The sequence below is a fragment of the uncultured Slackia sp. genome, from assembly GCF_934630525.1.
In the GTDB taxonomy this organism is placed as follows: Bacteria; Actinomycetota; Coriobacteriia; order Coriobacteriales; family Eggerthellaceae; genus Slackia.
Genome location: NZ_CAKTVX010000007.1, coordinates 1 through 57,671, shown reverse-complemented (window position 1 = coordinate 57,671; position 57,671 = coordinate 1). Strand labels below are relative to the sequence as shown.

Below are 57,671 nucleotides of genomic sequence, written 5' to 3'. Positions count from 1 at the left end.
CAGACCCTTATCGAAGTTAAGAAGGAGGCGTAGTCATGGCTCTCGGTTTCTGGATGAACAACAAAAACTGCTACGGCTGCAAAACGTGCTCCATTGCATGCAAGAGCGAGAAACAGCTGAATGAGGGCGTCTTGCTCCGCAAGGTATCGTGCATTCGTCAAGATAGCCCCGTCGACGTTTCCTTCCTCTCGATGTCGTGCAACCACTGCGAAGACCCCGCATGTGTAAAGGCGTGCCCTGTCGAGGCCTACACCAAGCTCGACAACGGCATCGTCAAGCAGGATCACGACAAATGCATCGGCTGCAAAATGTGCATCGAGGCCTGCCCCTACAACGCTCCTTGCTACGATGAGGAGGAGAGCAAGACCTACAAGTGCGACATGTGCTATGACCGCCAACAGCGCGGCGAGCTGCCCGCATGCGTCGCTGCTTGCCCCGGCGCTAACATCGCCGTTGGGGAGATGGAAGACCTGCAAAAGAACCACCAGGCCGATATCGTTTCCGACGAGAACTCGGGAACGAAGCCGAGCTTCGTTATCACGGTGGACCCGAAGCTCAACAAGGAGCCGGACGACTCTGCCATGGAGCAACGCGACGTCGAAGTTGACGTGAACACGGCAGCAGCCGACGCGGCAAAGAAATAATCTTCTCTCAGGCGCAATCCCTCCCACGCGCCATACAGGGGCCCAGTCAATCTGGGCCCCTGTTGTATTGTGCGCCTCATATGGCTCGATGAAAAATGCGCTCTACAGCTGTGACGGCAAACGAAAACTCACCGCGCTTTCACGCGCAGAAACCAAGTTCGGGCTTCAAACAAAGCATTTTTTTCGACAGGCGGTCGCATTTTTCCAAAAAATCTTGCAAGGATTCCTCCACCTGAATCGTTTCTTTATTGAAAGCCCGAAACGACAGGAGGATGCCATGACATACACCGCTTCCCAAAACCCCAAAACCCGCACGACCCATACTGCAGCAGCGCTTTTCGCAACCCTGATTCTTGTTGCAGGAATCACAGCGCTCGCCATGCACCCAGAGGAGGCGTTCGCGAAGCCCCTCTGTACCGGAAATGGGCCCTGCTACGCAAGCGTCAACGCCAACGCCGCCGACAACGCTCATTCGCTATGCAACAGCATGGCATGCATGCGCTCCGCAATCGAAGGGAAGCTCTGCGCGCAACGTTGCCTGAGCGGCAATGGCGCGACCTTCATCGACAAAAACGGCAACGGTATCTGCGATAATTACGAAAACGGCCTTTGCCCAGGTAACGGCTTAGGCTACGGGAACGGCAATGGATTGGGTAACGGTTCCGGCGCCCAAAACAGCAGCGCTTATGGATACGGCAGCGGCAATGGCTACGGAGCCTGCGCCAACGGCAGCGGATGCGGCTACGCCCATGGTCACAGCCACAGCGCTTGCAACGGCTTCGTCGGCGGCTGCCAGCGCGCCCAAAATTGCCCCAACCGCTAAACGGCATTGACTCGAGGAACGCACGCACGAACGAATGAGACCTTCTGAAGACATATCACGCGCCATGAGTGAGCACGGCGATGCCGTCTGGCGCGCGTGCGTCGCATACATGCCCGCGCACGATGCCGAAGACGTGCTGCAGAACACGTTCCTGAAATTTGCTATGCATGACCAGGCCTTTTCAAGCGCTGAACACGAAAAGGCCTGGCTTTTGCGCGTCGCGATCAACGAATGCAAGGACGCCCTAAAGGCGGCCCGCGCGAAAAACATCTCGCTCGAAAGCCGCCTCGAGGCGTGCAACGACCATCTGCTCGGCATTCAAGACGACTCGACCCAAACCGAAATCGGCGTTAAACGCGTACTTGAAGCCATGGACGCGCTCGGCGATCCGCCGAAAACGCAGGTCTATCTGTCGCTCGTCGAGGGCTACACGGCTTCCGAAATTTCCGAAATGACCAGTATGCCCGAAAATACCGTCTATTCATGGATATCGCGCGGGCGCAAGCGGCTGCGGGAGGTGCTCAGCTAATGGCAGATAATGAAGAACACCAGGTCAAAGAAGCGTTTGAAGCCATCCACCTTCCGAACGACATCGCCGCACGCACGCTCGCGAGCATCGAAGCAAAACGCGAGCAGCGGGAAAGCGGGCGCACCGAGGAGCTCATGGCCGCGCAGGAAAGCACACACGCAAACAAACCCACAGGTCAAGAAGGCAAGACTGCCGAAGAGCCCTCGGGCTCGCAAACAAACCGCCACGCAATCGATGCGCCAAAAGGACAGGGGAGCACCACTCCTCAGAAGCGCCGCAAAGCCCTGCGTTTCGCCAAAGGCGGACGCATCGCCGCGATTGCGGCGTGCGTGGCGCTTGTCGCGTGCCTCATAGGCGGCGTAGCCGATTTCCTGCGACCCGTGGCATATGTGGGAATCGACGTGAACCCGTCGGTCGAGCTGACGCTGAACCGTTTCGACATCGTGGTGGGAACATGCGCGCTCAACGATGACGGCCAGCGGGCGCTTGACGAGGCCCCCTGCATGTGGCGCGCCTTCGACGCCGCCGCGCGCGACCTTGACGGCGCCATGCGAGCCATCGCCGGCGAGGGCGCCATCGTGGAGGTGTCCATCGACTGCGACAACGAGAATCGCTACGCCGCGCTCGCCGCGCAAAGCAACGATTGCTTCGGCTGCAACGGCGAGGCGCACTGCGACCGCACGAACGCCGAGGAGCGCCAAGCCGCCCACAATTCTGGTATGGGCGTCGCGAAATACCGCGCCTATCAGGCACTTCAAGAAGCCGGAGTAGACATTTCAGCCGATGAATGCGCCTCCATGAGCATGCGCGAACTGCGCAATATGCTTGCGGAAAACGGAATTGACGAAAGCGAAGGGGACGGCGAACACACCGGCATGGGCAATGGGCAGGGCGCAGGCGCCCACGGCGACAACAGCGCTAAGGGTCACGGCCACGGGAACGGCAACGGCAACGGCAATGGGAACAACGGCGTTGGCGGCAACCACGCTCGAGGGCAATAGACCAGCAACACATAGAAAGACCCGCTCGGAGGGATTCGAGCGGGTCTTATGGGAGATGCTAGTTTTTAAACGTTGTTGGGAATCGCAACACCGTCCGCTGCGGGCAGCTCATCGGTCGGATCGGCCCAATTCTCGTTTGGGAGAGGCCATCCCTGGCCATCGCCATGATAACCGCCGTGGCAGGCCGTGTTGCACACCAAAACGTTGGTTCCTTCAAGCGAATGACATTTCAAGCAGTCATAGGACTCGGTATGCGACGCGTGGGGATTAAGCCCTTCGATTCCCTCAAAATCCTTCGTCGCATCAACAATGGCATCACGAGTATGGCAGCCGAAGCACGTCTTTTTGACGGGGTTTGCCGAAATCGTCTCCCATTGTTCCTCCGTATGAGTAGCTTTCAAGCTTCCCGCCGCGGCATCTCCAGACGATGCACCCGAGCCGGCATTGTCGCCACCCGACGGAGCGCACGCGCAGAGACATGCGACCAGGGCGCAAAGCGCGACAGTCGTTACAAGCTTCGCTTTTGCTCTCATTTCAGCTCCTCCGTTCATTTGGCGTTTAGGCTACAGGACTTCCATGCCAAGCATGTCTTTAATGGCAAGCCACCCGAAGCACTGACCGTGGCCAATGCCCGTGCCCATGATGTTCGGCGGATACACGTTGCCGTAGAACGAACCGGCGGTATTGCCCGCAGCATACAGGCCAGGAATCGCAAGGCCCTTCTTGTCGAGAACCTGCATCTGGTCATTGATCTTCAAGCCACCGCGGGTGCTGGTAACGCTCACGATGTGCTTCGAAACATAATAGGGAGGGGTGTCGATTGTGGTCATCCACAGAGGGCTCTTGTAGAAGTCGAGGTCCTCGCCCTTCTCGCACAGCTCGTTATAGCGTTCGACGTTGGCGACAAAGATATCCTTGTCGAACCCTGCAATCTCCGCAAGTTCCTCAAGGGTGTCCGCCTTGTGAATTGTGCCAGCTTCAATGTCGATTTCCACCTGCGCAGCAGTATTCGTGGACAAATAATCGCCCTTGGGGTAGTCGGACGGGAACTTGGATTCCCAAGCGCTATCCCACACGCTGAATGCAGCGCCATCGGGAGTCGAAGTAATCTTCGGAATCGAGAAGCCCTGGAAGGGAAGGTTCTCGGCGGCAATACGACGACCGGTGCAGTCGACCATGAGCACAGGCAAGCTCGCCACAGCGGCATACGACTTCGTCTGGTCAGACTGAGGACGCTTGTTATCAAGGGTTACGCCAACAAAGGGGAAGCAGTCGCCGCAAGCGAAATCGTCAATATCTGCGCCAACCCACAATCCCATCTTGTGGCCATCGCCAGTGTTCTTCACTTCGGCGATTGCGGTACTCGCCTTCAGCAGGCTGCGATTGTAGTAGCCCATCATTTCCTTGTTCGACGCAAAGTCGCCCGTTGTAAGCAGAATGCCCTTCGAGGCATTGTATTTAACGTAGCTGCCATCTTCGGTTTCGCAAATGACAGAGGTTACGCGACCCTCGCCATTCTCGTCGCGAACAAGTTGGACAGCAGGGGAGTTGTAGTGGAATGTTGCCCCATGGTCTTCGGCATACTTTGCCATGATGCCAGTCCAGTCAGGGTTCACGCCAGAGTCGAGCGTCTTGCCGTCCTTGTCAACGAAGTAAATCATCGACGCGAAAGCCGTCCAGAACGATTCGTAGCCCTGCTGTCCAATGCCGTCATTAGTTACCTTGAAGCCATTCACCTGCTGAGCGACCAGGTCATAGCCCTGCGACTGGAAAATTTCCTGCAACCAGTCAACATAGGGCCCAGAGTTGTCAAACCACTTGCCGTAAGAAGACATACGGCCCTGAACGCCATTCGTGATCTTCCACGCTTCGCTAATGAATTCCTTACGGTCGTAATGAATGCCGTTCTCCGCCTGGAGCTTAGCGTTAAAGCCGCTCGTGCAAAGACGTGCGGTTCCGTAGGTTCCTGCCTTTTCTACAATATGGACGTTTGCTCCTTGCTCGGCGGCAAGCATGGAAGCGGGAAGTCCTGCGATACCGGCACCGACAATGACAATATCGCAATCGACAGTCTCATCAATTTCGCTATCGGGGATTGGTTCAGGCGCAACTTCCCACGGTTTTGCGTCGGTAGCGACCTCAACCGATTCCGGAGCCTTCGCGTCTTCGCCTGAAGTTTCCTTGCTGGTCTCACCGCCGCCCGATGAGCATCCAACAAGCCCCATAAGCGTCGCTCCAGCTCCCGCCACAGCAGCGCCCGTAAGGAAGTTACGGCGAGTGATGCCTTCGGTGTGAATTGACTTGCTCATGTCCCCCTCCTTTGAAAATGAAAGCGTTTTTCGCTTTCCGATGGGCAAGACCGTACATCGGAAGTGCTGGGTTAAGAGGCGTCGAAGTGCGCCGATTACAGCGTTCAGCGCTAACCCGCTTCACTAACCAGGTGGTTATTGCGCAAGGTTAGCGGTAAAATAGCCAGGAATTTCACGACGTCGCGGGGAGGGGAGACGTTATGGAAGAAAACAAGCTCGAGCGAGCTGTGGGACAATTCGTGTCTGCTCACCAACTCGAAATAGGCTCGACGGAATTAGCGCCGACGTTTCTCGTCGTGACGCTTCTATTGACCCATTTTGCGTTGGGTTACTTGCAAGTAATGCCCGGAGTTTCTTACGCTGACGCAATGTGTCTAGGGGGTGTCACGGCGATTGGGGTCACGCTTCCGCTCAGCAATCTCCTGAAGAAAAGAGGCCTGCTGAGCCATCTCGCATTTACGCTTTCCGCTATTGCCTGCGTCACGTTCCTCCTATCCAGGGTCCCAAACGTTCCCTGGCACGGTGCTGCACTGCTTGCATCGTCGATTTGCGCAGGCGCTTTCGTGGCTCTCGCAAGCGCCTTTTGGTTTGAGCATTTTATTGATCGGCCCATGGAGTCAATCGCGCTCTCTTTGACCAGCTGTCTCGTAGGAGGCGTCGCCCTTTCATGGTTTCTTATAGGAGCAACCATGGACAGATTCACCGTTGGTTATGGGCTCATGATTCTGCTTGCGGGCATTTCGCTCGGCCTATCACTCAAAAAGAAGAGCTACCACGACAGCTCGCAAAAATCCAACGCGAACTCAGGGATTCTCCCGCCACCAAGCGTAATGGTATTGCTGGTGTCAATATTCGTGTTGTGCTTTGCCGCCATGCTTTCTGTTTCATATGCCGGTCGCCAATCGTGGCATAGCGACGAAATGTGGCTCGTCATTTTACCCGCAGCCCTCGTTGTTCTCTTCACAGTTCTTTTCATGCGAAGAGTTGAGGCAGGTGTTCTCCTCAATATCGCACTCGCCGTTGTTGCTGCAGGCCTTCTTTTGTCGTCTTTCTTCACCATTGCACCAACCGCTTTGTTTATTGTAGCGAGCAACGGAATAACCCTCACCGTCTCGTTGACGATTCTCTTCATGGCCGATTTGTCCAAGCGCTTAGCGCTTCCGCCATGCAAAATGGGCATATGGGCGGTACTCACGGTTTTTCTTGGTTGCATTTCAGGCCGCGTGGCGGAAGAGATCGTATGCAATGTTCTCCCTGATCCGACGCTTGCGCAAAGCTGCCTCTCAATCGCGTGTGTGGTGTTGCTTATCGTTTGCGTTTCCGCAAGCCTTCATAGCAAATCTCTCACGGGAATGATGAGGCACGAATTCAACGACGAATCAATGGACGAACCGACCGCCGAAGAGTCACAAAAAGAAAGGCTCGCTGAATTCGCCAAGTCCAAGGGCCTTGGAGCGCGAGAGCAGGAAGCGCTCGCCCTGCTTCTTCAAGGATGCAGCGCAAGCGAGATCGCCGATAAGATGTTCATTGCAAATGGGACGGCCAAAGCCCACATTCGGCACATTTACCAAAAACTAGAGGTAAGCACTCGGGACGAACTTTTTCGCGAGGTCGAACGGCATATGTAATTGCACGGGTTATCCAACGTGCATTCGGCCGTCCTCTTGAATCAAAGCGAAACCGCCACATGTGAGCAATAAAGGCAAAACCATCTGGCAACAACGATTGTCACAGCCCCTATACACGAACATACGTCCGATGTTTTTGCTGTGTCATCGTCTCGGCACGCGCGCGGCATGTGGTAAAGTCAGCGTTTGAACAACCCAGCCAGCAAAGCCTGGCCCAGCAGCAACCCGCCACCAACGCCGCGCTTGCAAAGCGGCAAGGCCGAGCGGGAAACGCGGCGGCGCCTGCGAAGGCAGCGAGCCGCGCGAGGAACACTACCATCGAAAGAGCGAGAATGGCAAACACCACGGCCAACTACGGCAACGACAGCATTCGCCAGCTGAAAGACGAGGAGCGCGTACGCCTGCGCCCCGCCGTCATTTTCGGCTCCGATGGCTTGGACGGCTGCGCGCACGCCGCCTTCGAGATTCTGTCCAACTCCGTCGACGAAGCACGCCAAGGCTATGGCGACCTCATCACGCTTACCGCCTTCGCCGACGGCTCCATTCAGGTCGAAGACAACGGCCGCGGCTGCCCGCTCGACTGGAACCCCACCGAAAAGCGCTTCAACTGGGAGCTCGTCTTCTGCGAGCTGTACGCAGGCGGCAAATACAACAACAACCAAGGCGGCGACTACGACTTCTCACTGGGCACCAACGGCCTGGGCTCGTGCGCCACGCAGTACGCCTCCGAATATATGGACGTCAACGTCTGGCGCGACGGCAACAAATACTCCCTGCATTTCAAGAAGGGCAAAGTCGTCGGCGCCAAGAAGAAGGCGCTGCAAGTCGAGCCTTCCGATGAAAACCGCACCGGCACCACCATCAAATGGCGCCCTGACCTCGAGGTTTTCACGTCCATCGATATTCCTGCCGACTGGTATCGCGAAACCATGCGCCGCCAGGCAGTCGTCAACGCCAACGTCACCTTCCGCCTGCGCCTCGAAGGTCCCGAAGGCTTCACCGAAGAAGATTTCTGCTATCCCAAGGGCATCGAAGACTACGTGCTGGAAAAGGTCGGCGCCGATTATTTGACCGAGCCGTTCTTCATCCAGGCCGACCGCCGTGGCCGCGACCGCGACGACTTGCCCGATTACAACGTCAAAATCACCGCCTGCCTGTGCTTCTCGCGCACCTTCCAAATGCAAGAGTACTACCACAATTCGTCGTGGCTCGAAAACGGCGGTTCGCCCGAGAAGGCTGCGCGCAGCGCCCTGACCAGCGCTCTTGACGCATATATCAAGTCGCAGGACAAATACACCAAAAACGAGACCGCCATCAAATGGCAAGATGTGCAAGACTGCCTCGTGCTCGTGACCAACTGTTTCTCGACGCAAACGTCCTACGAGAACCAAACGAAAAAGGCCATCAACAACCGCTTCATCCAGCAGGCTATGACGGCGTTTTTCAAGGAACGTCTCACCACGTACCTCATCGAGAATAAGGAAGCCGCCGGCAAAATCGTCGAGCAGGTGCTCATCAACAAGCGTTCGCGAGAAAACGCCGAGAAAACGCGCCAGAGCATCAAAACCAACCTGCAGCAGAAAACCGACATGGCCAACCGCGTGCAGAAGTTCATCGACTGCCGCTCGAAAGACAAAGGCCGCCGCGAAGTCTACATCGTCGAGGGCGACTCGGCGGCGGGCGCCATTCGCACGTCGCGCGATGCCGAGTTCCAAGGCGTCATGCCTGTTCGAGGCAAGATTCTCAACTGCCTGAAAGAAGACTACCCGCGCATTTTCAAGTCCGACATCATCATGGACTTGCTGCGCGTTCTGGGCTGTGGCGTCGAGGTCAAAGACAAGCGCATGAAGAACCTGGGCACCTTCGATTTGAACAACCTCAACTGGAGCAAGGTCATCATCTGCACCGACGCCGACGTTGACGGCTACCATATTCGCACGCTCATCCTCACCATGCTCTACCGCCTTGTGCCCACGCTCATCGACGAGGGCTACGTCTACATCGCCGAATCGCCGCTGTACGAAATCAACTGCAAGGAAAAGACGTACTTCGCCTACACCGATCTCGAGAAGAACAATATCTTGAAGGAAATCGGCGACCAGAAGTGCTCGATCAACCGCTCGAAAGGTCTTGGTGAGAACGACCCCGACATGATGTGGCTCACCACCATGAACCCTGAAACGCGCCGCCTGATCAAGGTCGAGCCCGAAGACTTCGCCATCATGGAGAACATGTTCAACCTGCTTCTCGGCAACGACGACGAGGGCCGCAAGCGCCACATCGCGGAGCATGGCAAGGAATACCTCGACCAGCTCGACCTGCAGTAACGCCATATAACCGCTCGAGCCGCCCACGCGGCTCGATAGATGAGCCCGATACACGCACCAAGGGGAAACCGTGGCAATAAAGAAGAAGACCAAAACCGAACCGAAGAAAAAGCACGTTGACAATCCCAACGTGATCGGCCTGCATTCCGAAGTCATGGAGCAGCCCATCACGCAGACGCTCGAGCAAAACTACATGCCCTACGCCATGAGCACGAACGTGTCGCGCGCGTTCCCGGAAATCGACGGCTTCAAGCCGTCACACCGCAAGCTGCTCTATACCATGTACAAAATGGGCCTGCTGAACGGCGCGCGCCAGAAGAGCGCGAACATCGTCGGCCAAACCATGAAGCTCAACCCGCACGGCGATTCCGCCATCTACGAGACCATGGTGCGTCTTGCCACGGGCAACGAGGCGCTGCTCGCGCCGTTCGTCGAATCGAAGGGCAACTTCGGCAAATACTATTCGGGCGACCTGAGCTATGCGGCCTCGCGTTACACCGAAGCCAAGCTCTCGCCGATTTGCGCCGAGATTTTCAAAGACATCGATAAAGACCCAGTCGACTTCGTGGACAGCTACGACGGCGCCATGAAGGAGCCGCGCCTTCTGCCCACCACGTTCCCTAACATCCTCGTATCGGCGAACAAGGGCATCGGCGTTGCCATGGCTTCTGATATTTGCGGCTTCAACCTGAACGAAGTGTGCACGGCAACCATGCACTTCTTAAGCGACCCCGAGTGCGACCTGCTTGAATACATGCCCGCGCCCGATTTCTCCACCGGCGGCGAAATCATCTACCGCCGCGAGGAAATGGAGCGCATCTTCAACACGGGCCTCGGCAGCTTCCAAATTCGCTCGCGCTGGCGCTACCTGCCCGATGAGCGCATCATCGAGGTGTACGAGATTCCGTACACCACCAAAACCGACGTCATCATCGAGCGCATCGTGAAGCTCTCCAAAGAGGGCAAGGTGCGCGAAATCGCCGACATCCGCGACGAAACCGACCTTTCCGGCTTGCGCATCGCCATCGACCTGAAGAGGGGCGTCGACCCCGAACAGCTCATGGCGAAGCTGTTCCGCTCCACCACGCTGCAAGACTCGTTCTCGTGCAACTTCAACGTGCTCGTCGACGGCTATCCGCGCGTCATGGGCGTGCGCGAGATTTTGAGCGAGTGGGTGGCGTGGCGCGTCGAATCGACCCGCCGCCGCATGAACTTCGATCTGGACAAGAAAACCGACCGCTTGCACCTACTGCACGGCCTTGAGGCGATTCTACTCGACATCGACAAGGCCATCGCGATCATTCGCGGCACAAAGCTCGAGGCCGACGTTGTTCCCAACCTCATGAAGGGCTTCAACATCGACCAGGTCCAGGCTGAATTCGTGGCGGAAATCAAGCTGCGCAACATCAACGAGGAATACATCATCAACCGCACGAAGGATATCGAGAAGCTCGAGGCCGACATCGCCGAGCTGAACGCCATTCTCGCGAGCGAGAATAAGATCAAGAATGTCATCCACGACGAGCTCGCCGCGGTGAACAAAAAGCACGTCATGCCGCGCAAAACCGGCCTGGTCGCGCCTTCGGAAATCGTCGAGGTAAACCTCGAGCCCGAGGTCGAGGAATACCCCGTGACCATGATGCTCTCGCGCGACGGCTACCTGAAGAAGATGACCGACCGCGTGCTGCGCAAGGCCACGACGCTGAAATACAAAGACGGCGACGAGCCTTTCATCGAGTTCGATTCCTCCAACACGCACGATTTGCTCGTGTTCACGAACCAGTGCCAGGTGTACAAGTGCAAGGTCGCCGCGTTCGAGGACACCAAATCGGCGCAGCTGGGCTCATATTTGCCCACTGATTTGGAAATGGACGCCGACGAGACCGTGACCTGGGTCATCGACCCCGAAGATTACAAAGCCGACGTGCTGTTCGTTTTCGAGAATGGCCGCGTGGCGCGCGTGGCGCTGTCGGGGTACGCCACCAAAACGAACCGCAAACGCCTGAAGAACGCGATTTACGGCGGCTCCAAGCTTGTGTACGCCACCGTGCTGAAGGAAGACCGCGACCTGGCGCTCGTGTCGAGCGACTATCGCCTGGTGAACTTCAACACGTCGCTTCTGAAGACGAAGACCACCAATTCGACGCAGGGCGTGCAGGCGCTCACCATCAAGGGCAGCCGCACGGTGACCATGGTTGGCACGGCGGAAGAATTCATCGGTGGCAAAGCTCAGGTCGAGAAGTTCCGCGCTGAGAAGCTGCCTTCGGCTGGCGCACCCATGAAGGAAACCGACATGAAAAGCTTGTTCGACCTGGAAGAATAAGTTCTTTCCTCATTAAGCGAATAGGCCCCTGCAAGCTGCAGAGGCCTATTCGCTTAACCGCGCCCATATAGAACCCAGTCATCTAAATTCGACGCGGACCAGCGAATGCCGTAGGGAGGGAGGCGGCATTCGCTTGATGGGTCCGCGGCGTAATCGCTCCAACAAATATGCTAGAGCTCAATAAAGGGGAGGGCTAATTTACAGTGCCGCCATGATCTTACCAGCAACATAACCGTGCGTCATCGCCTGGCCAATAGAGTTACCGGCTGATGGGGTGGCATATCCCATGCCATAACGCTGACCAAGAGTATTGCCAGCTGCGTAAAGTCCCTTGATTGGAGCGCTTCGATCGGCCTTCATGACATTAAGGTTTTCATCCGTAATCAATCCGGCAAGAGTAACAAGGCCAGTTCTGACAGAGCCTTCATTGTTGGAGACGGAACCATAGAACGGCGCCGTTTCGACGGGAATCATAAGCGAAGCGTCCTTGCCGAAATCGGAGTCCATGCCCGCATGACACAACTCGTTGTAGTGTTCAATTTCCTCAAGCGCAGTCTGCAAGGCCTCGCCCTCATAACCCATATATCCGAGAAGCTCTTCAATGGTGTTTGCCATAAAGACTGTGTTTCCCATACCCGACTTTTCACTGCCATAAGGCTCCGCGTTGGGATTATGCGTATTAATTTCATTAACGCCAGCGATGGCCACGCCATGAACGCTCCCGCCTTCAGGCCCAGGGGTCAACGCCTCCATTTCGCTTTGCATTCTTTCCATGCCTTGCATAAAGCCCCAGTTAGGAGCACCGTGATCAAGACCCGCACCCTGAACCGTCTTCATATAGTTAGAATCGGTGACGCAACCAATAATACCCAGGGGCTGACGCAGCGCCGCAGAGCCAGAAAGCTGCGCCATGGCTTCATTCATGAAACGCTTACCTTTTGCATTGAGGGTAAGGAATGCCGAAGTGCCCCAGGGACCGGGAACGCCACTCGAGGTGTTCATGGACGGACGAGGATGGGGCTCAATAGCACCACCAGCCCAGCAACCAAGTTTGTGGCCCATGCCATCGCGACCGCCACCAGCGAGTTCGCCTTCCTGGACGCCCGCCCTGGAGGCCCACTCGGCAACATCAGTCAGCAGATTCCAAACCATTTTCGGATTGCTCGAGAAGTCGCCCGTAGCAAGCAACACGCCTTTGGTGGCGTTGAACTTAATGTAGCTGCCATCAGCCTTCTTGCCATAAGCGCCAGCCACATCTTCACCATTCATAACCAGAGCTTCAGCAGAAGTCTCCCAATACCAAGTTGCACCATGCTCCTCGGCTTCACGACGAGCATAGGTTTCCCACTCCGTCAATCGAGTCAAACGACGACCGGCAACAACCTCGGTTGGATTAACGGTCTGGATCGTCTGCAGCGTAGTAGCCCAGGATTTGTATCCAGACTGTTCGATGGGATAATCGGAGCCCTTGTCCTTTTGATAAGCGGTTTGGATAATGCAGCGTCCGCCTTCACGATCTAGCATATCGCTGGTATCGGGGATGATGGACACCATGTTGTCGAACATTTCAGCAGAATTATCAACAAACAGTTTAATGATGGCAGGGGAAACGCGGCCCAAGCCACGACGGCAGTATTCCGCCGTGATGTCACCGAGATTGTAGCCACCAAAACCTTGCTCGGTGATCCATTTAGAGTTGTAGGCACAGATATCATCGCCGTAGCAAACATACTCGCCCTCAGATTGCGCCTCGACAACAGCGACCTTAGCGCCCGCCTGAGCAGCAGAAAGCGCCGCTTGAGTTCCAGCGTGTCCGCCGCCAAGAACAACAATATCGACATCTACTTCTTCAGAAACCTCATCAGCACTGATTTCCGGCATGACGCCGAGCCAGTCTTCGCCACAGATGCTGCCACCGACAGTTACGCCCGGCGCAACAGCTCCATTGTCTGTGGAACTCGAAGAGACTGCACTCTCGGATTTCTGGGGTGAACCGCAGCCCGTAAGTCCCGCCAAAGCGGCAGTACCAACCGCGGCAACGGCGGCGCCCTTCATGAAGTCGCGACGATCCATGGCCGCAACTTTGGTGGAATTCTTCATATGCCCTCCTTAGGTATGAAACGCGCGAACAAAGCCCGCGCAGCAAGGCTCCCAATGCCATGCGCTAATGAGACCCTACCAACAAAAGCCCGGATTAAACAATCACCGTAATGTGGCATTTCACCTGCTCACGCTCTAACCGTAATGGGTGAGATTCATCTGAAGCGAATTCCAGTAGCAAATAGAACGACCTCGGATTTCCCAATGCGTTAAAATCGGGTATAGCCCATGTTTGCTAAAGGGAGGATGGAAACATGGCTTTCAACTCGATGGCGTCAGGTGAGCGCACCCCATGCGGGAAAACCCTCCGCCTGACCGAAAATAACACGCTGCTCCATGCAGAAATTGCAGCCGCCGGCTTCAAGGCGTATGCCTTCATCCTGCTTATATTGGTTGCATTTCAACCTGGATTTGTCGCAGAAGCAATAGATTTCAACACGACCATCTGCGCCTGCGTTACTGGTCTCATAGTCGGAGCGTCTCTCGCTTTCATTATGACGCGCGACAATTCCAACCGATTACCCATGCGCCGGGTCACGGAATCTATCATGCTCTCCCTTGCAGCCGCTTCACTTATCATGCATATTGTCTTTCCTCGGCCTCAAAGCCCCATGATTCCTATCGCGCTTGGATTAGTATGCGCAAGTCTTCCGTTTGCCGCACTTTCATTTATCGACCTTATTTCTGAGTGCCATCAAAACTCCCTGCCAAGAAAAACGATTCTCGTTTTTCTTGCAATTGACATTGCGCTCATCATCGCCCACTTTTTCCAAAATGTCGGCCTTTTGTTCGGTGCCGTAGCACTTGCGTTTGCTTCCGCAACCGTGATGCGCTCACGACAAAGCGAAAACATCGATGAACACGCTCTCGAAGCCGCCAACAACGGTGCTGAAGTGGCGGAAAACATGAAGGTTTCCCCAAGCACCCAAAAACCCGTCTCACCCCTTCCCGCCATGGGGCTTTTGCTCGCGCTCTTCACATTAAGCATGAACATGCAAGGGATTCCTAAATCAAGCATCAGACTCATTAGTCCACTCGTGTACGCAGGATTGTTGGCGGCGATTTCGTTGGGGTTAATATCGCTTTTCAAACAAAAAGATTCCCCATTTGCCAAATACGCTAATGCCCCGTTCGACCTCGTGCTTATATGCGCTATCACAATCGCATTCGTCATAAAAATGATCCCACTTGAAATTACCGCAACTACGTTATTTCCATACTGCATGGAGGCCTGCTTTTTGCTCCTCGCGATACCGCTAGTCTCAAGTGTCAATTCTTTCACAACCAGCACAGTAAGGAAAAAGGGCGCAATATGCGCAACGCTTCCTCTTGCTATGGCGGCAGCAATATGCGCAGGATATGGAGGGGCGTTGCTTGACTCCAACGCGCGTAGCATCCTTATCGGGACGATTACCGCAGCGTTCCTCGTCTACGCCATAGTGTCAATGGGACACGCATTTGTACCCTACATAACAAAAATGACGAGCTCGGAAAATGTCGAACAAATGGCGTCGGAAGCCAATGCGATCGAACGTCTAGCCGAAGAAGGCCATCTAACTCCCCGCGAACTAGAAGTGCTCATTGAGCTTGCAGCGGGACATTCGTCGAGCTATATCGCGGAATTGCTCTTCATCTCAAGCAACACGGCTCGTAGCCATATGAAGAACATTTACAAAAAGCTCGGTGTTCATTCCCGCGAAGAACTGCTCACTCGAATCAAATCGGAAAAAAACGACGCAGCATCCCTGCCTCGCTAATCCACCCTGACTCCAATCACTAAAAAAGGTCGAAGCAGACGCCGAGCAAACTTACAACCTTATATTAAAAAAGCACCGTAGCGAGAAATTCGCTACGGTGCTTGGATGTCGAACGAAAATGTCATTTGGTAGACAGAGCAATTGATTCCCTTTGACATACCGCTCAATTATCGGACTATCGCACGCCGCGGCGCGCCTCTTCCGCAGCCGTCGCTCTCGAGTTAGCCGTTGTAGCTGTTGCCAAGAATCTCGCGGGCCTGCTCGTCGGTCACATCGGCGTGGTAGAACAAGCTGTAGAGCTCCTTGGTGACTTCGACCATGTCGACGTCATAGGCGTCGGGATACAACGTGTTCGCAATCCACCGAATGCCGAGAATGCGGTTGACCGCAGGCGGGCGATCGCACCAAGAGAACGGTACGTTGGGCATCGTGTACACCTTGCCGTCTTTCACGGCGTCGATGCTCGACCAATTGGCATCGGTGCGAATAAGCTCATCGGCACCGCCGCGCACAACGTCGTCCCATGCAACGATGACCTGCGGGTTCCATGCAAGAACCTGCTCGAGCGAAACGGGGCTCATGCCCTTGCCCTTCTGGGCTTCGACATCTTGGGCCACATTGTCGGCGCCAGCGTGATCGAACGCCAAGGAATGCGTGGAGCCCTTGGGCTCGGTCCGCAGACCCTCGGAGCCCTCAGCGTAATACAGGCGTACGCGCTGATCATCGGGGACGGTCGCGACGGCCGCATCGACGTTGTCAAGCGCGGTCTCGCAGTAGGACGCCAGCTTCTCGGCCTGGTCCTCTTTGCCCAGCAGCGTGCCAAGCGTGCGATACGTGGTGGGCGTCGCATCGAGGGTGCCGTCCAAAACGACGACGGGAATGCCCGTCTGGCTCTGTAGGTCGTCAGCGGAGCTTAATGTCACGTTTCATTGTAGAGCGCTCATGGCGATTTATTCGTATTCCAGGATAATTTTTATTCTCGGGCCAGGCAGATTGTTTTCTCGCGTAAGGTCGATTGATTCCCGTATAAGGCTGATCGTTTCCCATGTGAGGCTCGATCGCTCTTTTCCAGGCGAGGCTCTATGCAAAAGCTGATCGCTCTTTTCATGTGAGACGTGCAAGGCGATTCATTCTTATCTCGAAACCGGCCAGCCCCATGCTTTTCAATCTCAATTGTCCATAAATATGCAATTGCAGACATTTAATTTCGTTCTCCCAGATCACCCGCTATGAAGTCGCCCTTCTTTCACGTCAAACCAGCGCTCTATCTTGAAAACGCGCCGTTGGGAGGTGGCAACCAACGTCATTCAAAAACGCGCCCGACGCGCGGCTACTTCACACAAACGTATATTTCTCTCAATCTTAGCGAGAGCAAGCTTTCAAGAGGCATCGTGGCGATATAATTCTTCCTTGTCAGTTCTGGCACAACCAGATACGGAAGCGCGCATGCGCACGTGAGGGATAGGCGGTTCGCGAGCGATGTGGGCATACCGCCCAAACGCGCCGCGGCTTATGACCAGCGGCTCGACCGTCGCGACAAAGGAGCCTTCCGTGTGGGCAGTCATCGTTAACACCATCGCCATTATCGCAGGCACCACTATTGGCCTGCTCTTGCGTCGCGGACTTCCCGACGCCATCACCGACGCTGTCATGAAAGCGCTCGGCCTGTGCACAATCGTTATTGGCATTCAGGGGACCATCGTCGAGCAAAACATCTTGCTCCTCATTGTCGCAACGGTTATCGGCGTGGCAATCGGCGAAGCGAGCGACATCGACGGCCACGTGAATCGCTGGACCGAAAAACTTACCTCACGATTTACCGGCGCGGGCGAAGGCGCCAAAATCGCGAACGCGTTCATCACATCATGCCTGATCATGAACGTAGGAGCCATGACTATCGTCGGCTCACTTGACGCGGGCCTTGTCGGCAATTTCGACATGCTCTACACGAAAAGCCTGCTCGATTTTGTAGCGGGCATTATGATGGGCGCCGCGCTTGGCGTGGGCGTATACGGTTCGGCCGCGTTCACGCTCGTGTTCCAGGGAGCAATTGTGCTCGCTGCCGGATTCGTGGCCCCCTTCGCGAGCGATGCGCTTATTGCCGAGCTTTCGACCTGCGGCTCCATCATGATTCTCGCGCTCGGCCTGAACATGATCGACCTGACAAAGTTCAAGGTGCTCAACTATCTACCTGCGCTTATCGTGGTGCCCTTCGTGCTCTGGGCATTTCAAGCAGCAGGGCTCGCCTAACCCCGCGGCGACCCCAACAGCCCACCGAGCACAGCGGTCCGCCATACCAGCAGCCAATCAAAATATGCGAAGCCCCGGCATCGTTCCGCCGAACGCTGGAGCGGTTCTTCGCGCTTGGGCCTTCGGCTCCGCTTCCATTTTTCTTATTTCCAGTAAGTCCCCTGGCAATTGTCAAGTACTATAGAGGCACCATTTACCCCGCGAAGGCAGGAGCAGCCATGATTGTTACTACCGCAGACGTCATCCCTGGTCAAGCAGTGCAAGTTCTGGGCCTCGTTCGAGGCAATATCGTCACCTCGAAAAACATCGGCCGCGACCTCATGGCCGGCGTAAAAAGCATTGTCGGCGGCGAAATCGTGTCGTACACGCAAATGACCGATGAGGCTCGCCAAGTCGCAGAGGACCGCATGGTTACCGCTGCGCAAAATCTTGGGGCCGACGCCGTTGTCGCCATGCGTTTCGCGAGCGACAGCATCGCCGAAGGCACGATTGAAATCCTCGCTTACGGCACCGCAGTGAAGTTCGCGTAAACGGAATACTTAAAAAGTGACAAAAGTTGCGAATTCGGGGGCTTTGAAATGCCAAATTCGCTGAAAAGCGCCTCAACAGCGGAGCATAGAGCGATTGTTGCGAGCAAAACGAGCCGTTAACCGACAAAAGCAAGCCGTTCACCAGCCCTGAATGCATTCGCGGGCAAATGAACGCCCCCGAATTCGCAACTTTTGTCACATTTCGCAACTTCACTTTACGCTGGACCCGCCAAATGGCGCAAAACCCGCATCACAACGGCCGCAGCCATGCGCCGCGACAGCCAAGGCCATGCTCCACGACTACCCACAGCGCGTTTGCCCCGACCATCGAGTATAAGCCGCAGTGAGCCTGCCCGTCCTTCTTAACCACGCCGCAGCGAGCTCGGTTCCTCTCAACCGCCCTTCCCCGCCCAAATCAATCAGGACCTCCTAAAGGCATCGTTTTAGCGACATTTCGCGCTTTTTGCACAAGACGCTCCAAAAACGCCTATGCTAATCAGGTTTGGCAAAGGACGATAACGTCCAACAACAGGAAGCATCCCATGGCACACGATTTCATCTCGCTCGCAATTATTGCGGTTGTCGCATTTGTGGCACCCGTTATCGCGCAGGCGATTCCGAAAAAGCCCATTCCCGAAACCGTTCTTCTTCTGGCTTTCGGCGCAATCCTTGGTCCCAACTGTCTGAACCACATTTGGCTCACCGAACCCATTACGCTGCTCTCCGATTTGGGCCTCGCGTTTTTGTTCTTGCTCGCGGGCTACGAAATCAACCCGAAAATGCTCACGGGCACCGAGGGCAAGAAAGGCCTGCGTACGTGGCTGGTCACTTTCGCGTTCGCGCTGGCGCTCGTGTTTTTGCATCCGAATTTGGCCATCGGCGGCATTGGGGTGGTTCCCATGGCCATCGTGCTTGTGACCACGGCGCTCGGCACGCTCATGCCCATTTTGCGCGAACGCGAGCTCATGAACACGAAGGTCGGCCGCGCGGTCATCGCATACGGCACCTGGGGAGAAGTCGGCCCGGTGCTCGCCATGGCGGTGCTGCTCTCCACGCGCACGAACTGGCAGACCGCAGCGATTCTCGCCGCATTCATGATTCTGTGCGTCATCGCGGCCCTCGTACCTGCCATGGCACGCAAAAACGGCACGCGCCTCTACAAATTTCTCGAAGCAAAAGCCAACACCACCTCGCAAACATCGGTGCGCGGCACCATCATGATCCTGGTCGCCCTCGTAGCGTTTTCCGCCATCTTCGACATCGACATCGTGCTCGGCGCGTTCGCGGCGGGCTTCGTACTCCGATACATCACGCCCGAAGGCAACGTGTCGCTCGAAACCAAGCTCGACGCCATTGGCTTCGGCTTCCTCATTCCGCTGTTCTTCATCGTGTCGGGCGCGAAAATCGACATTTCGGCCATCGCGGCCGATCCGGCCATGCTCGTACGCTTTGTCGCGCTGCTGCTCGTCGTGCGCACAGTTCCCATTATCATTTCGCTTTCGATGCCAAAAACGCGCGCAAAGTACACGATGCACGAGCGTCTTTCGGTCGCGTTGTACTGCACCACGGCCCTGCCAATTATCGTCGCAGTTACCTCGCTGTGCGTGAAAAACGGATCCATCGACGCGAGCACGGCCTCCATCATGGTCGCCGCGGGCGCCGTGACGGTATTCATCATGCCGCTGTTCGCGGGCGCAGCTTACGGAGTCGCCGACCGCCATCCCATCGATGCGGTGCGCGAGATCGCCCACGACCCGCACCACGCGGGACAAATCGTGTCCGAACACATCCACGAGCATCGCGAGCACGTACACACCGACTACCAGCACATTTACATGCCGAAGCAGCGTCCCGACGTGGTTCATGTCGTTATGAAAGAACACGAAGAGGGCCATGCGGAAGAGCACGAAGTAAAACATTTTGAAAAGAAATAGCGCAGAAGCAGCCGAGGTCCGACAGATTGCGTTCAGGCTTTCCCAAAGAAATATGTGCATGGGAGCCACGCCCGAAGTGCTCGTCGCCCTTTAGCCCACGAGCTTTTCTTCCTTCTGTTTTGCGCCTGGCTTCGCGCCCTTCGCCATACCGGACTTAGGCCAAGCGCTCCATTCGCGCCCAAGTGGCGACGAAAAGTTATACTGACTGCATTGTTTTTTGTCATATTCGCAGGAGAAGTACCTGCTTGACCGAAAAGGCTCGAACATGAACATCCAGATCTTTGGCACCAAGAAAAGCTTCGACACCAAAAAGGCGCAGCGCTATTTCAAGGAGCGCCGCGTGAAATTCCAGTTCGTCGACCTGAAAGAGAAAGGCCTGAGCAAAGGCGAGCTCGAAAGCGTCGCTCGCGCGGCAGGCGGCATTGACGCGCTCATCGACCCGTCGGCCAAAGACGCCGACACGGTTGCGCTCGTGCAGTATCTCGGCGCCGACCAGAAATTCGATAAGGTGCTCGAAAATCAGCAAATACTGCGCGAGCCCATCGTGCGCAACGGACGCCAAGCCACAGTCGGCTATCAACCCGATGTATGGAAGGGTTGGGAATAGCCCCCAGCCGAATTGACGCGCGGAAAACCGTATTTCAAAGAGCGAGCGGCCCTTCGAAGCCTTATTATAAGACGATTTGAAATCTTTCAGAAAGGCAAACCATGAGCGATACCGCCCGCGCCACTTCGGGGTCCGAAACCCCGCGCGCCGTTTACGACGCAACCACCCTCGGCAAGCCGCGCATGTTTGTGCTGGGCATTCAGCATATGTTCGCGATGTTCGGCGCCACCATTTTGGTGCCGGTGCTCACGGGCCTTTCGGTAAGCGACACGCTGCTGTTCGCCGGCCTGGGCACGCTGCTCTTCCATATTCTGGCCAAGGGCAAGGTGCCAGCGTTTTTGGGCTCGTCGTTCGCGTTCATCGCAGGCTACGCCGCCATCGCTCCCAACGGCGAGGCCGAGCTTCTGCCCTACGCGTGCCTCGGCGTTGCATGCGCCGGCCTGCTTTATCTGGTGCTTTCGACGCTCTTCCGCGCATTCGGCCCCGCGCGCGTCATGCGTTTCTTTCCTCCCGTGGTCACGGGCCCCATCGTGATTTGCATCGGCCTCATTCTGGCAAGCTCAGCCATCGCGAACTGCTCCACCAATTGGGTCGTGGCGATTATCGCCATCGCAACCATCGTGGTATGCAACATTTGGGGACGCGGCATGGTGAAAATCATTCCCATCCTTATCGGCGTGGTGGTAAGCTACGCCGCCGCAGCCGCCATGGGCGAGGTTGATTTCTCGGGCGTGGCCGAAGCCGCGTGGATCGGTCTGCCGTTCAGCTGGGACAACACCGTATTCTCGCTGTTTGGCCCTAGCTTCGACACGGGCCTCGCCATTACCGCGATCATCACTATCATGCCGCTCGCCTTCGCCACGATGATTGAGCATATCGGCGACATCTCGGCGATCAGCTCCACATGTGAGCGCAACTTCATCGCCAACCCGGGCCTGCACCGCACGCTGCTCGGCGACGGCCTCGCCACCATTTTGGCCTCGCTGTTCGGCGCCCCAGCTAACACCACCTATGGCGAGAACACCGGCGTGCTCGCGCTAACCCGCGTGTTCGACGCGCGCGTCGTGCGAATCGCGGCGTGCTGCGCAATCATGCTTTCATTCAGCCCGAAATTCGCCGCCGTGATTGGCGCCATGCCTTCGTGCGTGATCGGCGGTGTGTCGCTCGTGCTCTACGGCATGATCTCGGCCGTGGGCGTGCGCAATCTCGTCGAAAACCACGTCGACTTCCAGAAAAGCCGCAACGTGCTCGTGGCCGCCATCGTGCTCGTGCTGTCCATCGGCATCGCCTACAGCGCGGCCGGCGCAATTACCTTCGAGGTTTCAGGTATCGTGATTTCGCTCTCGGGCCTGGCCATCGGCTCGCTCGCCGGCATCATTCTGAATGCGATTCTGCCCGGCAAAGACTACGAATTCGACGAGAGCGACATTGCGGAAGAGGAGCACGCGCTCACGCTTCAATAGACGGCACGCATTTTTCGAGGCCTGAAGCGCCATCGCGGCGCAACGTTTGTGCGACCTGCGGGCGTTGCGTGTGCGCTTCGTGTATTCACTGCCCCTTGACCAGGCAAAGGTGTTATACCCTTTGAGCACCTGAAACACACTCGAAACAAAGCGCCTCAAGCGCGGAAAGCGACGCCAGCGTCAATGAGCACCACAGACAACACCGCCTCCGCCTCGCCCGAGCTCGAAACAGCCAAAACCCCTGCACAGCCGAAAAAGACCAACAGCATCGACATGCTGCACGGCCCCCTTTTGGGCAAGATCATCATATTCGCCGTTCCGCTGGCGCTTTCGTCAATCATTTCGCAGCTGTTCAATTCCGCCGATGCCGTTGTCGCCGGACGGTTCATCAATAGCGGCGCCCTGGCGGCCGTCGGCGGCGTGGCGCCGGTCATCTCCCTGCTCATCGGCCTTTTCGTAGGCCTGTCGGTCGGCGCGAACGTCGCAATCGCCATTCGAATCGGTCATGGGCGCATGGACCTCGTGAAGAGCGCGGTGCAAACGACCGCCGTGCTCACGCTTGTATGCGGCGCCCTGCTTACCGTAGTAGGCATGCTCATAACGGGACCCATTCTCGACGCCATCGGCATGCCCGCTGAGGCAACCGAAGAGGCCGCGTGGTACTTACGCATCTATTTCGCAGGCAGCGTATTCTTCCTCGCATACAATTTCGGCTCGGCCGTGCTGCGCGCGAAAGGCGACACCCGCCGCCCGCTGTACGCGCTCGCTGCCGCGATGCTGCTCAACGTGGTGCTCAACGTAATTGCAGTCACTGTTTTCAATGCCGGTGTCATCGGCATCGCGATTGCGACCGACATCTCGAACGCGCTTTCCGCGGCTATCGTCATTCGAATGCTGTTGCATGAGGAAGACGCGTTCCGCCTTGAGCCACGCCACCTGGCCGTCGATGGCAAAGCGCTCAAGATGATTTTGTATATCGGCCTGCCATCAGGCCTTCAGTCGATGGTCTTTTCGCTTTCCAACGTCATTATCCAAGCAGCGATCAACAGCTTCGGCGCCGATTCCACCGCAGGCTCGGCGGCCACCATGAACTACGAGTACTACACGTACTTCTTCGTGAGCGCGTTTTCGCAAGCGGCCGTGACGTTTATCGGGCAGAACTTCGCCGCGGGCAATCTCAAGCGATGCGACTCCATCGTGCGCATTTGCATGGCGGCGGCGGTGCTGAGCGCCTTTACCCTGAGCGCGATTTTCGTTGGCCTGGGCAATATCTCGCTCGGCGCGTTCACGACCGAGGCCGCCGCGCTTGGCTACGGCACCATTCGCATGTGGCACGTTGAGCTGCTCGAATGCATGACATCGACCTACGAGGTGACCGCAGGCGCCATGCGCGGCATGGGTTGGTCGGTACTGCCCACCATCGTGGTTATCGTGGGATCGTGCCTACTGCGTATCGCGTTCATTTTCTGGGTGTTCCCGTCGATGAACGACTACACCTCGCTCATGAACATCTACCCCATCACGTGGACCGTCACCGGCACTACCATGATTGCGCTGTTCTTCTTCGCGAGGCATCGCGCCTACGCCGGCGTTCGCCAGGCGCAGGCGCAGGCCGCCAAGCACCAGAAGGCGGTCACGGCATAGGACGAGAACCGTAGCAGGCGAGAACCGCCGCCGCCAGCCAGGCGCGTTCAATTCGCCTTGCGCGCGTTCCCGCCGAAGCCGACTCGCGGGCTCCTAGCGAATGAAGCTGGTCATCGCGCCGGTTTCGGCAACAGGCGGCTCGATGCCGTTTTCGCGGCCGAGCTCGATGCACTTCAGCATCCATGCCATGTTGTGGCCGATATTGCGCATCGTGCGCATGCCTTCCTCATCGAGCGCGGCTTCGCCCGGCACGTGTCCGTGGACGCCGTTCCAATAGGTCGATGCCACAACGGGCATTTGCTTGATGGTGAAATATTTATTGAGCACGTCGAACGATGCCGTGATGCCTCCGCGGCGAGCCACAGCGATCGCCGCACCCGGCTTATGCTCGAATGCCGCCCCGCCTGCATAGAACGCGCGGTCGAGCACCGACAGAATGCGGCCGGTGGGATGCGCGTAATACACCGGCGTGCCGAATACGAAGCCATCGGCCTGCTGGGCGGCTTTGATGAGCTCATTAACCATGTCGTCATCGAATACGCATGCGCAATCGAGCTCGCCGCACTTGCCGCAACCAACGCAATCACGCACGGGAGCAGCGCCCAGCTGGAACACCTCCCATTCGATGCCGTGGCCTTCAAGTGCCGCGCCGACTTCGGAAAGCGCCGCCGCCGTATTGCCCTTCGACTTCGGGCTGCCATTGACCATAAGAACCTTCATGAGTCCCCCTTTATCCAACGAACCGCGCCAATCGATTCCGTCAGTCGGCGCTTTGAATTTACCTATCTTAACCCCAGCATCGCATTCAGAGGCACTTTCGTTTTCCAGCGGGCAATCTTCGCTCTACGTCTCCAAGCGTTGCGCACGAAAAACAGCCCAGACGCTGCGGGCGCCCCGGAAATAGCCGCAAGCACGACCAGACACTGCGCGATGCAAGCGGGCCACTGGACAATCTGGTCATAGGTCAAGCCGACCAACAGGAAAGACGCCCGCCCGACAAGCCAGCCAACGATCAGGCATCGGCCCCGTCGCACGCGAGGCAAAACGCCGCCGCGCTCGCAGCGAGACAAACGCACTTCGCGAGAGTCCTCGCCTCTTAAGCCTTTCGCACGCGCAACAAACGCCTAACGCTCATGTCATTGACCCAGCCGCGAAACCAGCTCTCCATTACCGTCAGAGGCAAAACCATCGATGGACTACGGTAGCGAGCTTTCGCGCATTACCCACGATACGGGGCAACCCGTCCGAAATCCTATCAACCCTTCCCTGCAAGCTCTCGCCACCGACCGCGCCAGGCGCTACAATGCAGACACCTTTTTGCGAAACGGAGGCCGCATGACGAGTCTTCTGTCCCATATCTCGGCGTTCGAATATTGGCGTCTCGTTGGCACGCCCGGTTTTGTTGTGCCCGAGCCGAGCCGCACGACCATCGCGCCGCCAAACTTCGCCGTTGCCGATTTCGATTGGCTTACCGGCATAGGCGCCCTGTCGCGCCCCTTGTATGGCCTCACCTCGGTTAAGCACAAGCGCACAAACGAACCCGCAGTACGACACGTCGCATATCAAGAGTTGCCGTTCGGGTCCATCTGCTCAATATCTCCCGAACAGCGCATCACGTCTCCCGAACTCACCCTCGTCCAAATTGCGCCCCTGTTGTCGTTCACCGAGCTCGTTTGCGTCATCTGCGAGTTTTGCGGGCTCTTCACCATCAACGAATCGCTCGAAAATCCCCTCGTCAAACGTGCGCCACTCACAAGCGTCGCGAAAATCGCCGCTTTTTGCCAACGAGCCAAAGGGCTTACAGGAATCGCAAAAACGACCCAGGCAGTGAAATACGCCCACGACCGCTCTCGCTCGCCCATGGAAACCGCGGCCATTCTCTTGTTCACCCTACCCCAGCAACGGGGAGGATATTCTCTTTCGGGCGCTCGGCTCAATCGTAAAATCGCACTGACTCCCAAGGCTCGCAAAATGGCGGGGATTGATCAACTTGAGCCCGATATCGCATGGCCGAAAGCCAAGATCATCGTCGAATACGACAGCAAAGCCTTCCATAACCAAGAAGCGCGAATATCGAATGACGCACGGCGCAAAAATGCCTTTACGACCTCGGGCTTCCAGGTCATAACTCTCACCTCGAGCCAGCTGAATTCAAAAACGGAGATGGATAAAATCGCGGCGCACATTGCCGCCGCCGCGAAAAAGCGCGTGCGCATCGCGAAGCCCGCAATGTTCTACACAAAGCAAAAGCTCTTGCGAATGGAGCTCCTTCATTGCGATGGGGCCCACAGAAAGCAACATGCCCTGTCGGAACGAGCCGGGCAACAGGTCGAGCGGACCAAAACAAGCCTAAGTTGGCTTGCCGACGACGACCTGGCGTAAACTAAAACGGCTAAACGTGACAAAAGTTGCGAATTCGGGGGCGTAAAACGCCCTATTTCGAGGAAAAAGAGTGCCGCAAGCTCCAATCGTCGCTCGCGAAGACCGCATCGGTCAACCGCGACCTGGGGTTTTGCAAGTCACGCAAATAAGACCTTGGGCTTGAGTGCCCCCGAATTCGCAACTTTTGTCACTTTTTGGGCATTCGCTTTACGCTAGGGGCTTTTCGACCCCTTTTTCGACTGTTGGAAATCGAGCGCCAATGGCGACCTTTCGTCAATAATGCAGAAGCGTTGTAGAGCACGTGGGTGAAATCGATAACTTACAAGCTATTGAACTGGGATAATAGTAAACAACCCGCATACAGCACCAATAAAAACCCAACCATGAGATTCATCGCCGTGTCTCGTTTAGCGCTTCACATCATTTAGCACCTTGCCTCGTTTAATGGCCTACCTCATTCAGCGCGTTACCTCATTTAGCACCTTGTATTGTTCAACACCTCGCTTCGTTCCGCGCATGCTCAGCAAAACTGCTATTATCGGGCTCATAGACACGCAATTCGTTGACGAGAGGAGGTGGGAGCGTTGTCTGCAAAACGTAAAAAGCATGCGCCGAAGTCGGGCGCCGTTTGGCATATGTCTGCTGACGAGGCGACCTTGGCCAAAAAGCCGCACTACAACGGCTACATTTGCGGCCACGGATCACATGGCGAGGCAAAATACAGCCGCACGAAATCGAAGCGCGCGTGGCAGAAGCAGCTCAAGCAGGAAGGAGCCCCGAGGGGCTCCTTCCTTTTTACCTTCTTCGTTCATTCGCGCTGCAGGAAACAAAAGAACCGTCAACCTGAAAGAGTCTGCACCGTAGCTGAAGCGCCCGCCGCCGGCAAAGAGCAGTGCCCGATTCGTCCAGAACATGAAGAAGGCATGCAAAACGCGACATGCGCATGAAGCAGAAAGCGCCCTGCGCGGCGCGCAAACGCGATTTGGCGTATAGTTAGTCCCCCATCACGGTCGAACTTCGCCGACCGTCCTCCAACCTAGAAAGAACTTCATGAGCACCATTCGCACCCTCACGCCCGGCATCGCAGTTAGCGCCGCGCTCGCCGTTGTCTGCTGGTTTTTGGGAACCGCCGTTCCTATCGTCGGCGGCGCAGTGTTCGCCATTCTCGCCGGCATGATCATCGGCATATTCTGGAAAGACAAAGGCTCATCGGCGGTAGGAATCAAGTTCACGTCGAAGAAAATCTTGCAAACCGCCGTCGTTTTGCTCGGGTTCGGGTTGCCGCTCACCCAAATCGCCCAAGTCGGCGCATCCTCGCTGCCCGTTATCGTATCGACCATCACGGCATCGCTGCTCACGGCATTCATCCTGTGCCACGCACTGCATGTGCCGAGTCGTACCGCAACGCTTATCGGCGTGGGGTCGTCCATCTGCGGTGGCTCGGCGATTGCGGCCACCGCCCCCGTCATCAAAGCTAACGACCAAGAGGTGGCCCATGCCATCTCGGTCGTGTTTCTGTTCAACGTTTTGGCCGCGCTCATCTTTCCGACGCTCGGCGACGCCATCGGCATGACCAACGACGGATTCGGCCTATTCGCAGGCACCGCCGTGAACGACACTTCATCGGTCACCGCCGCGGCGGCCGTTTGGGACGGCATGCACGAAGGTGCAAACGCACTCGATTACGCAACCATCGTGAAGCTCACGCGAACCTTGGCGATTATCCCCATCACGTTCGTACTTGCGCTCTGGGTTGCTGCGCGCGAAAAGAAAACCGCAGGTGAAAACGGGCAGCCAACCCAAAATGGCTTTAGCCTGAAGCGCGCGCTGCCGACGTTCATCGTGCTGTTCCTGTGCGCGTCGATCGTCGCCACCGTGGCGAGCGCAACTGGCATTGACATGGCTGTTTTCCAGCCCCTTAAGCTCGCAAGCAAATTCTTCATCGTTATGGCCATGGCCGCCATCGGCCTGAACACCGACGTCGTTGGGTTGGTGAAATCGGGCGCGAAGCCCGTCGTGCTCGGTGCCGCCTGTTGGATTGCCATCGCGTCGGTGAGCCTTGGCGCCCAGCACATGCTGGGCCTTTGGTAGCCGTGACTCATTTCGCTTTTCGTGAGAAAGCGGCTACACTATGGCGGAAGTCGTCATCCCGCACGCAGGCAGGGAGCGCGTCTAAAGACGACGGTACCGATCAACAGCGAAGTGCAGCAACCCGCACCAGGCGAGTGCGCGCCCTTGCTGGCCGTATGAAAAACGAAGGCATCGAGCTCGCTTACACGGGCCACTGCACTGGCGAGCGCGCCTTCAGAATTCTGCAGGAAGAGCTCGGCGAAGACGTCATCAAGGCAACCAAGAGCGGATTGCGCATCGAGTTGGACGAATAGAATCGAGCGAGCATGAATGCGAACCACGCACGACGCATGTCGGCACCCCTGAATGTTTCCAACAAAGACCAACTCTTCGCCGCCGATGAGCTCCGCGATCGCGCGTTGTGCGGATGCTCGCTGGCTGAACCAGGCACGACGCGCTTTGCGAAGCAAGGTGCGCACGACCCCACGCCCACACCGTACTTCATTTTGGAAAGCCTCTTTTCTGACCTGGATTTTTCCGAAGAATCCCATCTTCTTGACGTAGGGTGCGGCACGGGTCGCGTGCTGTCGTTTTTCGTTCAGTCGGAGCTCGCAGGCCACGCCACGGGCATCGAGCTCGACCCCGATATCGCCGAATACGCGCACAGCTGGGCGAGGCGTTTCGCCAACGTCGACGTACTCTGCGGAAGTGCGCTCGAAACCCCACTCGCCCCCTACACGCACCTGTACCTTTTCAACCCCTTCGATACCAACGTGCTTATGCGGTTCATCATGAAAATCGAAGACGAGGTGCGCCGCCCAATCACGCTTGTCCATATGTCCGATAACGGCGAAACATATTCTTACATCGGCCGCACCGGGTGGAGCCTTGTTCGCCAAGGCAAATTTCAAGAATATCGCACGGCAACGGGCAGAGCGGTTACCGTATACGCCCATCCGCAGCACTTCTCAATCTGGAAGTACGACCCCGAATCGTAGCGATTACGACAAGCAAGCGTGAGCAAGCGCACAATCGAGCCTGCGCAGGTTCGATTACGATGCGAACGAGCCTGCGCGAGACAAATCACGCTGCGAGCGCTGGCCAAATGCCATTCAAGCAGCGCCCGACCGCCAGGCATCGTTCGGAAAGCGCGCTTTCGAACTCGTAGCAACTCTTTTTTTCCATAATGCAATCTATAGTTGACATTATATCCCGTATGCAATATATTTCTGTCATGTTGCAACGGATATCTGTCCACAAAACGAAAGGAAACCCATGCCAGGCAAGAAAAACCTACGCATGAAGGCGGCGCGCGCGGCAGCCGGCCTTTCGCAAACCGACCTCGCCGAAGCCGTGGGCGTCACGCGCCAAACCATCGGCCTCATCGAGGCGGGCGGTTACAATCCCACGCTCAATTTATGCGCGGCGATTTGCAAAACGCTGCACGTCACCCTGAACGACCTGTTCTGGGAAGACGACGGCGACACCAACACCAACCCCTTCTTCTTTTAGGAGCGCACCATGAAGATGCAGAACATGAAAATCGTGCAAAAATGGCGCGAATACGCAGGCCCGAAAGACGAACGCCTGGAAGCCGAGAACGCCAAAATCTACAGTCTCGGTTTCATACTGCTCTCGTTCGGCATGCTGGCGCTGCTCGTATACCAAATCATAGCCCAGCAGGTTGCGTGGGTGCACAATGGCGGCAACGGCGCGTTCCACCTGTTCGCAAGCCCTGTTGATGCCGCCATGTACGCGTGGCTTTTCATCGTGCTGCTTGTATGCGCCGTGCTTCAAACGCGAAAGGGCTACGTCGACACCAACCGCTTTGGCCAAACCGATCGCCTTCCCGCGAGCTACTTTCTGCTCATCGCCGGCCTCTCGGGCGTCGCGAGCGCGCTGGCCATTGCTGCCATGCGCTGCATCGCAGAGGCGCAAATCGTGCCGTTCGAGAGCATTTTCTGGGCAGCAAACCTGGCGACGGGCGTGGTGTTTGGCATCCTGATTTTCGCCGCCACGTTCGGTGCGCTGTGTCTGGCGTTCTACGACGCGAAGCATCACCGCGCGAAAATCGAAGCGGAGCTCGACGCAACCGACGAACGATAACGCAAAGCGGAACTCGACGCCGCCGACGAATGCTGACGCGAAGCAGAATTCGACACCACCCGCAAATGTTAATGCGAAGCGAAGCTCGACGCCGCCGACAAGCGCTCGGTCGAAGCGGAACTCCACGCCGTCGACGAACATTAACGCAATAATTACCGAAGCAAAAACGCCCATCGCAGCGTGCCGCGTTATTATGGAGGGGGTTGCTCAAACCCCCTCTTTTCCGCATTCGGCCAAAGGAGCCCTATGGCTGAACGTATATACAGTTTTATCGAAACGCGGCTTCCCATGCCGCTCGTGTCCGCTACCGCTGAACCAGGCAAGCTCGACGAAGCCGTAGCGGCTATTGCCGCGCGCGATGCCGAGCTGGGCCGCATCGCCCAAGCGGAAGTGCACTACTTCCGCGGACAGCCCGAAGAAGCGCATGCCGACGCTGCGCCATTCTTGGACCACTCCGATCCAGCCTTGCGCATCTCGGCGAATTTCATTTGCGCATATGCAGATCTTGCCCTGGGGAAAATTTGGGAAACGAAAGAATGCCTCGCGGCCATCGCGGCAATGCGCGGCGATAAATCAATCGAGGCGACGCCAGCGCTGCATGCTTCATACATACTCTTCGACGCCGCCTCGAGCGTGCTCCTGCACCTGTCCACGCCCTACCCGCCAGGCACGTTCGCGAAACACATCGCCACACTGCCCGAAGGCCTGCGCCTTTTCGCGATTTACGCGCTCGCCCACCACGCGTACCTTTTCGGCGAATACGGCCGCTGCGTGGGCATGGCCGAAACCGCACTCATGACGAAACAGGGGCGCTACCCCATCGCGGAGCAGTTCCTGCACCTTGTCGCAGCCATGGGGCAGGTGAATCTGAAGGACGCCGAAGCCGCGCGACGCCATTTCATGGGAGCGTGGAACATTGCCTTAGCCGACAGCCTCGTTGAAGAAATCGCCGAGCACCATGGGCTTTTGCAGGGCGTGCTCGAAACGTGTCTGAAGGAAGACTATCCCGAACACTACGCGCGCGTGATCAACATTACCTATCGCTTCAGCGAGGGATGGCGGCGCCTGCACAACCCCGAGGCGGGCGCGCACGTGACGAGCGACCTCACCACCACCGAATTCAGCATCGCCATGCTCGCAAGCCGTGGGTGGTCGAACACCGAAATCGCCAACCATCTGGGAATTTCCACTGGCACCGTGAAAAACCGCCTGTCGATGGCATACGCGAAGCTCGGCATCGCAAGCCGCGCAGAGCTCACGAAGTACCTGTTGCAATAGCGCGCGGAGGAGCAGCGGCTCCGCGAAAACAAACGGCCGGATTGGCGAGCGACGCCAAAATGGCGCCGTCGTGCTCCCTGCCTTCGATGCTCTTCCGCGCAAACGAATCGATGCCGCCCTCGCTAGAATCGACAACTATAACCGCCCCGCGGCCTGGGTTTTGCCGTCGGCGTCGTGGCATAATCGATGGGAGAAACGGCACGAGCCCTAAGGCGAAGGAAATCATGCAGAACATCGACCACATCGAAGTGCGCGGCGCGCGCGTGCACAATCTGAAGAACGTAAACGTGGATATCCCGCTCGGCGAGCTCGTGGGCATTGCAGGCGTATCGGGTTCGGGCAAAAGCTCGCTCGCGCTCGGCGTGCTCTACGCCGAAGGCTCTCGCCGCTACCTCGAAGCGCTTTCAACCTACACGCGCCGCCGCATCGCGCAGGCCGGCAAAGCCTCGGTCGACGACGTTCGCTACGTGCCCGCGGCGCTCGCGCTGCACCAGCGTCCAGCGGTGCCAGGCGTGCGTTCCACGTTCGGCACTTCAAGCGAGCTTTTGAATAGCCTGCGCCTTCTGTTCTCGCGCGTCGGCAGCCACGTGTGCCCGCACTGCGGCGAGCACGTGCCGCCAAGCCTTAATGTTGCCGCCGAACTGCCCATCTCATGCCCGCATTGCGGCAGCGAATTCTTCGGCCCCGACGCCGAGTCGTTCGCGTTCAACAGCGAAGGAGCCTGTCCCACCTGCAGCGGAACCGGCATCGCGCGCACCGTAAACCGCGCCGCACTCGTGCCTGACGAAAGCAAAACCATCGACGAGGGCGCCGTGGTGGTATGGGGCACGCTCATGTGGGACCTCATGAAGCAGGTGTGCGGCGCCATGGGCGTGCGTACGAACGTGCCGTTTTGCGAGCTCACGGCCGCCGAACGCGACATCGTCTTCAACGGGCCAGCCGAGAAGAAGCACATCCTCTACAAGGCGAAGAAGGGCGAGAATTTCGCCGAACTCGACTTCACCTACTACAATGCCGTGCGCACCGTGGAAAACTCCCTCGCCAAGGCGAAAGACGAGAAAGGCTTGCGCCGCGTGGCGAAATACTTGACGGAAGGCCCCTGCCCCGACTGCGGCGGCTCGCGCCTGTCCGCGGCCGCGCGCGGGTCAATCGTTCGCGGCATCAATCTGGCACAGGCGTCGGAAATGACGCTCGATGAAGCGGTGACGTGGGTGGCAAGCGTGCCTGCAAGCCTCCCCGATGAGATGCGTCCCATGGCGAAATCGATTTGCGAGTCGTTCGAAAGCACGGCTCGTCGCCTGCTCGAGCTGGGTTTGGGCTATTTATCGCTCGACCGAGCAGGCGCGACCCTCTCCACCGGCGAGCGCCAGCGCGTTCAACTCGCGCGCTCGGTGCGAAATCGCACCACGGGCGTGCTGTACGTGATGGACGAGCCTTCTATCGGTTTGCACCCCGCCAACATCGACGGGCTTTTAGGCGTCATGCGCGACCTGATTGCCGACGGCAACTCGGTGGTGATGGTCGATCACGACACGCGCATCCTTCGCGCGGCCGACCATCTTGTCGAAATGGGCCCCGAAGCAGGCGCCCGCGGCGGCGCCTTGGTAGCGCAAGGCTCGGTTGAAGAAGTTGCAAACGATTCCGAATCAATTATCGGCCCCTATCTTTCGGGAGCCGCGCGCGTTGCGGCCCGGCCGAAAACATCCGCGGAACAGATGTTCGACCTGGGTCGTATCCATCTTGAGTCAAGCGGGCTTCACACCGTGAAGCCCTTCGCGATCGACATTCCCAAAGGCCGGCTCATTGCCGTGACGGGCGTATCGGGCTCAGGTAAAACGACGCTCGTGCTCGAAACTCTTATTCCCGCGCTTGCCGCAGCGGCGACAGGCGAAACGCTCCCCGAGCACGTCACCGCGATTGAGGCCGAGGGCATTCGCCGCGCGAACCTCATCGACGCCACTCCCATCGGCATCAACGTGCGCTCGACGGTCGCCACGTATTGCGGTGCGCTCGACGATGTGCGCCGCGCATACGCGCACACCGATTCCGCGAAAGCGACAGGGCTGAAGATGGGCGATTTCTCGTACAACACGGGAAGCCTTCGCTGCGCCACCTGCGACGGCACGGGACAAATCTCGCTCGACGTGCAATTCCTGCCCGACGTCGACATCGCCTGCCCCGATTGCCGCGGGTCGCGCTACGGAACCGCTGCCGAGAAAATTCGCCGGCCCGAAAAAGGCGCGCCCGATAACCAGGCGCTCAGCTTGCCACACCTGCTCGCGCTTTCCGTTGACGAGGCCCTTCCGCATGTAGCCGACGTCAAGAAGGCGCACGAAAAGCTGCAAACCCTGCATGACCTGGGCCTGGGATATCTCACGCTCGGCGAAGCCACGCCCGCGCTTTCGGGCGGCGAGGCACAGCGCCTGAAACTCGCAAGCGAGATGGGCCGCGGACAAGCCGATGCCGTGTTCGTGTTCGACGAGCCCACCATCGGCTTGCACCCGCGCGACGTGGAAACGCTCCTCGGCGTGTTCCAGCGTCTCGTTGAGCAGGGCGCTACCGTGGTGGTGGTCGAGCACGATCTCGATTTCATCGCGAACGCCGATTACGTGATTGACATGGGTCCACAGGGCGGCAAAGCGGGCGGACGCATCGTGGCATGCGGCACGCCCGAGGAAATCGCCGCAAACCGGGAAAGCATCACGGGACGCTATTTGGGAATCTAGGGCACAACCACCGCGACGGCGCCTTTGGTAAAGCTTGGCGGTTCGCGGAATCTTCTTTAACCCTTCCGCATTGCGCGTTTCTTTGCAGCAGGAATGCTAGAATCGTGGGAAAAGAACAGCTTCGCGAAATCGCAGCTGAAGCAAATACTTTCTAGCACGGCGCCACACCTGCCCGTTCGCAGCATCAACCGCGAACAGGCCCGATTGGGTCAAAGCGGAAGCCGCGTCGAGCCTTCCGCAAAAACCCTTTCGCCGCGACAACGAGCACTTGGAGGTCACAAATTGGTTCGAATCATCACCGACTCAACCTCGTCCATTCCCCAGGACATTCGCGCCGAGCTCGGCATCGAAGTCACCTCGCTCATCATCAATAGGAATGGCGAAGAGCTCGTCGAATCGGAAACCGACCTCGATGCCTTCTATAAAGATATCTACGAAATGGCTGACAACATTCCCACCTCGAGCCAGCCGCCCTTGGGCAAGGTTCGCGAAGTTGTCGAAAGCATCGCGAAAACGGGCGACGAAGTGCTCGGAATTTTCATCAGCGGCAAAATGTCGGGCACGTTCGAAAGCTTCGTCCACACAGCCAAAGAGGTCAAAAACGACCTCCCCAACTTCCGTTTCGCCGCCATTGACAGCATGACCAATTGCATGGAGATGGGCTGGCCCGTTATCGCCGCCGCAAAAGCCGCCAAAACGGGCGCCGGCCTTGACGACTGCATTCAGGCGGCGAACGCAAGCCTGCATTCCACGCGATTCGTATTCGCTCCCGAATCGCTGCTGTTCCTGCAGAAGGGCGGCCGCATCGGAAAAGCCGCCGCGCTCATCGGCAACATGATCAGCCTCACGCCCGTGCTCACCGTAAACGACGGCGAAGCGAGTACCTTCTCGAAGTGCCGCACGCAGAAAAAAGCTCTTGCGAAAATGCTCCAGGTGCTCGGCGAAGATACGGCACCGAGCGGCCTTAAGAACCTCGTCGTTCATTACATCGGCAGCAAAGCGCCGGCTGTGCAGTGGGCCGAAGAGAAGGTGGCGCCGTTCATCGGGTTCATGCCCCGTGTCGTGCCGGCGAGTCCGGTTATCGGCGTGCACGTCGGCCCGGCCATGGGCATCGCGTACGAATGCAACGCCCCCATTCCGAACAAGTTCCACGGCAGCGAACCGGAAATCATCGTATGCTAGCGATCGCGCCGCATAAACGCGGCGCGATTTTTCTGTCAGCGGTTGATGGGAACGCCGAGCGCATCCAAAATAGCCTCAAAACAAAGGACGTCGACATTCGAAGAGTGCGCGAGCAATGACTCGGTTGAACCTGAAGAAACTGCAGAGAAACAGCCTGCGAACTGGGCATATTCTGAACAATCGCTTGCTAGCCGTGAAAGACGCGCGCAAACGCGTCGCAACCAGAGACGCAATTCCACCAAAAGAAAGGCCACCGTGCTCTACATTCTTACAGGCGATGTGCAAATCGGAAAAACTCGCTGGCTACAGGCGCTCGTAGGCGATCTCGAAGCGCGCGGGGCCGTATGCGACGGCGTGATTGCGCCTGGCGTATGGCGCGAAGACGAAGCGGGTGGCTTCGATAAGCTCGGCATCGACAACGAGCTTCTGCCAACGCATGAGGTGGTGCATTTCGCACGACGCGACGATTTGGCCCGCGCCGAGGGCACGTTTGACGCCAACGCGCAATCGGCCAAGGCGATGCTTCGCTGGCACATTTCCGATGAAGCGATTCGGAAGGTGAATGCGCATTTTGATGCGCTCATTGAAGCCGCAAAGGAGCCTCAAGCAGCCGATATGCCAGAATGTACATGCGTCCATGCCAGCCCGGCAAAACGCATGCTTATCGTTGACGAGATGGGACGCCTCGAGCTCTTGTGCAACGAAGGACTCACGAGCGCCATGGAGTTGCTGAAGCACGGCCCTGAAGAGCGCTACGAATGCGCCCTGCTCGTCGCGCGAGACATGTTCGACTTGCCCCACCTAGCCGAGATGCACTTTGCGGCCGCCTGGGGCGGCTCCAAGCGCATCTCCCCCACCGATGAAGCGCGCAACGAGATCGTAGCTTCCGTTTTAAGCCTTTAGAGCCACCAGCAGCCCCAAGTGCTCCTTCAAGCGTTCACCGAACATCCCTCCCTAACAGTTCCTGGATGGACTAGGAGTGCCTTGGACAGCTAAGGCTCGGCCAAGAGCTCAAGGAGCACGTCAACCGCGCCATGCAGCTCGATACCGCCATCAGGGTCTGCGGTTATGCCTCGGGCCACAAGCTCACGCGCAAATGTCTCGGAGGCAACGAGCCGTTCCATCTCCTCATTGGAAGCAGACACGAAGCCCCACTGGCTACAGGAGGCCGCCGTAGCATCCTTATAACCGCCTTCGGGGGCCTCGTCGGACATGTCGACTTCATCGCAGCACCACCGGCCGCCATTTCATAGAGCTCCGCCGCCTTGACATAATCTTGCTCGACAAGATCGCCCATGTAATACAGCGCGCCAAGATCGTTCATGCACGCCCCGCTCCCATCCGCGATGCCGACCTTGTAGCTCAAAACGAGCACCTCGACCACTTCGGGAACAATCGTCGCCGCCTCACGAATGCGTTTCTTGTTAAAGAAGGCGAATTCAGCAAAGCTATCGCCTCCCCAAGACACCACCGCCTCGGCCATTTCCTAAGCCGAACGAAATGCAGCGCCCAAAAGAACTCCCAGCTACGCGGCGTCAGGTCGTTTCAAATAAAAAGCCCGTTCGTTAGAACGGGCTTTCAACTAAAACAGGCCAGGCAATCGCCTGACCTGCAGTATTCAATGGTAGCCTGGAGGGGATTCGAACCCCCGATCTCCGCCTTGAGAGGGCGGCGTCCTAAACCGCTAGACGACCAGGCCATGCGTGCTTCAATTAAGCAGCTTGATTAGAATACAGGATTCTCCCAGAAATGCAAGAAGAATTTTAAATTTATTCGAAATCGTAGAGGTCTTTTGTAGCCTCGCGGAATTCGTCATAAATCTGGGCGGCGATTTCCTCATCATCAAGAAGCTCGAACTCGCAGGGCTGGCCCTCTTCGTCGAGGTCGGTCACTTCAAGAATCAAAACCTCGCCCGAAGAGCCCGCCGGATCATCCTCGTCAACCGGGAAAAAGAAACCAAAGCGCTGCTCATCATGCAAAATGAGGCCCAGGAACTCGAGCTGAGAGATTTCGCCCTTCTCGTCCTCGAACTCGAACACCATGCCCTCTTCGACGGGCGGGGCGAAGTTGGGCGCGGAGCCCTCGCGGATTTCTGCCATTGCGCATCCTCTCTAGTCTGAAGCGGCCGTGCCGCCTTACGCATATCGTGCCCATTATCGCATCTCGCACGGCAGCGCGCGAGCCGTTCCGCGCAAGCCCGCAATTCATCACGAAATGAGCGCGCGGGCAAACCGGAGCGCACCAACACGCTGAGATGAAGCAACCGAGAATTCAGAAGCAGGAGGCAAGCCCCATGAGAACGACCCACGCCAACCTCCTACGCCATCGCGCGCACGAAAGCACATCCACGGAAGGCCAAGGGATGTCTTCGGCGATTGGGCCTCTATACAAAAGGAGAAGCAAGCACGTAAGCATTCTCGGCTTCGCAACGCATAACTGCAGATACCTGAGCAATCGCCCAAGGCAACCCCCTACGGCAATCACTTGCGAAACTATCCACGGCTTCTAGCAGCATCGCCCACAACACTTGAGCGCCAAAATTACCGCACGAAAAAAGCCCGCATGCATATGCGGGCTTTTCGGAAACCTTAAGCGCCAATAGGGCCGTTAAGCGTCGACGCGGCTATTTCTTCTTGCGATTCGCCGACTTCGAGCGATTCGATTTTTGGCGGTGCGTCGACTGCTTCGTCGCCTGTGCGGGCTGCGCGACGGCCGCGGCAGTCGCATTCTCGCCCGAACCTTCCGCAGAAACCTCAGCAGAAGCGCCCTGAGCCGCCAAAGCTGTCGCATTCGCGGCAACCGGAGCGGCCGAAGCAGCGCCCTCGGCCTCAGCAGCCTTCACAGGTTGCGGCAAGCGATTGAGGAACCAGCGCACCACCGTGTCGCCGTATTTGCGCTGCAGCTTGGCGTAGCGCGTCTCGCGCGTTTTCCAAATGACGTAAATCGGCGTTGCGATGGCATAGGACGAATACGCGCCCGCGACCAGGCCGACCGTCATGGCCAACGCGAAGTCCTTCAGCGTCTCGCCGCCGAACAGGAGCATAGCCACAACCGGAATGAGCGAGGTGATGGACGTGTTCAGCGAACGAATGAGCACCTCGTTCACCGAATGGTTCGCCATGGTAGCGAACGTGCACTTCACCGAATCGTCCTTCATGTTCTCGTTGATACGGTGGAACACGACCACGGTATCGTAGAGTGAATAGCCCAGAATCGTGAGCAGCGCGGCGATGGTATTCGGCGTAACCTCGCGGCCGACCAGCGCATACACGCCAAACACGAGCACGAGGTCGTGCAAAAGCGCGATAACCGCCGACACGCCCATCTTGTAATCGCGGAAGCGAATCGAGATGTAGGCAATAATCAAAATCAGCGACACGAGGAACGCGAGCAGCGAGCTCTGCACGACCGATGCGCCCCAGTCGGGACCGATGGTGGTCACCTCGAAGCTGTCGGTGCTCCAGCCGAACTCGTCGGCCACCTGGTTCGCGATGTGCGTCGCATCTTCGGCCGAGGTAGTGGTCATGCGAGCGAGAATGCCCGTATCGCCATCGGCGTTCGTGGTTTGCAGCACGGGATCGCTCACGCCCGCGTCGTCGAATGCGTCGCGCACCTGCTCGATGGTGGTGTCACCGGTGCCGTGGAACGTGACCGACGTGCCGCCGACGAACTCAATGCCGAACTGCAGGCCGCGCACGCCAATAATCACGGCGACGAGCACCATGGCGACAGCGGCGGCGGAAAGGAAGTACTTCTTCAGGCCCAGCACGTTGATGTCAAGCTTGATGAAGCGACCGCGCACGTCTTTGCGGCTTTCGGCTTGCTTCTCGCCTTGGAAATACGGCGCGGCATCTTCGCAGTCGCGCACGCCCCAGAAGCCAGGATGCTTCGCGATGCAGCGCGGCGCAAGCAGACGAATAATCGGCGCCTTGAACAGCAGCATCATCGCGATGTCGCACAGAATGCCGAGCGCGAGCGTAAGGCCGAAGCCCTTGACCGATGCGCTCGCCAGGAAGAACAGCGTGAGCGCGGAAACAAGCGTTACCAGGTCGGCGTCGATGGAGGTCAGGATGCCGTGGCGCACGCCCGTGATGGATGCGGCGCGCACGCTGCGGCCCATGCGAATTTCCTCACGGAAGCGCTCGAGCGTAAGAATCGACGAATCGGCGGCCATACCGATGGTGAGCACGACGCCCGCGATGCCCGCCATCGACAGGCTGAACAGGCCGAAATGCGAAAGCAGCGCCAAAATGCCCAGGTACAGGCACGCGAACACGGCCATGGCGGCGGCGGTGATGAGGCCCAGGCCATGGTAGAAAAGAAGCAGGTAAAGCATAACGAGCGCTAGGCCAATTGCGGCGACGAGCACGCCAGAAGCAAGCGCGTCTTGGCCAAGCGTCGGGCCAACGGTTTGGCTCTGCGCGTACTCAAAGCTCACCGGCAGCGAACCCGACTCGAGCACGGTTTGCAGCGCCTTGGCTTCGTCCATGGTGTAGTTGCCCGTGATGGACACGTTGCCGCCAGAAATCACGCCCTGCACGGCAGGAGCGCTTTGCACCTTGCCGTCGAGGATGATGACGATTTTGCCATGGTCGGCCGCGAGGTCGCGGGTCGCTTCCTCAAACGCCTTGGCGCCCTCGGAATTCAGCGTGATGTCGACCGCGTAGTTAGCCGACGCCTCGCTTTCCTTATCAACCGTCACGCGCGTGATGTCGGAGCCGGTCACGAGCGGCGTGTAGGTACCCTCGGGCACTTCGAGGTCGTAACTCTGTTTGCCCGTGGGGAATTTATTGCCAGCCGCGTCGGTCACGGTTTCCTGCGTGACGTACTGGCCGTTGTCGATCTTGGTCTTCACCGATTCGTCGGTGAAGGAATCGAGGCGCGCGAACTCGAGCTTACCGGTACGGCCGATGGTGTCGAGTGCGGCCTCGGTGTCGGAAAGGCCAGGAATCTGAACGAGGATTTGATCGTTGCCCTGCAGCGAAACCGATGCCTCGCTCGCGCCGAGCGCGTTCACGCGGCTCTCGATGATGGAGCGCGACTTCTCCATGTCTTCGCTGGAAACGGCATCGCCCGAGGTACTCTTCGCGGTAAGCACGACCGACAAGCCGCCCTGAATGTCGAGGCCTTGGTTAATCTTTTCCTGGGGCGGCATAAACGCGAACACTGACCCCAGTACCAAAAGCACGGTGGCGACGATCAGCCACACATTGCGGCGATTCACATGCTGCGACGTTTTCTTCTTGCGGTCGCGAGCAGGCTTGAGGCTTGCTGCCTCGGCTTTTTCGGACTTCATACGGCTCTTTCCGTGACGTGTCGCCCCTGCGCATAGGCGCAGTAAGGGCAATTTTCTATAGAACCTTTTCATTATGCCACATCAAGGAGAATCGCGGGTAACTTTCATCTACAGGAGCGCGCGTACGGTGGGTTTACGCATTGATTTGCGCATTTTCGCACCGCAAAAGCCGATATGCCTACCCTTCGAGAAGGCAGCGAAGATATGCGGCAGCGGCGCGGTAGAACGGCTCGCGCGCCTCCGATTCGCATGACGCGCAGAAATCGACGACCCAGATCTCAAGGTGTTCTTCGATGAACTGGGAATACGCTGCGGCGGCGGAGCCTCCCGGCAGATTGGAATCGGCGAGGGCGCGCTCGCCCGCCGCGACTGGCAGGCCCGCCGCGCGCAGGGCGAGCGCTTCGAGCAGCTCGCATTCGGTGGCGATATGATCGAGCGGATTGTTCTTGCCCTCGGGGCGTGCGAAACCGCACGCCTTCACAAAGCGCTCGACTTCCATGGAATGCGGATTCACGAACAGCAGCGGTTTCACGCCATCGGCCTTCGCGCGCCACACACCCTCGTAGGGGCTACACGCAGGTTCGGTCGGCCCCACGAACAGGCGCGTCGCCTCGGCGCGCAGGCGATGGAAAAGGCGATCGATCGCATCGGAGCCGCCGAGGACGTTGGGCGATTCGGCGGAATCGGAGCCACTCTTCCCGGAAAAGTCGACACCTTCCGCAAGCTCCTTGGGCAGCTTTGCATCCAACGCCCCACACACCTCGCAAGCCGCATCGGCCCATTCTCCACATGCAACGGCCTCGGCCAGCTCTCGCGTAGGGTGGCGGAAGCTGAACGCAGCCAGCTCCCACGCCGTCGCGCGGACAGTCCACGCCTCGCTCGAAATGCTCTCCATTGCCAATCCCTTCTGTCTATTTTTGGAAACGCCTAATCTTTCGCCTTCAACATACTCGCAAGCTTACCCGCATGGCTTGCCGCGTGCACCAAAATCAGCGCAAGCAGCACTTTCGCCGAAGCTGCGTGCAGTGGGTCCCACACGAAATACCCCGGCGCGAACAGGCCTGCCGCCGGCAACACCGTGGCGCTGGTGAGCGTGCCCGACACCACGCACACGGCGAGCGCCAAAAACAGCGCCGCGTCGAGCGCAATGCGAACGACGGCGAGCAGAGAGCCTCGTCGCACCGCCATGCCAAGGCCGGCCAGCGCATCGAGGCTCGCCGCCACATGCAAAAGCAGCCCCGCGAGCGCGCCAAGTCCTGCCCATTCATGGGCGGCTATCCCTGTGAACTGGGGAAGCACCGCCGCCGCGAACAACGCAGCCGCTGCGATGTCGAGTGAGAGCTTCGCTTTCTTCGGCATGGCCTACCCCACCTTCTTCAGAAGCACGATGAGCCCGCCGAAAAACACGACCGGGCCGAGCACCCACAGGTTCAGGCTCGCGTCCGACGCGCTCCGGTAGCCGCCGCCCACGAGCGTCTCCCACGCGTGGCACTCGACCGACGCACACGTCGATTCGGGGCAGGCCATCTCGTGGATGCCGTCGGGGCTTGGCACGTGCGCGTAATCGTGGCACTCGCCGCTCGCGCAGCCCGTCGCCGGGCACGGCGAATCGGCGGCAATCGCCTGCGGGGCGCCGACGCTTTTCGACGAAACGCTCGCCGCGGCAAAAACGCAGGCGCACGCCAGCGCAAATGCGGCGATAACGCATATAAGCTTTTTTGCCATGGCGAACCTTTCGGAAAAGGAGCCAGGCGCGGCCGGGATTGGGGAGGCGCCGCGCCTGGTTATACGGGAGAGAAGTATGGGCTATTTATCGCCCGCCGGCTTCAGGGGCAGGTATTTCAGCCCCACCAGCAGGAACAGCACGCACATGGCCAGCACGCCGGCCGCCACGACGAACTCGATGGGCTGCGGCGCGTAGACCATGCCCTGGTAAGCGCCGCTGAAGCCGGCCTGCCAGTTGGTGATGGTGTACTGCGTGGTGACGCCCGGCATGTCGAGGTTCGGAATTTGGAAGCCGCCGACCAGGATCTGCAGGCGCTTGCAGAACACGCCCACGATTGCCAGGGCCGAGGCGGCCACGACGCCGGCATCGGTGCGCAGCTTGGGAACCACCAGAATGGCCACCGAGACCGCCATGAGGATGATTTGCGTCCAGAACGCGGGCGCCAGCGCGCCGGAGGTGAGCATGGTCACGACCTCAGCGCCCTCGCCGCCGAAGTATCCGCTGGTCAGCAGGTCGCAGGCGTAGAAATACAGGTCGACGAGCACGAACACGGCGAGCATCTTGGCGAGGTTGGTGACATGCTTCTGCTCGAGCGACAGGTAGCCGGCGCGGCGCAGCGCCAAGCACACGATGAGCACGAGGCCCGTGCCGCAGTCCAGAGCCGAGGCTACGAACCACGGGCCCATGAGCGCGGTGTGCCAGAACTCGTGCGCAGGCGCCAGGCTGAAGATCCAAGCCGTGACGTTGTGCACCAGGATGGCCACGATGAGCGCCACCACCGAGATGGCGCGAATGGCAGTGTGGGACAGCTTGCCCGCCTCGTGGCGCAGGTACGCCCACAGGTAGACAACCGACAAGATGAGGTAGGTACCCAGCACCAGAATGTCCCACATCAGCGGGCTGGTGAAGTTCGAGTACACGAACAGTTCCCACAAACGGGCCGGGCCGCCGAGGTCGACCACGACGAAGCCGATGGCCGCGCACGTGCAGCACACGCTGGTCCAGATGGCCACCTTCGAGATACCGCCGAAGCCCTTCATGCCGAAGGCGTTGGGCACGCTGGAGATGATCAGACCACCGGCCGACAAGCCCACGAAGAACATGAACATCGTGATGTAGAGGCCCCACGAGTCCAGGTTGCGCATGCCCGTCTGCACCATGCCGCCAGAAAGCTGCACGGCCCAGCAGACGATGCCGGCCACGGTAATGACCGCAGCCACGGCGATGGCAACGGTGAGCCCGCGCCCGCCCCAGGTCTCGCGCTTGGGTTTTGTTGCGGTGGGGGCCGCCGAAACGTTTTCAGTCATAATTGGCCTCCCTTACACCAGGTAATAAACGGACGGCTTCGTGCCACGGTCGGGCAAAAGTTGCATGTACTCGCGCTCGCGAATAAGCTTCGAAACTTCGGAATCTGGGTCATCGAAATCTCCGAAATAGCGAACGCGCGCCGGACAAACTTCAATGCATGCGGGTTGCTTGCCTTTTGCTAGACGATGCCAGCACATCGTGCACTTCTCAACGACATGCTTCTGATGCTTCGGGACATCTGCGTCGCCCATATCTTGGCCGATAGCATACTTCGGTTCTTCCCAATTAAACGAGCGCACGCCGGTATAAGGGCAGGTCGCAATGCACATGCGACACCCGATGCACTTATCATAATCCTGGCGAACGGCGCCCGTTTCAGGGTCTTTGTAGGTTGCTCCAACCGGGCACGCCTTCACGCATGCCGGGTTTTCGCAGTGCTGGCAATTAACCTCGATGTTGTTCATCGTAAGATTCGGGAACTCACCAGCAGGAGTGTCCTGGTTTTCGCCACCATCGGTCAAAACGCGAGCCCACCAAATGCCATCAGGCAAATTATTCTCAACTTTGCATGCGACGGCGCAGGCATGGCACGCGATGCAATTTTTCATGTCGATTACGTATCCAAGATGCATTATTGAGCACCTCCATCCCACACGCGAACTTCGCAGAGCACGTCCATGAAGTTGTTGTTCACAGCAAAAGAGTCAAACTCCGTCGAACTCAATTGCGACCAGCCGCCAGCTTTGTGTTGGCTAAGCTGCCAACCTTTCGGATACACCATGGTGCCCGGGCGAATCGCCTGCGACAGCACGGCCTTCGCAACCGCAAAGCCGCGGTCGTTGTAGCACTCGACGTAATCCCCGTTCTTAATGCCGCGATCATCGGCATCTTTCGGGTTGATTTTCACAAATGGCTCGGGATCAAGCTCGCGCAGAAGCGGCACACTGAACCACTGCGAGTGAACACGATAACGCGGTCGCTCGCTCATAAGAACGAGCGGGTATTTCTTGTGCAGCTCGTTTTCGGGCCACGCCTCCAACGGGGGGAACCAATGGGCCATGCGATTGGTCTCGATTTCTTCTGCCGTCGGCACCTTCGTTGTAGCGGCGCGGGGCAGCGGATTCTCGCGATAAAATTCGAAACGTCCCGTCGCCGTGCCGAATACGCCGTTTTCATACGCGATATGAGGTTTCTTTTCGGCATCGCCGGGAACGACGCGCACCTGTTTCTTTTCCCTCAGGTCCTCCACGGTCTGCCCAAGCGCTGCGCCAATGGGGGTGTCCATCATTTCCTTGAGGATGCCGCCGTTGTCGAGCGAGAAATAGTCACCCAGCCCCAGCTTCTGCGCGAGCTCTGAAATAATTTGTGGATCGGGCTTGCTCTCATACAGCGGGTCGATCGCCTTCTCGTTGTAATTGAGACTCGACGTTTGGCCCGCGTTAGAAACCTCCTCGAGCTCGAACCATTGGGCGATCGGCAACACCATGTCAGCGTATTTCGCGGTATCGGTCATGACGGAGTCGGCCACAACGATGTAGTCCATTGCGGGAATGATAGTATCGGTCCAGGCATGCGTATCGGTGTGGGTGTTGACGGGATTGGCGGAATAGACCCACAGCATCTTGATCGAGGCGTCCTTGCCGCAAAATTTTCCAGTTTCGACAACATTTTTGAAATCGACGCTCTGGATAGAAAGGCCGGTGGATGCGCCGTTCGGGGCCGTGTACGCCGGATTGTTTACGATGCCGTATGTCCAATAGGCGCCATACGATGCGCCTGGCTTGCCCAAGTTGCCCAGAAGGGCGCAAAGCGTGAGACCAGCCATCGTGGTGTGCGCGCCGTTGTTGTACGCTTGCGGCCCGTACCCTTCGTAATGGTATACGGGGCCATCGATACAGATATCAGCAAGCGCGTAGATCTCATCGACGGAAACCTCGATTTGCTTGGAGACCTCTTCGGGGTTATGTTTTGCGATTTCATCCTTCAGCAGCTCATACGCCGTGCGGCATTTAACGCCCTCGAAGTCGTAGGACCCCTCGATTTCGGCAGCGGTCGAAGCCTCCTCGGGCGTCTTGAGCTCGCCGGCGACGAGAACCATGCACGGATCGTACATGATTTCTTGACCAGTGGTTGGGTTCATCTTTCCCGTCGCGGTCGGCTCGATTCCCATATCGCTTCGACGCAAGAACTTGCCCGTATCCTCGCGAACGAGGAACGGGGCAACCGTATGGTCACGGAGGTAGTCAACATCCTGGGCGCCCTTTTCGAGCACGATGTTCATCAGGGCGTACTTCAGCAACGTATCGGTGCCAGGTCGCACGGAAATCCATTTGTCGGCCTTGGCGGCGATTTGCGTAAACGTGGGATCAATAACCACAAGTTTCGTGCCGCCTTGCATCGCCTCTTTGACGAGGTGCCAATTCTGAATTTGGGCATCAGTAATATTCGCGCCCCACACCACAATGGATTTGGCGTTTTTTGCGTCCGTCGGCTCGTTGCCTTCCCACATGCCCATGCCCATAAGAGGGCTGATATAGTTGCCGGCCACGGCTGCCATGCCGTAGTAGCTTCCCATATCGAGGCAAGGCATGACCGAGCTCGCGTTGAGCAAGGAGGTCAGACGCGAATACGCGCTTGTGATTGCGACGGCCTGGTTGCCCGAGGCAGTGAGGAATGCCAGGGCGCTTTCGCCATACTGCTTCTGCGTTTCCTTGATGTTGTCGGCGATTTCCTGCAGAGCCTCATCCCAGCTAATACGCTCCCACTCCCCGGCGCCACGTTCGGTGCCTTCTACGCGGCGCATGGGATACTTCAGGCGCTGCGGGTCGTAAATACGCTGGACGTGAGACAGGCCTCGCTGGCAAATGCGCGTATAACAGCTCTCGTTGTATTCCGCTCGCGAAGTTTTTACCACCTTGCCATCGCGCACATGGACGTTAAGGTGGCAGAAGCCGAAGCAATTCGGACGACAAACACCGCGGAAGATTTGCTCACCTTGAGTTTCGGGCTGCCCAGGCTCATAGGCCTCGGCGATCGCCGCGAGTTGCGGCGTCACCGTCCCTGCAGCCACAGCGGCAACGCCTGCCGCGCCTGTGGTTTTGAGAAAACTGCGGCGCGTGAGCCCTTTCGGGCTGTGTGCTCCTGACATCTCTCCTCCTCCAAAGATAGCGTCAGGATATCCCCTTTGCATGAGACGCGTAAGCATTGGCGAGGCTGGCGCATAGCGCGCATGCGGCGGCGCCCGTGTCCAGGCGGCGGCCGTTCCCCAAAACCCCTTGCGACATGCTCATTCTTATCGGATATCCCCCTGCGGCTCACGCGAGCCGCACCTCCGCACCGCCATCCCCCGACAACGGCGCGCCTGATAAGAATTGGCCAAATCCTTATTTGTCATATTGTCACAATGTCTTGCGACATTCAATCAAATTGATTCTTCTATTTTTGGAATAATGGAGAGATAGGGCCGAGAAAATAGCTGGAAAGCTGCACATCTTGGAATGTGGCAGGTGATAAAATGAACTCAGCGGCAAGCCTCACGCTGGCGAGCTAGGCAACGCCGTTATAGCAAAGAGTGGAGCTACCGCTTAACGGCGGTGGCTCTTCTTGCGTTTTGAGCGAGTGCTACGTGCCTTGGACAGACCGATGATAGCAGCCGCGAGCTTGACAATTTCAGTCAGAACCTTAAGCAATTCCATCAATAATTCGACCATAGGGCATCACCTCCTCTCTCGCAGAGAGGGCGTTGCCCGGCACATAAGGCCAAAACCGCTGAGCTACGCTATTGTACGCTACGATGTACCGAGCTCATGGTGAAAAAAGAAACGCCACCGTCGTTAGACGATAGCGTTTTCTCATAGCCAACGGCGTTGCCCGAGCTACCAGACGCGAGCTGCCGTCGAGCCACATTATAGCATGCAAACCTTTCTACCGTCCATCGCGACGTCGTGCGAGGCGCTCATCGACGAGCGCCGTAATGTCATCGTCGGTAAGGCCCGCCTCTATACAACCGCGAATCATATCGTCTACCAGCAACTCGACAGGCGTGTCGTATGCGCGCGCCGCGCCGATTTCTTTCTGTTCCAGCACGAACGTGCCCTTGCCGCGGCGCGTGGATATATAGCCTTCGCGCTCCAGATCCATATAGGCACGATTGATGGTGTTGTAGCTGCTATCCAAATCGACCGCCAGCGCGCGCACCGTAGGCAGCTTGTCGCCCGGAAGGTATTTCCCCGACCCGATGAGGTACGCGATGCGGTTTTTCACCTGAATCCACACGGGCAGACCGCTCGAATGGTCGACCTGAAACCCCTCCATCGGATTGCTTGCCTGCGTTTCGCTCATCGCTGTCCTTCTTTGTCAATCGCGTCGGCCAGGCTATCGGAAAGGGCACTCGGCACCGTGACCACCGTGCCCTTCGACGATTTCACCGTTTCGTATTGCTGCAGCATGGTGCGCAGGCGCAGCGCCGCCGACGGGTCGCCGTACACGGCCGCCGCCTCGGCCAGCATGTCGGCCATATCGGCTTCGGCCGACGCCACTGTCATGCGCGCGTTTTTCTCGCGGTCGGCCTGGGCCTCAAGCGACATCACGTGCTGCAGGTCATCGGGGATTACGATATCGCGCACCTTCACCGAGATAACGCCGATGCCCCAAGCCGCAGCTTCCTTCTCGATGTCCTTCTTAATTTCTTGGTCGAGCTGGTCGCGGCGCAGCGCCACCTCGGCGACCGTCGAGCGGCCCACCGCCTCGCGCATGGCTGTTTGCGCGAGGAACGACACCGCCGCGTAGTAGTCCTCGACCTCAGTGCACGCCTTTTCGGCATCCCATACCATCCAAAACAGTACGGCGTCGACCGTCACGGGCACCAAGTCGGCCGTGAGCGTTTTCTCGGCATAAAACGGCGTGGCAATGGTGCGTTGGTCAACACGAATAGTGCCATGCTCCAGAATGGGGATGGTGAAATAGAGCCCCGGGCCAGCCACGCGCGCGAGCTTGCCCACGCGCAGCACGACGACGCGCTCCCACGACAACGCGATATGCACCGACGAAATGGCGAGTAGGGCCAGCACGAGCGCGGCCGACAGCTCGACGACGCCAACCGCGCCCGACAGCGCGCGGCCTGCGAGCACCGCGGCGCCGAACACGAGGATGAACACGGTGACGTTGAACACCGTGGCGCCGTTGCGCGACGACTTGCGCGGCACGAACGAGGTTGCCGCACGAATTTCGGCTTCTTTGTCGCACACGTCATAGGGGGCGTCGATAAACACCCGCGGGTCGGCCTTTTTCTTTTTAGTCGGCAGCATATGCGCTCCCCTTCTCCATACGCGGCGGACGCCGCGCGTTTTCTACATAAGCACGAGCGACATCGCCAGCGACGCCGCCTGCGTAACGTCGAACGCAGAAATATCGACGATGAGCGAGCGCAGCGCCAAACCACCAACGAACACGCACAACGCCACCCATAAAAGCTGCGTGCGGCTGTTCCCGTACGTGATGAAGCGCTCCATCACGTACGGGAACACAAGCCCCGCAACAACGAGCGCGAGCCAAAACTTCCAGCGCAGCGAGCCTGCCACCAGCGCGCATGCCGCGTCATGAGAGCCAGGCGACAGCATGAGCCACACAACGTACGCCGCAAGGCACACAGCCTCGAGCACGACGATCGCCGAGTCGGCGCAGGCGAGCGCGTAAATCGGCGAAACGAGCGGCACGCGGCTTTCCACGAACACAAGCGAGCTCAAGCACAGCGCGATGCCGCACGACGCCCCCGAAAGCGAGAACAAGGCGACAAGCAACGGCGTTTGCCATGCGAGCACGGCTGCGGCCCCATTCAATAAAACGCCCGTATACGCGATGACGACCACGCCGGCAATCGCGCCCACGACGCCGCCCGCAAGCGCGATTCGCTCACGCAGCCGGCCGCAATCGAGCAGGCTCGCGGCCGCAAAAACCACCGCGAGCACAAGCGCCGCCGCAAGCGACCACGCCCCCACCGTTATTGTCGATGGCACGGGCGACACGAACAGCGCGAGCGCGCGGTCGGCGCGACCAAGGTCGGCCACCAAGCACGCAATCGCAAGCCCGAGCACCACAACGCACGCCGCCCATGCGCGCGCGAAGAACTCGCGCGGCAGATACAGCCGCCGCGAGGCGATACGCGGAGCATTTGCCAGCTCCAAGCACGAAATCGAAAGCAGCGCACCGCCGCCCGTTCCGCCGAGGAACAGGTAGCACACAATAAGCGGACCGAATATGCCCATGCGCGACGCACCTCTTCCCCACTTTATCGCAATGTCGCAATACGCTGCGTCAAGTATAGCAAGACGCGTCGCTTCCGCGCGCAAAAATGGCCAGCCCATAAGAGCTGGCCATTGCGGCATATATGAGATGCGATTGGTTCGCGAGGCTTACGCGTTCGCGGCAACCTTGGAGTTGGCAGCGGCCGGGGCGACCTCCTTCTTCTCGGCGGTGCGAGCAAGAATGTTCGCATACACAGCACCTGAGATGTTGTGCCACACGCTGAACACGGTGCCAGGCACAGCGGCGAGCGGCATGGTGGCGAAGTGCGTCAGGGCCAGCGAAGTTGCGAGGCCGGAGTTCTGCATGCCAACCTCAATGGAAAGCGTGCGCATCTGCGCCTTGCTCAGGCCAAGCACGCGGCCCACGCCGTAGCCGAACGCGTAGCCAAGCACGTTGTGGAGCATAACAACCGCGATGATGAGCAGGCCGCTCGTCATGAGCTTAGCGGCGTTCGCAGAAACAACGGCCATGATGATGAGCGAAATGGCAACGACGGAGATGAGCGGAAGAACCTTGCCGAACACCTCGGAGACCTTCGGCGCGATGGCATTGATGATGAAGCCAAGTACGATAGGAACGAGCACGACCTGGACAATCGACATAAGCATGCTCACATAGCTCACATCAATGGACTGGCCGGCAAGCAGCAGCACGAGAGCTGGGGTCACGACAGGCGCCATGATCGTGGTGCAAGCGGTCATGCCAACGGAAAGCGCGACGTCGCCCTTGGACAGATACGTCATCACGTTAGAGGACGTACCGCCCGGACAGCAGCCAACGAGAATGACGCCAACAGCGAGCTCGGTGGGCAGCTGGAAAACAGTCACAAGCAAAAACGCAAGCAGCGGCATGATGATGAACTGGGAGAAAATGCCGACGATAACAGCCTTGGGCTTGGTGAAAACGACTTTGAAGTCGGAGAGCTTGAGCGTCATGCCCATGCCGAACATAACGATGCCAAGCAGATAATTCACCCAGCTCGTGGGTAGTACGGAATGAACGGGGCCTGGAATGATCAGGGCAATAATCGCTACCGCCAAAGCGATGATTGCCATGTACTTCCCTGCGAAATCACTTACTTTCTCAAGCGTTTTCATTTTCGACTTCCTTTCCGAAACGCTTCGCCGCGCAGCGCATTCCCAGCAGGGGTGAAACGCTCGGGTCGTGGCGGAAAGGTCGATCGTAGTGCGAATTACCAGTGCTCGGCAATGCACGCTTGCGGCGTACATGCCCTATGCATGTGATGGGTTAGTATAACTATCGCACACTAAAGCGCAAGAGCATTTTCCAGCATTTTAGAAAAAAGCTTTGATAATCAAAGAAACCCAGGTGAAACGTCCAAGAAATATGGCGGAAATGAGGCGGCCATGTGAAGGGGCATGCGGAATACGGAAGACCGATCGCGCCGCGAACGAAAAAAGACGAGCAGGAAACGACGAGGCAACCCGCCGCAACGCCCGCATGCCGGCCCGCCGCACCTCAAGCCAAACCGGCAATCCGGCTTGCAACCATCGCAACAAACCAAAAAGCCGGCTTGCAGCGCTTTGCTACAAGCCGGCTCTCTTACGTATCAAGCTAGATGAAACGCACTATTCGTTCAGCACAGCCTCCACGACTTCGAGCACGCCGTCGATGGCGACCGACTGCTTCTCGCCAGTAGCGCGAGGCTTCACTTCCACAGAGCCCTCTTTCAGGCCGCGCTTGCCCACGACAACCTGCACAGGCCAGCCGATAAGGTCGGCATCGGCGAACTTCACGCCCGCGCGCTCGTCGCGGTCGTCAAGTACCACTTCCCAACCGGCGCAAGCGAGCTCGTCGGCGATTTTTGCAGCTGCCTCGGTCACCTCGTCGGGCTTGCCGGAAAGCGGAATCACGCACACGTGCGCCGGAGCGATGCCCACGGGCCACACAATGCCGTTCTCGTCGTGGCTCTGCTCAACGGCGGCCGCCATGCAGCGCGACACGCCCACGCCGTAGCAGCCCATGACGAACGGCTTCTCGACGCCATCTTCGTCCATGAACGTGACGCCCATGGCCTCGGAGTACTTCGTGCCGAGCTTGAAAATCTGACCGGCTTCGATGCCGCGCGCGATGGAAAGGGGCTTGCCGCACTTCGGGCAGGCGTCGCCTTCCTTTACCATGCACAGGTGCTCCCAAGCATCCACCGTAAAGTCTTCGCCCTGTTTGGCGCCCGCAAAGTGGAAGCCGTCGACATTTGCGCCCACGAGCCAGCGCTCGATGCTGCGCAAGCTTTCGTCGGCGGCGATTTTTACGCCCTCGGGCAGGCCGACCGGGCCCATGGAACCCTTCACGAGGCCCGCGTCCTTCATTTCAGCGTCGGAAAGCGGCGTGAACTCGCCGAGCAGGTGCTCGACGGCCACTTCGTTCACCTCGTAGTCGCCAGGGACGAACAGTACCCACAGCGTGCCGTCGGCAGCTTTGCAGGAAAGTGCCTTCACGCAGGCGTTTTCGGTGGTACCCAAAAATGCAGCGAGCTCCTCGATGGTGTGCACGCCCGGAGTCTCGAGCTTCGTGAGCGCGTCGGCCGCGTACGCCACGGGGTGCGGCGTTGCCTGGGCGGCTTCGGTGTCGGCCGCATAACCGCAGGTGCAGCTCGCGATTTCAGCTTCGCCCGTGTCGGCAAGCACCATGTATTCCTCGGAAGCGTTGCCGCCGATTTGACCCGAGTCGGCCACGACCACGCGGTAATCGAAGCCCATGCGATCGAACATGTTGATGTAGGCCTCGCGCATGCGGGCATAGCTTGCGTCCAAGCCCGCCTCGTCGGCATCGAAGCTGTAGGCATCCTTCATGATGAACTCGCGGCCACGCATGAGCGCGAAGCGCGGGCGACGCTCGTCGCGGAACTTCACCTGGATTTGGTAGAGGTTCTTCGGCAGGTCTTTATAGCTGCGGAGCTCGTTATTCACGAGGTCGGTCACGATTTCCTCGTGCGTGGGGCCAAGGCAGAATTCGTTGTCGTGGCGGTCGGTCACGCGCAGAAGCTCGGGGCCGTAGACGTCCCAGCGGCCCGAACGATGCCACAGCTCAGCGGGCTGCACGAACGGCATAAGAATTTCCTGGCCACCGTGGGAGTCCATTTCCTCGCGCACGATCGTCTCGATTTTGCTAATGACGCGCATGCCGAGCGGCAGGAAGGTGTACAGGCCGGCGGCTTCCTTGCGAATCATGCCCGCACGAACGAGCAGCTTCGCCGATTCGATATCGGCGTCGGAGGGGTCTTCCTTCAACGTGGGAGCGTAGATGTCGCTCATGCGCAAAACGGGTTGTTTGCGAATGTTTGCCATGGATGGTTCCTTTTCTATGTTGGTTCCAATGCGGAAATTGAACGCGTGGTTACGGTTTCGATGGAGCGCCCCGCGCGGTTGCGGCGCGGAAAGCGATGCGGTCGATCCGGTGCCGCAACGCCGCGGGCGATGTTGCGAAGGGCGGCGCATCGAGCACCGGCGCGAGCGATTAGGCCAGCTTTTCGAGCTCTTCCATCAGCGCGTCTACGATATCGGCCTCGGGCACTTTGCGCAAGACCTCGCCGCGTTTGAACACGACGCCCGAGCCCGCGCCGCACGCCACGCCAAGGTCGGCGTCGGCGGCTTCGCCCGGACCGTTCACAACGCAGCCCATAACGGCGACCTTCACCGGCTCGACGCGGTTCGCGAGGCGTTCGTCGACCTTCTTCGCGAGGTCGATGAGGTTCACCTGGCAGCGGCCGCACGTAGGGCAGCTGATGATTTCGGGGCCGCGGCGGCGCAAATCGAGCGCGGCGAGCAGCATCCAGCACGCGCGCACTTCTTCGGTGGGCTCGTCGGTGAGCGAAATGCGCATGGTGTCGCCGATGCCTTCGTTCAGAAGAATGCCCAAGCCGCAAGCCGATTTAATGACGCCCTGCATGAGCGTGCCAGCCTCGGTGATGCCGATATGCAGCGGCACCTGCGGAATTTCCTGCGCGAGCGCGCGGTAGGTGGCAATGGTCGCCTGCACGTCGTGCGCCTTGGCCGAAACCACGACGTCGCCGAAGTCGCGCTGCTCGAAGTGGCGCACGTATTCGACGGCCGATGCGGCAAGCTTCTCGGGGAGCGTGAGGTCGGCGCGGGCCTTCAGCGCGTCGTCGAGCGAGCCGGCGTTCACGCCAACGCGAATGGGAATGTGCGCGGCGCGAGCGGCTTCGATGACTTCGTCGGTCTTTTCCCAGCCGCCAATATTGCCTGGGTTAATGCGAAGCTTCGCCGCGCCGCGACGGGCCGCCTCGATAGCGATGCCCGCGTCGAAATGCACGTCGGCGACCACTGGCAAGGGGCTTTTCGCGCACACCTCGGCGAATTGGTCCAGGTAGGCGCGACGGGGAATGGCCATGCGTACCACTTCGCAGCCAGCCGCCTCAAGCGCGCGGATTTGACGCAGGTTCGCTTCCACATCGTCGGCGGGAGCATTGAGCATCGACTGCACGACGCATGGTGAGCCGCCGCCCATGGGCACTCCGCCCACGCTCACGCGGCGCGTGCGCTGATTCGGACGCAGCGGGCTGGCGACGCTGGGCGATTCGGCGGCAGCAGGCATATTCGTTTCACAAGCTTGCATATTTCCCCTTTTGGTCGGGCATAACTGTTTAATTTTACGCCCAAAAGAGCCCAGCGGGAACCAACAAAGCCCAACAGCGCAGTTTCGCCATGCGAGATGCGACACGAGCGGCAAAGGAGACAGAGCGGCTTTTGAAGCGGCACCGATGTGACAAGCGATGAAGCCCTCGCATTCCACAATGCGGCACGCCCATATGAAACCCCGCATTTTTTTATAGAACAAGACGCCGACCTGAGCCGAAGCCGTGAAGCCCATACATTTCGCAAGCTGCGCCCCATCGACAAAGCATCCTCGTCATGCCTACCGAAAGCCATAGCCAACGAGCACGAAATTCCATCGCATCAAAGCGCGTCGAATGACAGACGCGGCATAACTCATAGGCAAATTGGTCCATTCCGTTTGCGCGAATCCATTCCACCATCCATCTTTCGCAAATGCCCGCTGCACACGCGCGCCGTGCGGGTATAGTGGGGTACGTGCGAATCACAACGCGAAAGAACCCGCGCCCGCGAACAGGAAGGAACACGCCCATGCAAACCGAAGAGTTCTTCCTGTTCGATACCGTGAACACCGTCACAGCGCCCGCACTCGACGCCGACGCCATGGCGGCCGTGAAGGCGGCATGCCTTCGCTACGAAAAGCTGTTCTCGCGCTTCGATGAGCAATCGCAGCTCTTCCGCATCAACAACGCCCATGGCGCACCGGTCGATGTCGACCCCGAATTGGCCCAGTTCATCGAAACATCGCTCGACTACTGCGAAGCGTCGGGCGGCCTGTTCGACATCACGATGGGATCGGTCACGCGCCTGTGGAATTTCAAGAATGGCACCATCCCCGCCGAGGGCGACGTGCGCGCCGCCCTTTCGCACGTGAACTGGCGAGGCGTGCACGTCAACGGCTCAACCGTGCAGCTCGCCGACCCCGAGGCATGCCTCGAGCTCGGCGGCATCGCAAAGGGATACATCGCCGATGGCGTGCTCGACGTGCTTGCGCGCCACGGCGTCGAACACGCCATCGTGAACCTGGGCGGCAACGTGGCCGTCATGGGCGGGCGTCCCGACGGCACGCCATGGCAGGTGGGCCTGCGCCAGCCGATCGCCTCGCACGGCATTCCCGTGACGGCAATGTTCGCGGCGGTGGGCGTGGCATCGGGCTCAGTAGTCACGAGCGGCGTGTACGAACGCGCGTTCACAAGCGACGGCAAAGCGTATCACCACATCATCGACCCCCGCACGGGATTCCCCGCGGAAAGCGACGTGGTAAGCGCCACGGTCGTCTCGCGCACGTCGCTTGAAGGCGACGGCTACTCGACCTCGCTCATTTTGATGGGCGCCGATGCTGCGCTGCAATTCGCCGCGCAGCATCCCGAAATCGATATCGTGCTCGTTGATGCGCAAGGCCGCGTATTCGCCACGCCAGGCATAGGCGACCGCGTTCCATTCCGCCTGCTGAACAGCGAGAGATAGCAGATTCGCACGCTAAAAAACGGACCCGCGCGATCGCGAGTCCGTCAATTCGGTTCTTTATTCGCGCCAGAAATGCGCCCTTCTCGAATTCGACCGTTCTACCAATTCCCGAAGATAAACCGCTGAATGTCCTGATTGAGCATGAGTATGAAGAACCCTATGAACAGCGCCATGCCCGTCATGGTCATGATATTCATGGCTTTATACCCCACCTGGCGTTTCGTGAGCTTCTGGAAAATCTCGATCACGAAACGGCCGCCATCGAGCGGCGGGATGGGCAGCAAATTCATGATGCCGAGCGACACCGAAATCATCGACATGAAGAACAGGAACTCCAACGGGCCCGCATCGGCATATTGTTTCGAAAGCACCGCCATGCCCATGACGCTCGTCGAGTTCGACACGGTGTCAGCCGCGGTTTGCGGGTTGAACAGCCCTGCCACAGCAACTGCCACCATGCCGATGTAGTTGAACCCAGCGCTTATGGCGGTTCCCACGTCGACATTCACATGGCGCACCACTTCGCCCGCCTCGTTCACCATATCGATGCCAAACACCGAATAGATGAGCACAAACGCCACAATCGCGAACAGCAGATTCATGAAAATGCCCGCAAGCAGAATGATGCAGCGCTTCCAGAACGGCTGCGCGCGGTAGGTTTGCGCGCGTTCGGCCAGGTAGAGCTCATGCGCGTCATCGAACAGGCGGGGCGAGCCCTCGACCAGGTCGATTCCTTTGCGCTTATCCTTGAAGGCGCGCGTGCGGAACACGTTGTGCTCGTCGGTTTTCTTCGGACCAACAAGGCAGCCCCATTCCTCAAGCACATAGAGCGCCTCGATCGCCTCGTCGAGCGTGATGCCCATTTTCTCAGCGACATCGTCGGCGTACACCGTGCCGTTAGCGTAGGCGAATGCGAGCGCGTCTTCGAGATGCGGGTCTTCGGGGCCCGGCTCCATGCCACACACCTTCGCATACCCGCCAAGGGGAACCGCCGTAACGCCGAATTTCGTGCCGCGCCAGGTGAAACCAATGTTCGGGCCCGGCAAGCCCAGCATGAATTCGGTCACGCGCACGCCGAAAGCGCGCGCCGCGAGGAAGTGGCCGCCTTCGTGAATGAAAACGAGCACCGAAAGCACTATGACGATGTAGAGAACCATCAAGACGACGTCCATGCATGGCCTTTCGTTCGGCCGGATATTCCGTATGCGATTATGCCAAGTTCAGACGCGTGCGAGCAATGTGTTGCCACGCTGTCGCGAAACGAACAGAAGAACGCCAGGCACGACGGCACGACGGCACGACGGCACGACGGCACGACGGCACGACGGCACGACGGCACGACGGCACGACGGCACGACGGCAC

The 57,671-nt window shown here is 58.4% G+C and carries 48 protein-coding genes and 1 tRNA gene (1 of these 49 running past the window's edge); 27 read left to right on the top strand and 22 right to left on the bottom strand.

Annotation, left to right across the window (positions count from 1 at the left end):
• From Q0D41_RS06945 to Q0D41_RS06925, 5 genes are all read left to right on the top strand, one after another.
• A protein-coding gene (locus tag Q0D41_RS06945) for a molybdopterin-dependent oxidoreductase (RefSeq protein WP_294377177.1) crosses the window boundary here: on the top strand, window positions 1-33 show its 3' end. It extends 2,325 nt beyond the left edge of the window; only the last 33 of its 2,358 coding nucleotides appear in the window; its start codon lies off the left edge, out of view; its stop codon occupies window positions 31-33.
• A 2-nt stretch (window positions 34-35) separates the two neighbouring features.
• The gene (locus tag Q0D41_RS06940; RefSeq protein WP_294377174.1) at window positions 36-644 is read left to right on the top strand and encodes a 4Fe-4S dicluster domain-containing protein; all 609 of its coding nucleotides are present in this window, start codon (window positions 36-38) and stop codon (window positions 642-644) included.
• 88 nt (window positions 645-732) lie between these two features.
• Window positions 733-1,467 (top strand): hypothetical protein, encoded by a 735-nt coding sequence (locus Q0D41_RS06935; protein ID WP_294377171.1) that lies wholly within the window; start codon window positions 733-735, stop codon window positions 1,465-1,467.
• A gap of 64 nt (window positions 1,468-1,531) precedes the next feature.
• The gene (locus Q0D41_RS06930) at window positions 1,532-1,996 is read left to right on the top strand and encodes an RNA polymerase sigma factor (RefSeq protein WP_294377168.1); all 465 of its coding nucleotides are present in this window, start codon (window positions 1,532-1,534) and stop codon (window positions 1,994-1,996) included.
• Window positions 1,996-2,997, top strand: coding sequence for a hypothetical protein (locus Q0D41_RS06925; protein WP_294377162.1), 1,002 nt, complete (start codon window positions 1,996-1,998; stop codon window positions 2,995-2,997). The genes Q0D41_RS06930 and Q0D41_RS06925 overlap by 1 nt, the downstream gene beginning before the upstream one ends.
• A gap of 65 nt (window positions 2,998-3,062) precedes the next feature.
• Here Q0D41_RS06925 and Q0D41_RS06920 read toward each other — a convergent pair whose 3' ends face one another.
• Both Q0D41_RS06920 and Q0D41_RS06915 read right to left on the bottom strand, forming a co-directional pair.
• The gene (locus tag Q0D41_RS06920) at window positions 3,063-3,530 is read right to left on the bottom strand and encodes a cytochrome c3 family protein (RefSeq protein WP_294377158.1); all 468 of its coding nucleotides are present in this window, start codon (window positions 3,528-3,530) and stop codon (window positions 3,063-3,065) included.
• A gap of 30 nt (window positions 3,531-3,560) precedes the next feature.
• Window positions 3,561-5,306 carry an FAD-binding protein gene (locus Q0D41_RS06915; RefSeq protein ID WP_294377152.1) on the bottom strand — a complete coding sequence of 582 codons (1,746 nt, stop codon included), beginning with the start codon at window positions 5,304-5,306 and terminating at the stop codon, window positions 3,561-3,563.
• 200 nt (window positions 5,307-5,506) lie between these two features.
• Here Q0D41_RS06915 and Q0D41_RS06910 point away from each other — a divergent pair, with 200 nt between their 5' ends.
• The 3 genes from Q0D41_RS06910 (at window position 5,507) to Q0D41_RS06900 (ending at window position 11,584) form a co-directional block, all read left to right on the top strand.
• Window positions 5,507-6,934, top strand: coding sequence for a helix-turn-helix transcriptional regulator (locus Q0D41_RS06910; RefSeq protein WP_294377147.1), 1,428 nt, complete (start codon window positions 5,507-5,509; stop codon window positions 6,932-6,934).
• 332 nt (window positions 6,935-7,266) lie between these two features.
• Complete coding sequence (locus Q0D41_RS06905; protein WP_294377144.1) at window positions 7,267-9,261, top strand: type IIA DNA topoisomerase subunit B; 1,995 nt, start codon at window positions 7,267-7,269, stop codon at window positions 9,259-9,261.
• Window positions 9,262-9,331: 70 nt separating this feature from the next.
• A complete protein-coding gene (locus Q0D41_RS06900; RefSeq protein ID WP_294377141.1) occupies window positions 9,332-11,584 on the top strand; it encodes a DNA gyrase subunit A in 2,253 nt (750 codons plus the stop codon).
• A 198-nt stretch (window positions 11,585-11,782) separates the two neighbouring features.
• On the opposite strand, the gene Q0D41_RS06895 is transcribed toward Q0D41_RS06900, so the two are convergent.
• Window positions 11,783-13,684, bottom strand: coding sequence for an FAD-binding protein (locus Q0D41_RS06895; protein ID WP_294377138.1), 1,902 nt, complete (start codon window positions 13,682-13,684; stop codon window positions 11,783-11,785).
• Window positions 13,685-13,938: 254 nt separating this feature from the next.
• Between Q0D41_RS06895 and Q0D41_RS06890 the strand changes: the two genes are divergently transcribed.
• Window positions 13,939-15,441: a LuxR C-terminal-related transcriptional regulator gene (locus Q0D41_RS06890; protein WP_294377136.1), complete on the top strand. Its 1,503-nt coding sequence runs from the start codon at window positions 13,939-13,941 to the stop codon at window positions 15,439-15,441.
• A gap of 221 nt (window positions 15,442-15,662) precedes the next feature.
• On the opposite strand, the gene Q0D41_RS06885 is transcribed toward Q0D41_RS06890, so the two are convergent.
• Window positions 15,663-16,364, bottom strand: coding sequence for an ABC transporter substrate-binding protein (locus Q0D41_RS06885; RefSeq protein ID WP_294377133.1), 702 nt, complete (start codon window positions 16,362-16,364; stop codon window positions 15,663-15,665).
• Between the two features lie 628 nt (window positions 16,365-16,992).
• On the opposite strand from Q0D41_RS06885, the gene Q0D41_RS06880 reads away from it, so the two are divergent.
• From Q0D41_RS06880 to Q0D41_RS06855, 6 genes are all read left to right on the top strand, one after another.
• Complete coding sequence (locus Q0D41_RS06880) at window positions 16,993-17,691, top strand: DUF554 domain-containing protein (RefSeq protein ID WP_294377130.1); 699 nt, start codon at window positions 16,993-16,995, stop codon at window positions 17,689-17,691.
• A gap of 218 nt (window positions 17,692-17,909) precedes the next feature.
• Entirely contained in the window at window positions 17,910-18,221 is a 312-nt protein-coding gene (locus tag Q0D41_RS06875) for a YbjQ family protein (protein ID WP_294377127.1), read from the top strand.
• Window positions 18,222-18,763: 542 nt separating this feature from the next.
• Window positions 18,764-20,155: a cation:proton antiporter gene (locus Q0D41_RS06870; protein ID WP_294377123.1), complete on the top strand. Its 1,392-nt coding sequence runs from the start codon at window positions 18,764-18,766 to the stop codon at window positions 20,153-20,155.
• Between the two features lie 265 nt (window positions 20,156-20,420).
• The gene (locus Q0D41_RS06865; protein WP_114615905.1) at window positions 20,421-20,762 is read left to right on the top strand and encodes an arsenate reductase family protein; all 342 of its coding nucleotides are present in this window, start codon (window positions 20,421-20,423) and stop codon (window positions 20,760-20,762) included.
• 101 nt (window positions 20,763-20,863) lie between these two features.
• The gene (locus Q0D41_RS06860; protein WP_294377120.1) at window positions 20,864-22,225 is read left to right on the top strand and encodes a uracil-xanthine permease family protein; all 1,362 of its coding nucleotides are present in this window, start codon (window positions 20,864-20,866) and stop codon (window positions 22,223-22,225) included.
• A 183-nt stretch (window positions 22,226-22,408) separates the two neighbouring features.
• The gene (locus Q0D41_RS06855) at window positions 22,409-23,869 is read left to right on the top strand and encodes an MATE family efflux transporter (RefSeq protein ID WP_294377116.1); all 1,461 of its coding nucleotides are present in this window, start codon (window positions 22,409-22,411) and stop codon (window positions 23,867-23,869) included.
• A 93-nt stretch (window positions 23,870-23,962) separates the two neighbouring features.
• Here the strand turns inward: Q0D41_RS06855 and Q0D41_RS06850 are convergent, their stop codons facing one another.
• Entirely contained in the window at window positions 23,963-24,589 is a 627-nt protein-coding gene (locus tag Q0D41_RS06850; protein WP_294377115.1) for a flavodoxin family protein, read from the bottom strand.
• A gap of 933 nt (window positions 24,590-25,522) precedes the next feature.
• On the opposite strand from Q0D41_RS06850, the gene Q0D41_RS06845 reads away from it, so the two are divergent.
• From Q0D41_RS06845 to Q0D41_RS06795, 11 genes are all read left to right on the top strand, one after another.
• The gene (locus Q0D41_RS06845) at window positions 25,523-26,251 is read left to right on the top strand and encodes a DUF559 domain-containing protein (protein ID WP_294377112.1); all 729 of its coding nucleotides are present in this window, start codon (window positions 25,523-25,525) and stop codon (window positions 26,249-26,251) included.
• Window positions 26,252-26,826: 575 nt separating this feature from the next.
• Window positions 26,827-27,198, top strand: coding sequence for a hypothetical protein (locus Q0D41_RS06840; RefSeq protein ID WP_294377110.1), 372 nt, complete (start codon window positions 26,827-26,829; stop codon window positions 27,196-27,198).
• Between the two features lie 103 nt (window positions 27,199-27,301).
• Window positions 27,302-28,342 carry a YeiH family protein gene (locus Q0D41_RS06835; RefSeq protein ID WP_294377106.1) on the top strand — a complete coding sequence of 347 codons (1,041 nt, stop codon included), beginning with the start codon at window positions 27,302-27,304 and terminating at the stop codon, window positions 28,340-28,342.
• A gap of 155 nt (window positions 28,343-28,497) precedes the next feature.
• A complete protein-coding gene (locus Q0D41_RS06830) occupies window positions 28,498-28,635 on the top strand; it encodes a hypothetical protein (RefSeq protein WP_294377102.1) in 138 nt (45 codons plus the stop codon).
• Between the two features lie 12 nt (window positions 28,636-28,647).
• The gene (locus Q0D41_RS06825) at window positions 28,648-29,319 is read left to right on the top strand and encodes a class I SAM-dependent methyltransferase (RefSeq protein WP_294377100.1); all 672 of its coding nucleotides are present in this window, start codon (window positions 28,648-28,650) and stop codon (window positions 29,317-29,319) included.
• Window positions 29,320-29,596: 277 nt separating this feature from the next.
• Window positions 29,597-29,833, top strand: coding sequence for a helix-turn-helix transcriptional regulator (locus Q0D41_RS06820; protein ID WP_294377096.1), 237 nt, complete (start codon window positions 29,597-29,599; stop codon window positions 29,831-29,833).
• Between the two features lie 24 nt (window positions 29,834-29,857).
• Window positions 29,858-30,427, top strand: a complete 570-nt coding sequence (locus Q0D41_RS06815; RefSeq protein WP_294377094.1) for a hypothetical protein — start codon at window positions 29,858-29,860, stop codon at window positions 30,425-30,427.
• Window positions 30,428-30,673: 246 nt separating this feature from the next.
• On the top strand, window positions 30,674-31,705 hold the full coding sequence (locus Q0D41_RS06810; protein ID WP_294377092.1) for a LuxR C-terminal-related transcriptional regulator: 1,032 nt from the start codon (window positions 30,674-30,676) through the stop codon (window positions 31,703-31,705).
• A 224-nt stretch (window positions 31,706-31,929) separates the two neighbouring features.
• Window positions 31,930-34,431: an excinuclease ABC subunit UvrA gene (locus Q0D41_RS06805; protein WP_294377090.1), complete on the top strand. Its 2,502-nt coding sequence runs from the start codon at window positions 31,930-31,932 to the stop codon at window positions 34,429-34,431.
• Between the two features lie 282 nt (window positions 34,432-34,713).
• Window positions 34,714-35,613: a DegV family protein gene (locus Q0D41_RS06800; protein ID WP_294377086.1), complete on the top strand. Its 900-nt coding sequence runs from the start codon at window positions 34,714-34,716 to the stop codon at window positions 35,611-35,613.
• 255 nt (window positions 35,614-35,868) lie between these two features.
• Complete coding sequence (locus Q0D41_RS06795; RefSeq protein WP_294377083.1) at window positions 35,869-36,516, top strand: hypothetical protein; 648 nt, start codon at window positions 35,869-35,871, stop codon at window positions 36,514-36,516.
• 89 nt (window positions 36,517-36,605) lie between these two features.
• Here Q0D41_RS06795 and Q0D41_RS06790 read toward each other — a convergent pair whose 3' ends face one another.
• From Q0D41_RS06790 to ispG, 16 genes are all read right to left on the bottom strand, one after another.
• Entirely contained in the window at window positions 36,606-36,827 is a 222-nt protein-coding gene (locus tag Q0D41_RS06790) for a hypothetical protein (protein WP_294377081.1), read from the bottom strand.
• 408 nt (window positions 36,828-37,235) lie between these two features.
• Window positions 37,236-37,312, bottom strand: a tRNA-Glu gene (locus Q0D41_RS06785).
• Window positions 37,313-37,382: 70 nt separating this feature from the next.
• Window positions 37,383-37,712, bottom strand: coding sequence for a DUF1292 domain-containing protein (locus tag Q0D41_RS06780; RefSeq protein ID WP_123219732.1), 330 nt, complete (start codon window positions 37,710-37,712; stop codon window positions 37,383-37,385).
• A 524-nt stretch (window positions 37,713-38,236) separates the two neighbouring features.
• The gene (gene secD / locus Q0D41_RS06775; RefSeq protein ID WP_294377078.1) at window positions 38,237-40,909 is read right to left on the bottom strand and encodes a protein translocase subunit SecD; all 2,673 of its coding nucleotides are present in this window, start codon (window positions 40,907-40,909) and stop codon (window positions 38,237-38,239) included.
• A 178-nt stretch (window positions 40,910-41,087) separates the two neighbouring features.
• Window positions 41,088-41,804 carry a molecular chaperone gene (locus Q0D41_RS06770; RefSeq protein ID WP_294377076.1) on the bottom strand — a complete coding sequence of 239 codons (717 nt, stop codon included), beginning with the start codon at window positions 41,802-41,804 and terminating at the stop codon, window positions 41,088-41,090.
• Between the two features lie 32 nt (window positions 41,805-41,836).
• On the bottom strand, window positions 41,837-42,268 hold the full coding sequence (locus tag Q0D41_RS06765; protein ID WP_294377074.1) for a DUF4405 domain-containing protein: 432 nt from the start codon (window positions 42,266-42,268) through the stop codon (window positions 41,837-41,839).
• Window positions 42,269-42,271: 3 nt separating this feature from the next.
• Window positions 42,272-42,634, bottom strand: coding sequence for a hypothetical protein (locus tag Q0D41_RS06760; protein ID WP_294377072.1), 363 nt, complete (start codon window positions 42,632-42,634; stop codon window positions 42,272-42,274).
• Between the two features lie 81 nt (window positions 42,635-42,715).
• The gene (gene nrfD / locus Q0D41_RS06755; protein ID WP_294377070.1) at window positions 42,716-43,942 is read right to left on the bottom strand and encodes an NrfD/PsrC family molybdoenzyme membrane anchor subunit; all 1,227 of its coding nucleotides are present in this window, start codon (window positions 43,940-43,942) and stop codon (window positions 42,716-42,718) included.
• 12 nt (window positions 43,943-43,954) lie between these two features.
• On the bottom strand, window positions 43,955-44,551 hold the full coding sequence (locus Q0D41_RS06750; protein WP_294377068.1) for a 4Fe-4S dicluster domain-containing protein: 597 nt from the start codon (window positions 44,549-44,551) through the stop codon (window positions 43,955-43,957).
• 23 nt (window positions 44,552-44,574) lie between these two features.
• Entirely contained in the window at window positions 44,575-47,091 is a 2,517-nt protein-coding gene (locus Q0D41_RS06745) for a molybdopterin-dependent oxidoreductase (protein ID WP_294377066.1), read from the bottom strand.
• Between the two features lie 776 nt (window positions 47,092-47,867).
• Window positions 47,868-48,284 (bottom strand): GntR family transcriptional regulator, encoded by a 417-nt coding sequence (locus tag Q0D41_RS06740; RefSeq protein WP_294377064.1) that lies wholly within the window; start codon window positions 48,282-48,284, stop codon window positions 47,868-47,870.
• Window positions 48,281-49,249: a slipin family protein gene (locus tag Q0D41_RS06735; protein WP_294377061.1), complete on the bottom strand. Its 969-nt coding sequence runs from the start codon at window positions 49,247-49,249 to the stop codon at window positions 48,281-48,283. Before Q0D41_RS06735 ends, Q0D41_RS06740 begins: the two co-directional genes overlap by 4 nt.
• A gap of 42 nt (window positions 49,250-49,291) precedes the next feature.
• Complete coding sequence (gene nrfD, locus Q0D41_RS06730; RefSeq protein ID WP_294377058.1) at window positions 49,292-50,206, bottom strand: NrfD/PsrC family molybdoenzyme membrane anchor subunit; 915 nt, start codon at window positions 50,204-50,206, stop codon at window positions 49,292-49,294.
• Between the two features lie 147 nt (window positions 50,207-50,353).
• On the bottom strand, window positions 50,354-51,343 hold the full coding sequence (locus tag Q0D41_RS06725; RefSeq protein ID WP_294377056.1) for a bile acid:sodium symporter family protein: 990 nt from the start codon (window positions 51,341-51,343) through the stop codon (window positions 50,354-50,356).
• Between the two features lie 492 nt (window positions 51,344-51,835).
• Window positions 51,836-53,554, bottom strand: a complete 1,719-nt coding sequence (locus tag Q0D41_RS06720; RefSeq protein ID WP_294377053.1) for a proline--tRNA ligase — start codon at window positions 53,552-53,554, stop codon at window positions 51,836-51,838.
• Window positions 53,555-53,723: 169 nt separating this feature from the next.
• Window positions 53,724-54,842, bottom strand: coding sequence for a flavodoxin-dependent (E)-4-hydroxy-3-methylbut-2-enyl-diphosphate synthase (gene ispG / locus Q0D41_RS06715; protein WP_294377049.1), 1,119 nt, complete (start codon window positions 54,840-54,842; stop codon window positions 53,724-53,726).
• 530 nt (window positions 54,843-55,372) lie between these two features.
• Between ispG and Q0D41_RS06710 the strand changes: the two genes are divergently transcribed.
• Window positions 55,373-56,308: an FAD:protein FMN transferase gene (locus tag Q0D41_RS06710; protein WP_294377045.1), complete on the top strand. Its 936-nt coding sequence runs from the start codon at window positions 55,373-55,375 to the stop codon at window positions 56,306-56,308.
• A 98-nt stretch (window positions 56,309-56,406) separates the two neighbouring features.
• On the opposite strand, the gene Q0D41_RS06705 is transcribed toward Q0D41_RS06710, so the two are convergent.
• Window positions 56,407-57,480: a site-2 protease family protein gene (locus Q0D41_RS06705; RefSeq protein WP_294377043.1), complete on the bottom strand. Its 1,074-nt coding sequence runs from the start codon at window positions 57,478-57,480 to the stop codon at window positions 56,407-56,409.
• Window positions 57,481-57,671 lie beyond the last annotated feature (191 nt).

Bases quoted from the DNA above. Each gene is read 5' to 3' on its own strand.
- Q0D41_RS06915 (WP_294377152.1), bottom strand. From the start codon at position 5,306: ATGAGCAAGTCAATTCACACCGAAGGCATCACTCGCCGTAACTTCCTT.
- nrfD (WP_294377058.1), bottom strand. From the start codon at position 50,206: ATGGGCATATTCGGTCCGCTTATTGTGTGCTACCTGTTCCTCGGCGGA.
- secD (WP_294377078.1), bottom strand. From the start codon at position 40,909: ATGAAGTCCGAAAAAGCCGAGGCAGCAAGCCTCAAGCCTGCTCGCGAC.
- Q0D41_RS06815 (WP_294377094.1), top strand. From the start codon at position 29,858: ATGAAAATCGTGCAAAAATGGCGCGAATACGCAGGCCCGAAAGACGAA.
- Q0D41_RS06805 (WP_294377090.1), top strand. From the start codon at position 31,930: ATGCAGAACATCGACCACATCGAAGTGCGCGGCGCGCGCGTGCACAAT.
- Q0D41_RS06835 (WP_294377106.1), top strand. From the start codon at position 27,302: ATGAGCACCATTCGCACCCTCACGCCCGGCATCGCAGTTAGCGCCGCG.
- Q0D41_RS06940 (WP_294377174.1), top strand. From the start codon at position 36: ATGGCTCTCGGTTTCTGGATGAACAACAAAAACTGCTACGGCTGCAAA.
- Q0D41_RS06705 (WP_294377043.1), bottom strand. From the start codon at position 57,480: ATGGACGTCGTCTTGATGGTTCTCTACATCGTCATAGTGCTTTCGGTG.
- Q0D41_RS06750 (WP_294377068.1), bottom strand. From the start codon at position 44,551: ATGAAAAATTGCATCGCGTGCCATGCCTGCGCCGTCGCATGCAAAGTT.
- Q0D41_RS06790 (WP_294377081.1), bottom strand. From the start codon at position 36,827: ATGTCCGACGAGGCCCCCGAAGGCGGTTATAAGGATGCTACGGCGGCC.
- Q0D41_RS06825 (WP_294377100.1), top strand. From the start codon at position 28,648: ATGAATGCGAACCACGCACGACGCATGTCGGCACCCCTGAATGTTTCC.
- Q0D41_RS06860 (WP_294377120.1), top strand. From the start codon at position 20,864: ATGAGCGATACCGCCCGCGCCACTTCGGGGTCCGAAACCCCGCGCGCC.
- Q0D41_RS06930 (WP_294377168.1), top strand. From the start codon at position 1,532: ATGAGTGAGCACGGCGATGCCGTCTGGCGCGCGTGCGTCGCATACATG.
- Q0D41_RS06910 (WP_294377147.1), top strand. From the start codon at position 5,507: ATGGAAGAAAACAAGCTCGAGCGAGCTGTGGGACAATTCGTGTCTGCT.
- Q0D41_RS06855 (WP_294377116.1), top strand. From the start codon at position 22,409: ATGAGCACCACAGACAACACCGCCTCCGCCTCGCCCGAGCTCGAAACA.
- ispG (WP_294377049.1), bottom strand. From the start codon at position 54,842: ATGCAAGCTTGTGAAACGAATATGCCTGCTGCCGCCGAATCGCCCAGC.
- Q0D41_RS06875 (WP_294377127.1), top strand. From the start codon at position 17,910: ATGATTGTTACTACCGCAGACGTCATCCCTGGTCAAGCAGTGCAAGTT.
- Q0D41_RS06780 (WP_123219732.1), bottom strand. From the start codon at position 37,712: ATGGCAGAAATCCGCGAGGGCTCCGCGCCCAACTTCGCCCCGCCCGTC.
- Q0D41_RS06925 (WP_294377162.1), top strand. From the start codon at position 1,996: ATGGCAGATAATGAAGAACACCAGGTCAAAGAAGCGTTTGAAGCCATC.
- Q0D41_RS06865 (WP_114615905.1), top strand. From the start codon at position 20,421: ATGAACATCCAGATCTTTGGCACCAAGAAAAGCTTCGACACCAAAAAG.
- Q0D41_RS06710 (WP_294377045.1), top strand. From the start codon at position 55,373: ATGCAAACCGAAGAGTTCTTCCTGTTCGATACCGTGAACACCGTCACA.
- Q0D41_RS06720 (WP_294377053.1), bottom strand. From the start codon at position 53,554: ATGGCAAACATTCGCAAACAACCCGTTTTGCGCATGAGCGACATCTAC.
- nrfD (WP_294377070.1), bottom strand. From the start codon at position 43,942: ATGACTGAAAACGTTTCGGCGGCCCCCACCGCAACAAAACCCAAGCGC.
- Q0D41_RS06905 (WP_294377144.1), top strand. From the start codon at position 7,267: ATGGCAAACACCACGGCCAACTACGGCAACGACAGCATTCGCCAGCTG.
- Q0D41_RS06745 (WP_294377066.1), bottom strand. From the start codon at position 47,091: ATGTCAGGAGCACACAGCCCGAAAGGGCTCACGCGCCGCAGTTTTCTC.
- Q0D41_RS06890 (WP_294377136.1), top strand. From the start codon at position 13,939: ATGGCTTTCAACTCGATGGCGTCAGGTGAGCGCACCCCATGCGGGAAA.
- Q0D41_RS06735 (WP_294377061.1), bottom strand. From the start codon at position 49,249: ATGCTGCCGACTAAAAAGAAAAAGGCCGACCCGCGGGTGTTTATCGAC.
- Q0D41_RS06820 (WP_294377096.1), top strand. From the start codon at position 29,597: ATGCCAGGCAAGAAAAACCTACGCATGAAGGCGGCGCGCGCGGCAGCC.
- Q0D41_RS06725 (WP_294377056.1), bottom strand. From the start codon at position 51,343: ATGAAAACGCTTGAGAAAGTAAGTGATTTCGCAGGGAAGTACATGGCA.
- Q0D41_RS06760 (WP_294377072.1), bottom strand. From the start codon at position 42,634: ATGGCAAAAAAGCTTATATGCGTTATCGCCGCATTTGCGCTGGCGTGC.
- Q0D41_RS06870 (WP_294377123.1), top strand. From the start codon at position 18,764: ATGGCACACGATTTCATCTCGCTCGCAATTATTGCGGTTGTCGCATTT.
- Q0D41_RS06920 (WP_294377158.1), bottom strand. From the start codon at position 3,530: ATGAGAGCAAAAGCGAAGCTTGTAACGACTGTCGCGCTTTGCGCCCTG.
- Q0D41_RS06810 (WP_294377092.1), top strand. From the start codon at position 30,674: ATGGCTGAACGTATATACAGTTTTATCGAAACGCGGCTTCCCATGCCG.
- Q0D41_RS06850 (WP_294377115.1), bottom strand. From the start codon at position 24,589: ATGAAGGTTCTTATGGTCAATGGCAGCCCGAAGTCGAAGGGCAATACG.
- Q0D41_RS06770 (WP_294377076.1), bottom strand. From the start codon at position 41,804: ATGGAGAGCATTTCGAGCGAGGCGTGGACTGTCCGCGCGACGGCGTGG.
- Q0D41_RS06740 (WP_294377064.1), bottom strand. From the start codon at position 48,284: ATGAGCGAAACGCAGGCAAGCAATCCGATGGAGGGGTTTCAGGTCGAC.
- Q0D41_RS06830 (WP_294377102.1), top strand. From the start codon at position 28,498: ATGAAAAACGAAGGCATCGAGCTCGCTTACACGGGCCACTGCACTGGC.
- Q0D41_RS06765 (WP_294377074.1), bottom strand. From the start codon at position 42,268: ATGCCGAAGAAAGCGAAGCTCTCACTCGACATCGCAGCGGCTGCGTTG.
- Q0D41_RS06895 (WP_294377138.1), bottom strand. From the start codon at position 13,684: ATGAAGAATTCCACCAAAGTTGCGGCCATGGATCGTCGCGACTTCATG.
- Q0D41_RS06935 (WP_294377171.1), top strand. From the start codon at position 733: ATGAAAAATGCGCTCTACAGCTGTGACGGCAAACGAAAACTCACCGCG.